The organism is Thermohalobaculum sp. (assembly GCF_058622915.1).
Window position 1 is genome coordinate 1 of the sequence record NZ_JBZSYN010000028.1, and the last position, 55,121, is coordinate 55,121.

At 71.5% G+C, this 55,121-nt stretch carries 54 protein-coding genes (1 of these 54 running past the window's edge); 26 read left to right on the forward strand and 28 right to left on the reverse strand.

What is annotated here, in order from left to right:
- Window positions 1-465 (forward strand): FAD-dependent monooxygenase (locus tag AC32QD_RS02265; protein ID WP_492008855.1); only part of this gene is annotated, 465 nt, incomplete at its 5' end.
- Between the two features lie 223 nt (window positions 466-688).
- On the opposite strand, the gene AC32QD_RS02270 is transcribed toward AC32QD_RS02265, so the two are convergent.
- The 7 genes from AC32QD_RS02270 to sseA all read right to left on the reverse strand — a co-directional run bounded on the left by AC32QD_RS02270 (window position 689) and on the right by sseA (window position 9,278).
- The gene (locus tag AC32QD_RS02270; RefSeq protein WP_492008856.1) at window positions 689-877 is read right to left on the reverse strand and encodes a hypothetical protein; all 189 of its coding nucleotides are present in this window, start codon (window positions 875-877) and stop codon (window positions 689-691) included.
- Window positions 878-985: 108 nt separating this feature from the next.
- Window positions 986-1,321: a hypothetical protein gene (locus AC32QD_RS02275; protein ID WP_492008857.1), complete on the reverse strand. Its 336-nt coding sequence runs from the start codon at window positions 1,319-1,321 to the stop codon at window positions 986-988.
- Window positions 1,322-1,530: 209 nt separating this feature from the next.
- Window positions 1,531-5,178 carry a vitamin B12-dependent ribonucleotide reductase gene (locus tag AC32QD_RS02280; protein ID WP_492008858.1) on the reverse strand — a complete coding sequence of 1,216 codons (3,648 nt, stop codon included), beginning with the start codon at window positions 5,176-5,178 and terminating at the stop codon, window positions 1,531-1,533.
- Between the two features lie 406 nt (window positions 5,179-5,584).
- On the reverse strand, window positions 5,585-6,919 hold the full coding sequence (locus tag AC32QD_RS02285) for a tetratricopeptide repeat protein (RefSeq protein ID WP_492008859.1): 1,335 nt from the start codon (window positions 6,917-6,919) through the stop codon (window positions 5,585-5,587).
- Window positions 6,916-7,782 carry a class I SAM-dependent methyltransferase gene (locus AC32QD_RS02290; protein WP_492008860.1) on the reverse strand — a complete coding sequence of 289 codons (867 nt, stop codon included), beginning with the start codon at window positions 7,780-7,782 and terminating at the stop codon, window positions 6,916-6,918. Before AC32QD_RS02290 ends, AC32QD_RS02285 begins: the two co-directional genes overlap by 4 nt.
- A gap of 88 nt (window positions 7,783-7,870) precedes the next feature.
- Window positions 7,871-8,422 carry a GNAT family N-acetyltransferase gene (locus AC32QD_RS02295; protein WP_492008861.1) on the reverse strand — a complete coding sequence of 184 codons (552 nt, stop codon included), beginning with the start codon at window positions 8,420-8,422 and terminating at the stop codon, window positions 7,871-7,873.
- 4 nt (window positions 8,423-8,426) lie between these two features.
- Entirely contained in the window at window positions 8,427-9,278 is an 852-nt protein-coding gene (gene sseA / locus AC32QD_RS02300) for a 3-mercaptopyruvate sulfurtransferase (protein ID WP_492008862.1), read from the reverse strand.
- A gap of 128 nt (window positions 9,279-9,406) precedes the next feature.
- Here sseA and AC32QD_RS02305 point away from each other — a divergent pair, with 128 nt between their 5' ends.
- Complete coding sequence (locus AC32QD_RS02305) at window positions 9,407-10,546, forward strand: DSD1 family PLP-dependent enzyme (protein ID WP_492008863.1); 1,140 nt, start codon at window positions 9,407-9,409, stop codon at window positions 10,544-10,546.
- A 24-nt stretch (window positions 10,547-10,570) separates the two neighbouring features.
- Here AC32QD_RS02305 and AC32QD_RS02310 read toward each other — a convergent pair whose 3' ends face one another.
- Complete coding sequence (locus AC32QD_RS02310; protein WP_492008864.1) at window positions 10,571-11,761, reverse strand: trans-sulfuration enzyme family protein; 1,191 nt, start codon at window positions 11,759-11,761, stop codon at window positions 10,571-10,573.
- 293 nt (window positions 11,762-12,054) lie between these two features.
- Between AC32QD_RS02310 and AC32QD_RS02315 the strand changes: the two genes are divergently transcribed.
- Window positions 12,055-13,278: an MFS transporter gene (locus AC32QD_RS02315; RefSeq protein WP_492008865.1), complete on the forward strand. Its 1,224-nt coding sequence runs from the start codon at window positions 12,055-12,057 to the stop codon at window positions 13,276-13,278.
- Between the two features lie 112 nt (window positions 13,279-13,390).
- On the opposite strand, the gene AC32QD_RS02320 is transcribed toward AC32QD_RS02315, so the two are convergent.
- Complete coding sequence (locus AC32QD_RS02320) at window positions 13,391-13,948, reverse strand: thioredoxin family protein (RefSeq protein WP_492008866.1); 558 nt, start codon at window positions 13,946-13,948, stop codon at window positions 13,391-13,393.
- A 106-nt stretch (window positions 13,949-14,054) separates the two neighbouring features.
- Entirely contained in the window at window positions 14,055-15,653 is a 1,599-nt protein-coding gene (locus AC32QD_RS02325; RefSeq protein WP_492008867.1) for a 5-guanidino-2-oxopentanoate decarboxylase, read from the reverse strand.
- A gap of 144 nt (window positions 15,654-15,797) precedes the next feature.
- Here AC32QD_RS02325 and AC32QD_RS02330 point away from each other — a divergent pair, with 144 nt between their 5' ends.
- From AC32QD_RS02330 to ychF, 6 genes are all read left to right on the forward strand, one after another.
- Complete coding sequence (locus AC32QD_RS02330; RefSeq protein ID WP_492008868.1) at window positions 15,798-16,997, forward strand: MFS transporter; 1,200 nt, start codon at window positions 15,798-15,800, stop codon at window positions 16,995-16,997.
- A gap of 89 nt (window positions 16,998-17,086) precedes the next feature.
- On the forward strand, window positions 17,087-17,329 hold the full coding sequence (locus AC32QD_RS02335; RefSeq protein WP_492008869.1) for a BolA/IbaG family iron-sulfur metabolism protein: 243 nt from the start codon (window positions 17,087-17,089) through the stop codon (window positions 17,327-17,329).
- A 58-nt stretch (window positions 17,330-17,387) separates the two neighbouring features.
- The gene (grxD, locus tag AC32QD_RS02340) at window positions 17,388-17,762 is read left to right on the forward strand and encodes a Grx4 family monothiol glutaredoxin (protein ID WP_492008870.1); all 375 of its coding nucleotides are present in this window, start codon (window positions 17,388-17,390) and stop codon (window positions 17,760-17,762) included.
- Window positions 17,763-17,790: 28 nt separating this feature from the next.
- Window positions 17,791-18,516, forward strand: a complete 726-nt coding sequence (gene pth, locus AC32QD_RS02345) for an aminoacyl-tRNA hydrolase (RefSeq protein WP_492008871.1) — start codon at window positions 17,791-17,793, stop codon at window positions 18,514-18,516.
- A 31-nt stretch (window positions 18,517-18,547) separates the two neighbouring features.
- Window positions 18,548-20,413: an ATP-binding protein gene (locus AC32QD_RS02350; protein ID WP_492008872.1), complete on the forward strand. Its 1,866-nt coding sequence runs from the start codon at window positions 18,548-18,550 to the stop codon at window positions 20,411-20,413.
- A gap of 144 nt (window positions 20,414-20,557) precedes the next feature.
- Window positions 20,558-21,655 (forward strand): redox-regulated ATPase YchF, encoded by a 1,098-nt coding sequence (ychF, locus tag AC32QD_RS02355; RefSeq protein ID WP_492008873.1) that lies wholly within the window; start codon window positions 20,558-20,560, stop codon window positions 21,653-21,655.
- Between the two features lie 30 nt (window positions 21,656-21,685).
- Here ychF and AC32QD_RS02360 read toward each other — a convergent pair whose 3' ends face one another.
- Complete coding sequence (locus AC32QD_RS02360; protein ID WP_492008874.1) at window positions 21,686-22,171, reverse strand: DUF1499 domain-containing protein; 486 nt, start codon at window positions 22,169-22,171, stop codon at window positions 21,686-21,688.
- Window positions 22,172-22,175: 4 nt separating this feature from the next.
- A complete protein-coding gene (gene ispG / locus AC32QD_RS02365; RefSeq protein ID WP_492008875.1) occupies window positions 22,176-23,318 on the reverse strand; it encodes a flavodoxin-dependent (E)-4-hydroxy-3-methylbut-2-enyl-diphosphate synthase in 1,143 nt (380 codons plus the stop codon).
- 228 nt (window positions 23,319-23,546) lie between these two features.
- On the opposite strand from ispG, the gene AC32QD_RS02370 reads away from it, so the two are divergent.
- Both AC32QD_RS02370 and AC32QD_RS02375 read left to right on the forward strand, forming a co-directional pair.
- Window positions 23,547-23,789, forward strand: coding sequence for a hypothetical protein (locus AC32QD_RS02370; protein ID WP_492008876.1), 243 nt, complete (start codon window positions 23,547-23,549; stop codon window positions 23,787-23,789).
- Between the two features lie 98 nt (window positions 23,790-23,887).
- Complete coding sequence (locus AC32QD_RS02375; RefSeq protein ID WP_492008877.1) at window positions 23,888-24,316, forward strand: helix-turn-helix domain-containing protein; 429 nt, start codon at window positions 23,888-23,890, stop codon at window positions 24,314-24,316.
- Between the two features lie 60 nt (window positions 24,317-24,376).
- Here AC32QD_RS02375 and AC32QD_RS02380 read toward each other — a convergent pair whose 3' ends face one another.
- Window positions 24,377-24,631, reverse strand: a complete 255-nt coding sequence (locus AC32QD_RS02380; protein ID WP_492008878.1) for a hypothetical protein — start codon at window positions 24,629-24,631, stop codon at window positions 24,377-24,379.
- Between the two features lie 78 nt (window positions 24,632-24,709).
- Between AC32QD_RS02380 and AC32QD_RS02385 the strand changes: the two genes are divergently transcribed.
- The gene (locus tag AC32QD_RS02385; protein WP_492008879.1) at window positions 24,710-26,359 is read left to right on the forward strand and encodes a GMC family oxidoreductase; all 1,650 of its coding nucleotides are present in this window, start codon (window positions 24,710-24,712) and stop codon (window positions 26,357-26,359) included.
- A gap of 21 nt (window positions 26,360-26,380) precedes the next feature.
- Here AC32QD_RS02385 and AC32QD_RS02390 read toward each other — a convergent pair whose 3' ends face one another.
- The 6 genes from AC32QD_RS02390 to AC32QD_RS02415 form a co-directional block, all read right to left on the reverse strand.
- The gene (locus AC32QD_RS02390) at window positions 26,381-27,100 is read right to left on the reverse strand and encodes an alanyl-tRNA editing protein (RefSeq protein WP_492008880.1); all 720 of its coding nucleotides are present in this window, start codon (window positions 27,098-27,100) and stop codon (window positions 26,381-26,383) included.
- Between the two features lie 23 nt (window positions 27,101-27,123).
- Entirely contained in the window at window positions 27,124-29,715 is a 2,592-nt protein-coding gene (locus AC32QD_RS02395) for a DUF3772 domain-containing protein (RefSeq protein ID WP_492008881.1), read from the reverse strand.
- 16 nt (window positions 29,716-29,731) lie between these two features.
- A complete protein-coding gene (locus AC32QD_RS02400; RefSeq protein ID WP_492008882.1) occupies window positions 29,732-30,775 on the reverse strand; it encodes a cysteine synthase A in 1,044 nt (347 codons plus the stop codon).
- Between the two features lie 61 nt (window positions 30,776-30,836).
- A complete protein-coding gene (locus tag AC32QD_RS02405; protein WP_492008883.1) occupies window positions 30,837-31,967 on the reverse strand; it encodes a gamma-glutamylcyclotransferase in 1,131 nt (376 codons plus the stop codon).
- Window positions 31,968-32,062: 95 nt separating this feature from the next.
- On the reverse strand, window positions 32,063-32,599 hold the full coding sequence (locus tag AC32QD_RS02410; protein ID WP_492008884.1) for a hypothetical protein: 537 nt from the start codon (window positions 32,597-32,599) through the stop codon (window positions 32,063-32,065).
- 99 nt (window positions 32,600-32,698) lie between these two features.
- Window positions 32,699-34,141, reverse strand: a complete 1,443-nt coding sequence (locus AC32QD_RS02415) for a cryptochrome/photolyase family protein (RefSeq protein WP_492008885.1) — start codon at window positions 34,139-34,141, stop codon at window positions 32,699-32,701.
- Between the two features lie 213 nt (window positions 34,142-34,354).
- Between AC32QD_RS02415 and typA the strand changes: the two genes are divergently transcribed.
- The 5 genes from typA to AC32QD_RS02440 all read left to right on the forward strand — a co-directional run bounded on the left by typA (window position 34,355) and on the right by AC32QD_RS02440 (window position 39,131).
- On the forward strand, window positions 34,355-36,175 hold the full coding sequence (typA, locus tag AC32QD_RS02420; protein WP_492008886.1) for a translational GTPase TypA: 1,821 nt from the start codon (window positions 34,355-34,357) through the stop codon (window positions 36,173-36,175).
- A gap of 300 nt (window positions 36,176-36,475) precedes the next feature.
- The gene (locus AC32QD_RS02425; protein ID WP_492008887.1) at window positions 36,476-36,838 is read left to right on the forward strand and encodes a helix-turn-helix domain-containing protein; all 363 of its coding nucleotides are present in this window, start codon (window positions 36,476-36,478) and stop codon (window positions 36,836-36,838) included.
- Window positions 36,839-37,281: 443 nt separating this feature from the next.
- A complete protein-coding gene (locus AC32QD_RS02430) occupies window positions 37,282-37,644 on the forward strand; it encodes a helix-turn-helix domain-containing protein (protein ID WP_492008888.1) in 363 nt (120 codons plus the stop codon).
- A 225-nt stretch (window positions 37,645-37,869) separates the two neighbouring features.
- Window positions 37,870-38,235: a helix-turn-helix domain-containing protein gene (locus AC32QD_RS02435; RefSeq protein ID WP_492008889.1), complete on the forward strand. Its 366-nt coding sequence runs from the start codon at window positions 37,870-37,872 to the stop codon at window positions 38,233-38,235.
- 77 nt (window positions 38,236-38,312) lie between these two features.
- Window positions 38,313-39,131 (forward strand): inositol monophosphatase family protein, encoded by an 819-nt coding sequence (locus AC32QD_RS02440; protein WP_492008890.1) that lies wholly within the window; start codon window positions 38,313-38,315, stop codon window positions 39,129-39,131.
- Between the two features lie 4 nt (window positions 39,132-39,135).
- On the opposite strand, the gene AC32QD_RS02445 is transcribed toward AC32QD_RS02440, so the two are convergent.
- Window positions 39,136-40,080, reverse strand: a complete 945-nt coding sequence (locus AC32QD_RS02445) for an alpha/beta fold hydrolase (protein ID WP_492008891.1) — start codon at window positions 40,078-40,080, stop codon at window positions 39,136-39,138.
- 4 nt (window positions 40,081-40,084) lie between these two features.
- The gene (locus AC32QD_RS02450; RefSeq protein WP_492008892.1) at window positions 40,085-40,402 is read right to left on the reverse strand and encodes an SCP2 sterol-binding domain-containing protein; all 318 of its coding nucleotides are present in this window, start codon (window positions 40,400-40,402) and stop codon (window positions 40,085-40,087) included.
- Between the two features lie 68 nt (window positions 40,403-40,470).
- Here AC32QD_RS02450 and AC32QD_RS02455 point away from each other — a divergent pair, with 68 nt between their 5' ends.
- The 7 genes from AC32QD_RS02455 (at window position 40,471) to AC32QD_RS02485 (ending at window position 47,129) form a co-directional block, all read left to right on the forward strand.
- Window positions 40,471-41,121 (forward strand): tetratricopeptide repeat protein, encoded by a 651-nt coding sequence (locus AC32QD_RS02455; protein WP_492008893.1) that lies wholly within the window; start codon window positions 40,471-40,473, stop codon window positions 41,119-41,121.
- A gap of 123 nt (window positions 41,122-41,244) precedes the next feature.
- Entirely contained in the window at window positions 41,245-44,232 is a 2,988-nt protein-coding gene (locus AC32QD_RS02460; protein ID WP_492008894.1) for a helicase-related protein, read from the forward strand.
- A gap of 6 nt (window positions 44,233-44,238) precedes the next feature.
- Entirely contained in the window at window positions 44,239-44,673 is a 435-nt protein-coding gene (locus AC32QD_RS02465) for an RNA-binding S4 domain-containing protein (RefSeq protein WP_492008895.1), read from the forward strand.
- A gap of 106 nt (window positions 44,674-44,779) precedes the next feature.
- Window positions 44,780-45,118: a ferredoxin FdxA gene (gene fdxA / locus AC32QD_RS02470; RefSeq protein ID WP_492008896.1), complete on the forward strand. Its 339-nt coding sequence runs from the start codon at window positions 44,780-44,782 to the stop codon at window positions 45,116-45,118.
- Between the two features lie 322 nt (window positions 45,119-45,440).
- Entirely contained in the window at window positions 45,441-45,956 is a 516-nt protein-coding gene (locus AC32QD_RS02475) for a CarD family transcriptional regulator (protein ID WP_492008897.1), read from the forward strand.
- Between the two features lie 148 nt (window positions 45,957-46,104).
- On the forward strand, window positions 46,105-46,371 hold the full coding sequence (locus AC32QD_RS02480; RefSeq protein WP_492008898.1) for a hypothetical protein: 267 nt from the start codon (window positions 46,105-46,107) through the stop codon (window positions 46,369-46,371).
- 95 nt (window positions 46,372-46,466) lie between these two features.
- Window positions 46,467-47,129 (forward strand): RraA family protein, encoded by a 663-nt coding sequence (locus AC32QD_RS02485; protein WP_492008899.1) that lies wholly within the window; start codon window positions 46,467-46,469, stop codon window positions 47,127-47,129.
- 62 nt (window positions 47,130-47,191) lie between these two features.
- Here AC32QD_RS02485 and dapE read toward each other — a convergent pair whose 3' ends face one another.
- Genes dapE through dapD form a run of 3 tightly spaced genes read right to left on the reverse strand, consistent with a single transcriptional unit; the run spans window position 47,192 to window position 49,493 of the window.
- Window positions 47,192-48,325, reverse strand: coding sequence for a succinyl-diaminopimelate desuccinylase (gene dapE / locus AC32QD_RS02490; RefSeq protein ID WP_492008900.1), 1,134 nt, complete (start codon window positions 48,323-48,325; stop codon window positions 47,192-47,194).
- Between the two features lie 3 nt (window positions 48,326-48,328).
- A complete protein-coding gene (locus tag AC32QD_RS02495; RefSeq protein WP_492008901.1) occupies window positions 48,329-48,655 on the reverse strand; it encodes a DUF8846 family protein in 327 nt (108 codons plus the stop codon).
- A complete protein-coding gene (gene dapD, locus AC32QD_RS02500) occupies window positions 48,648-49,493 on the reverse strand; it encodes a 2,3,4,5-tetrahydropyridine-2,6-dicarboxylate N-succinyltransferase (RefSeq protein ID WP_492008902.1) in 846 nt (281 codons plus the stop codon). The genes AC32QD_RS02495 and dapD overlap by 8 nt, the downstream gene beginning before the upstream one ends.
- Window positions 49,494-49,674: 181 nt before the next feature.
- Here dapD and AC32QD_RS02505 point away from each other — a divergent pair, with 181 nt between their 5' ends.
- Window positions 49,675-50,493: an LOG family protein gene (locus tag AC32QD_RS02505; RefSeq protein WP_492008903.1), complete on the forward strand. Its 819-nt coding sequence runs from the start codon at window positions 49,675-49,677 to the stop codon at window positions 50,491-50,493.
- Between the two features lie 14 nt (window positions 50,494-50,507).
- Here AC32QD_RS02505 and AC32QD_RS02510 read toward each other — a convergent pair whose 3' ends face one another.
- The 3 genes from AC32QD_RS02510 to AC32QD_RS02520 all read right to left on the reverse strand — a co-directional run bounded on the left by AC32QD_RS02510 (window position 50,508) and on the right by AC32QD_RS02520 (window position 53,522).
- Window positions 50,508-51,464 (reverse strand): esterase-like activity of phytase family protein, encoded by a 957-nt coding sequence (locus AC32QD_RS02510; RefSeq protein WP_492008904.1) that lies wholly within the window; start codon window positions 51,462-51,464, stop codon window positions 50,508-50,510.
- Window positions 51,461-52,315 (reverse strand): penicillin-insensitive murein endopeptidase, encoded by an 855-nt coding sequence (gene mepA / locus AC32QD_RS02515; protein ID WP_492008905.1) that lies wholly within the window; start codon window positions 52,313-52,315, stop codon window positions 51,461-51,463. Before mepA ends, AC32QD_RS02510 begins: the two co-directional genes overlap by 4 nt.
- 172 nt (window positions 52,316-52,487) lie before the next feature.
- Window positions 52,488-53,522, reverse strand: coding sequence for an RluA family pseudouridine synthase (locus AC32QD_RS02520; protein ID WP_492008906.1), 1,035 nt, complete (start codon window positions 53,520-53,522; stop codon window positions 52,488-52,490).
- 158 nt (window positions 53,523-53,680) lie between these two features.
- Between AC32QD_RS02520 and AC32QD_RS02525 the strand changes: the two genes are divergently transcribed.
- The gene (locus AC32QD_RS02525) at window positions 53,681-54,988 is read left to right on the forward strand and encodes an esterase/lipase family protein (protein ID WP_492008907.1); all 1,308 of its coding nucleotides are present in this window, start codon (window positions 53,681-53,683) and stop codon (window positions 54,986-54,988) included.
- Between the two features lie 5 nt (window positions 54,989-54,993).
- Here the strand turns inward: AC32QD_RS02525 and AC32QD_RS02530 are convergent.
- On the reverse strand, window positions 54,994-55,121 hold part of the coding region annotated (locus AC32QD_RS02530) for an AAA family ATPase (protein ID WP_492008908.1) (this coding region is incomplete at its 5' end). 738 nt of the annotated region lie beyond the right edge of the window; 128 of 866 annotated nt are visible.

Here is a 55,121-nt window from a genome sequence, read left to right on the forward strand (position 1 = left end):
CGGCTCGCAGCCCTCGACGACGCGGCGCTCGGCACCGAGCTCACCGCCGAGACCATGGGCCTGATGGGCCCGCTCGCGCTCGCCGGCCCCCGCGCCGTGTGGCCGATCATCGGCCAGCTCGCGCTGCGCCTGACCGCCGAGCGCCTGGCGTTGGTCGCCGAGGCCGCGCATGTGATCCCCCCCATCGGCGCGCAGGGCCTGAACATGAGCCTGGCCGATGTCGAGACGCTCGCCCGCCTCGTCGCGGGGGCTCCCGACCCCGGCGCGACGTCGCTCCTGGCCGCCTACCAGCGCCGCCGCTGGCCCGAGATGGCGGCCCGGGTGGCCGGCATCGACTGCCTCAACCGCGCCGCCCAGGTCGAGCTCCAGCCCCTGCGCGACCTGCGCCGGCTAGGGCTGAAGGCAATCCACGACGTCGGCCCGCTCAGGCATCTCGCCATGCGGCTGGGGATGGGCGCGGGATAGGCCGCCGCGGGGGTGTCCACACGTGGGAACATAGCCAACTCATTGATTTCATTGCAAACGCGCTTTGGGAGATTTTTATAGTTAACGCCGACCCGTCCCGCCCCGCAAAAGAAAACCGGGGGCTCGCGCCCCCGGAGTTGGGTTCTCCAGACCGTCACTTGCTGCTGCTCGATTGGTTTTTGCCTGCGGCCTGATCTGGTGCGAGTGCGTTACTTTTGGCGCACTACGAATTCTCGGTGTCCCGGCCATCCGGTTCTTTTGCCACGCCCTTGAAGGGACCCGGCGTCTCCTTGACTTCCATGAAGTGCCCCGTCCGTTCGTTGCGCTTCTGGTAGTGCTCATCAGGGCGCTGGAACTGAGTGCGGCCGGTAACTGCCCCACGCCGGTAATCCTTGCCCGTGTTTTTCGCCATTCTCGACACTCCGTCTGATGCCGCCTTTGCGGCTCGTCATTTTTCCCGGGTCAGCCCGGGGACGGCCCACCCTCGCGCCGCCCCCGGGGCCCCCCGCCCGACTCGCTACTAAGCAGCCACCTGTTCAACCAGCTTCAGCGCAATTGCGATCTTCAGCTGCGGGTTGCCCTCCACCCAGCCCTCAAGCCGCCCGACACCATTTCCAATGGTGCCCCGCAGATCGAGGTTGAACGCCTCCAGTGATCCAAAGATTGAGTTTGGCAGCCCGGCGTAGTGCCGGACAGAAATCCGCGTGCGAATGACGTCACCGGACTCCACGAACGATCCCGAGTAACGATATGCGGAATCGCCACCCGAGATCTTGTTGCCGACAACCGTGACGATGCCGTCGCCAAAGCTGCCGAAGCTGCTTTCGAAGTGAACGGTATAGGTCCCGTTAACCATTTTAAGGCTCCTGAGTTCACAGGTTTTCCCCAGTCGGGAAAGTTTCCTGTGGATGACATCGGAAACGCCATTGATTGCCACGTCGGCTCCGTCATTCTCGCGTTGCGTCGATCCGTTGAGGACCGACTTGGCTTGTCCGCAGCGTTTCCATTCGGGTGCGGACCGGGCCGGAGCCTGGGGTGCCAGCCCCAGGCTCCTTCCCTTCAATCTCAACTGCAGCCCGAGGTGCCGCCGCAGGTGTCGCACTTCAGGCAGGTGCCGTTCCTGACCAGCGTGAAGTTGCCGCACTCGCCGCACGGGTCGCCCTCATAGCCCTTCATGCGCGCCTCGGCGACGCGGCCCATCACCGCGCTCGCCACGGTGCCGACCGCGGTCGCGGTGGCGGCGGAGGCGCCCACGGTCTCGACCGCCATCGCCGCCTCGGCCCGCCCGCCATGGCCCTGTAGCACCAGAAGCTCGCTCGGCAGCCGCTTCCTCAGATACCCGGTCGAGGAGAACTGCTTGATGATGGCGATCGCGGCGTCCTCCTCCTCGGCCGGCTCGACCGCCGCCTTGCCCTCGTCCTCGCCGCCGCCCAGCTCGTCGAAGCGGGTGCCGTTCGGCTGCACATGCGCCAGGTCGTCGCGGTCGAGATAGCTCACCGCCAGCTCGCGGAAGATGTAGTCGAGGATCGAGGTGGCGTTCTTGATCGAGTCGTTGCCCTGCACGATCCCCGCCGGCTCGAAGCGGGTGAAGGTGAAGGCCTCGACGAACTCCTCGAGCGGCACGCCGTATTGCAGGCCGAGCGAGATGGCGATGGCGAAGTTGTTCATCATCGCCCGGAACGCCGCGCCCTCCTTGTGCATGTCGATGAAGATCTCGCCCAGGTTGCCCTCGGCGAACTCGCCAGTGCGCAGATAGACCTTGTGCCCGCCGACGATGGCCTTCTGCGTATAGCCGCGGCGCCGGTCGGGCAGCTTGTGGCGCCGGCCGCGCGTGTCGGCGCCGCGCACCACCACGCGCTCGACCACCTTCTCGGCCAGGATGCGCGCACGCTCAGGCGCCGCCGCCTCGACCAGCTCGTCCTCCGCCTCCTCGTCGATCAGCGAGGCCGACAGCGGCTGGCTCAGCTTCGAGCCGTCGCGGTAGAGCGCGTTCGCCTTGATGCCCAGCCGCCAGCTCAGCAGATAGGCGTCCTTGCAATCCTCGATCGAGGCGTCGTTGGGCATGTTGATGGTCTTGGAGATGGCGCCCGAGATGAAGCTCTGCGCCGCGGCCATCATGCGGATGTGGCTCTCGACCGAGAGGAAGCGCCGGCCCGTCCGCCCGCAGGGGCTGGCGCAGTCGAACACGGGCAGGTGCTCGGGCTTGAGCCCCGGCGCGCCCTCGAGCGTCATGGTGCCGCACACATGGGTGTTCGCCGCCTCGATCTCGCGCGTGGTGAAGCCGATCTCGCGCAACAGGTCGAGCGTGGGGTCGGCCAGCTTGTCCTCGGCAATGCCCAGCACGTCGCGGCAGAACTCCGCGCCCAGCGTCCACTGGTTGAAGACGAAGCGGATGTCGAAGGCGGTGGCGAGCTGGGCCTCGACCTTCTCCAGCTCGTCTGCCCCGAAGCCTTTCTCGGCCAGCCGCTCGGCGTTCACGCCCGGCGCGCCCGCCAGCGTGCCGTGGCCCACGGCATAGTCGATGATGCCGCGCACGGTCTGGTCGTCGTAGCCCAGGCTCGCCAGCGCCCTGGGCACGGCGCGGTTGATGATCTTGAAATAGCCGCCGCCGGCCAGCTTCTTGAACTTCACCAGCGCGAAGTCCGGCTCGATGCCCGTGGTGTCGCAGTCCATCACCAGCCCGATCGTGCCGGTGGGCGCGATCACGCTCGCCTGCGCGTTGCGAAAGCCGTGCGCCTCGCCCAGCTCCCGTGCCCGGTCCCATGAGGCCCGGGCGCGCGCGATCAGGCGCGCGTCCGGGCAGTTGGCCGCATCAAGCGGCTGAGGGAGGACCGTCAGAGTCTCGTAACCGGAGGTCTCGGACCAGGCCGCGCGGCGGTGGTTGCGGATCACGCGCAGCATGGCCTCGCTGTTCTTCGCATAGCCGGGGAAGGCGCCGAGCTCGGCCGCCATCTCGGCCGAGGCGGCATAGGCCGTGCCGGTCAGGATCGCGGTCAGCGCGCCGCAGATCGCCCGGCCCTGGTCCGAGTCATAGGCCACGCCCAGCGTCATCAGGAGCCCGCCGACATTGGCGTAGCCCAGCCCCAGCGTGCGGTACTCGTAGGACAGCTGCGCGATCTGGAGGCTGGGGAACTGCGCCATGGTCACGGCGATCTCCAGCGTCAGCGTCCACAGCCTCACCGCGTGCTCGTAGCCCGCGACGTCGAATTCCCCGTCGTGCAGGAAGGCGAGCAGGTTGAGCGAGGCCAGGTTGCACGCCGTGTCGTCGAGGAACATGTATTCCGAGCACGGGTTCGAGGCCCGGATCGGCCCCGACGCGGGGCAGGTGTGCCACTCGTTGATGGTGTCGTGGTACTGCACGCCCGGGTCGGCGCAGGCCCAGGCCGCGTGCGCCACCTTCTCCCACAGGTCGCGCGCCTTCAGCGTGCGCGCCGGCTTGCCGTCGGTGCGGCGCGACAGCGTCCAGTCGCCGTCCGCCCCGACCGCGTCGAGGAAGGCGTTGGTCACCCGCACCGAGTTGTTCGAGTTCTGCCCCGAGACGGTGACATAGGCCTCCGAGTCCCAGTCGGTGTCGAAGGCGGGGAAGTCGATCGCGTCGTGGCCCTGGGCGGCGTATTGCAGCACGCGCTTGACATAGGCCTCGGGGATCGCGGCGCGGCGCGCGTCGCGGATCGCGGCCTTGAGCGCCGGGTTGGCCTTGGGGTCCACGGCCGCCGCGGCCTCGCCGTCCCAGGCGCGGATGGCGGCGAAGATCGCCTCGAGCTTCTCGCGGTGCATGCGCGAGCCGGCCACCAGGCTGGCGACCTTCTGCTCCTCACGCACCTTCCAGCCGATGAACTCCTCGATGTCGGGGTGGTCCATGTCGACGATCACCATCTTGGCGGCGCGGCGCGTGGTGCCGCCCGACTTGATGGCGCCCGCCGCGCGGTCGCCGATCTTGAGGAAGCTCATCAGCCCCGACGACTTGCCGCCGCCGCCCAGGGGCTCGTTTTCCCCGCGCAGGAGCGAGAAGTTGGTGCCCGTGCCCGAGCCGTACTTGAACAGCCGCGCCTCGCGCGTCCACAGGTCCATGATGCCGCCCTCGTTGACGAGGTCGTCGGCGACCGACTGGATGAAGCAGGCATGCGGCTGCGGGTGCTCGTAGGCCGACTCCGAGCGCACCAGCTCGCCCGTGCGGAAGTCGACGTAGTGGTGGCCCTGGCTCGGCCCGTCGATGCCATAGGCCCAGTGCAGCCCGGTGTTGAACCATTGCGGGCTGTTCGGCGCCGCCATCTGGCGCGCCAGCATGAAGCGCATCTCGTCGAGATAGGCGCGCGCGTCGGCCTCGGTCGAGAAGTAGCCGGCCTTCCAGCCCCAGTAGGTCCAGGTGCCGGCGAGCCGGTCGAACACCTGGCGGGCGTCGGACTCGCCGCCGCAGCGGCTCTCCTCGGGCAGCGCCGCCAGCGCGCGCTCGTCGGGCACCGAGCGCCACAGGAACGCGGGCACGCCCTTCTCGCGCACCTTCTTCAGCCTGGCTGCGACGCCGGCCTTGCGGAAATACTTCTGCGCCAGCACGTCCGAGGCCACCTGGCTCCAGGCGGCGGGGACGTCGAAGCCGTCGAGGCGGAACACCACCGAGCCGTCGGGGTTGCGGATCTCGGAGGTCGCCTGGCGGAAGGCGATCTCGGCGTAGGGCGACCGGCCCTCCCGGGTGAAGCGGCGCTCGATCTTCATGGTGTCCCCCTCGAACCTTGTGACCCGGACAGACCCCGCCCGTCCGGCGGTTGATCCCCGCCGGCCCGGGAGAGCCTGCCTCCCGGTCTGACCATTCACGCTGTGGATCCGGGCGCCTGGCTGTGCGCCCCGCCTTTTGCTGCAACCGCTCACTACATCTTGTGGTTTCGGCGGCGGCGACCACCACTGTATGACAGACTCGCGACGGGTCAACGAAAAAATTCGCGGGTCGAGCCACATTTTGGGGTTGACGAAGCCGGACCTACTATCCGTGGTGGGAACGAACAGGAAACATTAACCACAGGCCGTGACCTTTCGGGCACAGTCGGGCTGCCGCGCGCAGCCCGGCACCGTGTGGATTTCGTTGCATTTCCTTGGATTTCGTTGAATCCGCGCCGCCGCGCCGTCAGGGGCAGCGCGCCTTCGTCCATGCCCTCAGCGCGCCCAGCGTCTTGGGACCGATGCCGTCCTCCCAGCGCCCGCGCAGGAAGCCGCGCGCGCGCAGCATCTCCTGCAGATAGCTGGCGCCGCCGTCGAGCGAATCGGCCCACAGGTGCCAGTCCGCCATCGAATCGCCGGCCCGGCCCATGCTGCATTCCAGCTCGGCCAGGCCGCGCCGGGCCGCCCGGTGCCAGGGCCGCGCGCCCCGGTCCGCCAGCACCGCGTTGTAGTCGTCGAGCGCGTCCAGGGGCCGTCCCGCCGCCGCGAGCGCGCGGGCGCGCAGCAACCGCGCCTCGGCCGGGCGCGGGCCGGTGGCGATCGCCAGCCGCAGGTCGTCGAGCGCCGCGCCGGGCCGGCCGGCGCGGATCAACACCCGCGCCCGGCCGGTCAGTGCCTGGAAGTTGCTCGAATCGATCTTCAGCGCCCCGGCATAGTCGGACAGCGCCACCTGCACCCGCCCCAGCCGGGCGTCGGCATCGCCGCGGTTGGCCAGGAACTCGGCCAGCTCGGTGGCGGAGAACCGGGCCGGGTTGAGCGCGCTGGTGCAGGCGCGCACCACCGCCGCGGCCGGCTCGGTTCGGCGACAGATCCGCGCAAGGTCGCCCCACGGCGTCTCCCCCGGCTTGCCGCCCGGTTCGCCCGCCGGCGGCCAGCGTGCCGCCAGCGCCGCCTCGTACTCCGAGACCGCGCCCGCGATGTCGCCCGCGCTCTCGAGCCCGTGCCCGAGCTGACGGTGGGTCCTGGCCAGCTCCCGGTCGGTGCCGGCCTCCGCCCGGCGTCGCGCGGCGGCCGCCGCCGCGGCCTTGCGGGCCTTGGCCGCCTTCTCCCCGTCCGGCCGCGGCATGAGCGGCGCGAGCCGCACCAGCGGCTCCTCGGCGGGCCCCGCCGTTGCCGCTGCCCCGCCTGTCGCTGCCCCGCCCTTCACCTGCCGCTTGGGCACCAGCACGACCGCGCCGGTGCCGGCCTCGACCTCGGCGGCGAGCTGCGAGGCCGGCAGGTCCAGGATGTTCTGCCCCGGCAGCTCGGTGGCCGGCGCCGCCCCGCCGGGCGCAGAGTTGGCCGGCCCCGTTTCGGCCGGCCCCGTTTCAGCCGCCCCCGTTTTGGCCGAACCCGTCTCGGCCGCACCGCTCCCGCCGGCCGTGGCGGCGGGCGCGGGTGACTGTGCCGCCGGCGCGCCCTGAGCCCCCGCCCCGGGCGGCACGCCCGGCACCTGCGCGCAGGCCCCGGCCAAAAGCGCAAGCAGCAGCGCGGGCAGCCAGGCGGCACCGCCGCCCCCGCCCGCGCCGCCGCGCCGACTCATTCAGGATTGCGGGCCGAGACGACCCAGGAGCTCGAGTCCATGTAGACCCCGTCCGCGCGCACATGCGGCGCCAGCAGCCGGGCCAGGTCCGCCGCCAGCGCCGCGCGCCGCGCCTCGGCCAGCTCGCCGGCCTCGCGCACCACCTCGCCCGCCGGCCCCAGCGCCAGCTGGAAGTCGATGGCGTCCTCGACCGAATCGCCCATGCGCACCGGCGCGTCGACGCGCTCGAAGCCGATGTCCGTGAACCCGGCCGCCCTCATCTGCGCCGTCACCACCTCCCTGTCGGCCATGGAGAACGGCCCCGGCCCGCAGCTGCGCGCATCCGCGCCGGGCTGCGGCAGATGCCTGAGCGCCACCGCCCTGGCCGCGCCCAGCCACGGGTTGTCCTCGATGCGGCGCCACACGATCATGGTAAAACGCCCGCCGGGCTTCAGCGCGCAGCGCATGTTGCGCATCGCCGCCACCGGGTTCTCGAAGAACATGGTGCCGAAGCGCGAGAACACGAGGTCGGACTCGGGCGCGAAGGGAAAGCTCTGCACGTCGCCCAGGACGAAATCGATGTTCTCGATCGCCTCGGTGGCCGCATCGCGCCGGCCGTGCTCGAGGAAGGCCTCGCAGCAGTCGATCGCCATCACCCGGCCCGCCGGCCCGACCCGCTTGGCCAGCATGATCGCGGTGTCGCCGAAGCCCGCGCCGGCATCGACCACGCGCTCGCCCGCATGCACCTGAAGCCTGGGGAAGATGGCGTCCGAGTGCAGCGTCAGCCCGCCCACCAGCACGTGGCGGAAGCGGATGAACTTCGGCACCAGGATCTCGTTCCAGAACCGGACGAAGTCGGACTTGGGCGCCACGGTCTCGCTCATCGCCCTCTCTCCCGCTGACCCGGCGCTGCGGGCCGGCGCGCGACGTTAGCAGACTCGCGGCCGGCCGGGAATCGCCGCGTGCGGCCGCTCATGCCTCGCGCGGCCGGCTCAGGGTGCGGCGGTGCTGCTCCCGGCGCACCGGCACGAAGCCGACCCACTGGTAGAGCGTGATGGCGCGCGGGTGGTCCAGCGTGTTGGTGTTCACGGTCATCTTCTGCACCCCGGCCCGGTCCCATCCGGCATGCACCGCGCTGGCCAGCAGCCAGCGCGACAGCCCGCGCCCGCGCGCCTGGGGCACCAGGCCGAAATAGGCCAGCTGGCACAGCCCCGCCTCGCGCGTGTCGAGCACGAAGAAGCCGCCCGGCCAGCCGTCGACATAGAGCGTGAACAGCTCCACCGCCGGGTCGGAGACGAAGGCCTCCACCGCGGCCTCGCCGCGCGCCAGCCAGTCGGTCCATTCGAACTCGGCCCCGACCGCGCGGTAGAGATAGAGGAAATAATGCGCCGGCGGCGCCGCGGCGCGGATCAGCGCCAGGCGCGGCCCCGCCGGGGTGGGCGGGATCTGCGTCGCCGGGCGCGCCTGCATCTCCAGATAGGTGACGACGTAGTCGATCGTCTCGCCCGGCTGCCGCAGCACCATCGCCTCAGCCCGTCTCCACCGGCAGGTCCTGGTAGGCGCCCCATTCGGCCCAGGAGCCGTCATAGAGCGCGTTGCGGGTGTGGCCGATGCGGTGCAGCGCCAGCGTCAGGATCGCCGCGGTCACGCCCGAGCCGCAACTGGTCACCACCGGCCGGCGCAGGTCCACCCCGGCGGCCTCGAAGATCCGGCGCAGCTCGTCCGCCCCCTTCAGCGTCCTGTCGGGGTTGAGCAGGCTGGCATAATGCACGTTGCGCGCGCCGGGGATGTGGCCCGCGCGCAGCTCCGGCCTGGGCTCGGGCTCCTCGCCGCGGAAGCGGCCGGGCGAGCGCGCGTCGACGATCTGCTCGCCGCCCAGCTTCGCCGCCTCGGCCACCTGGGTCACGTCGCGCACCATGGCGGCGTTGCGCCGGGCGGTGAAGTGGCGCTCGCGCGGCTCGGGCGCGCCGTCCTCGACCGGGCGGCCCTCGGCCAGCCACTTGGGCAGGCCGCCGTCGAGCACCGCCACGTCCTGGTGGCCGAACACGCGGAAGGTCCACCACACGCGGGCGGCCGAGAACAGCCCCTGCCGGTCGTAGACGATCACCCGGTGGCCGTCGCCGATGCCCATCTTGCGCACCCGGCTGACGAACTTCTCCACCGGCGGCAGCATGTGCGGCAGCGGCGAGTGCTGGTCGGCGATCTCGTCGATGTCGAAGAAACGCGCGCCGGGGATGTGCGCGTTGAGGTACTCGGCGCGGGCGTCGCGTGCCTCGCCGGGCAGGTAATAGCTGGCATCGAGGATGCGGATGTCGGGGGCATGGAGCCGCTCGGCCAGCCACTCGGTCGAGACCAGCAGGTCGGAATCGCTCGTCGCCATGGCCTGTCTCGTCGCCTGCTTGCACCCGGTCTTCCTAGAGGCGCGGCGGGGCGGAATCAACTGCCGCTTCCCCGTCCGCCCCGGATCACTTAAGCTCCGCCACCGAAACCGCAAGCGAGGGACCCGCCATGCCGCTGCCGCCCCCGGCCGCGCCGGGCATGAAGCTCGCGGAGGTCGACACCCCGACGCTGGTCATCGACCTCGACGCCATGGAGCGCAACCTCTTGAAGATGTCCGAGGCGGTGGCGCCCACCGGCCTGCGCCTGCGCCCGCACGCCAAGACGCACAAGAGCCCGGTGATCGCGCGCCGCCAGATCGCGCTCGGCGCCGTCGGGGTGTGCTGCCAGAAGGTCTCCGAGGCCGAGGTCATGGCCAATGGCGGCGTCGACGACATCCTGGTGACGAACCAGGTGGTGGGAGCGCGCAAGCTCGACCGGCTGGCGGCGCTGGCGCGCCATGCGCGCATCGGCGTGTGCGTCGACGAGCCGGGCAATATCTGCGACCTCTCGGCCGCCGCGGTGCGCTTCGGCGCCGAGCTCGAGGTGCTGGTCGAGATCGACGTCGGCGCAGGCCGCTGCGGCGTGGCGCCCGGCGCGCAGGCGGTGCGGCTGGCCGAGGAGATCGCGCGGCTGCCCGGCCTGACCTTCGGCGGGCTGCAGGCCTACCACGGCGCCGCCCAGCACCTGCGCGCCCGCGCCGAGCGCGCCGCGGCCATCGCCCGCGCCGCCGAGATGACCGCCGAGACCGCGGCAGCCCTGACCGACGCCGGGCTCGCCTGCCGCACCATCGGCGGCGCCGGCACCGGCACCTTCGAGCTAGAGGCCACGGCGGGCGTGTGGAACGAGCTGCAATGCGGCTCCTACGTCTTCATGGACGCCGACTATGCGCGCAATCTCGACGCCGAGGGCAAGCCGGTCACCGACTTCGAGCACGCGCTCTTCGTGCTCGCCACGGTGATGAGCCAGCCGGCCCAGGGCCGCGCCGTGCTCGACGCCGGGCTCAAGGCGCTGGCCTTCGACAGCGGCCCGCCGACGGTGCAGGGGCGCGCCGGGCTCAGCTACGAGGGCGCCTCGGACGAGCACGGCAAGCTCGGCTTCGCCGCCACCAACGCCCCGCCCCGGCCGGGCGAGCGGCTGCTGCTGGTGCCCGGCCACTGCGACCCCACGGTTAACCTGCACGACTGGTTCGTCGCCGTGCGCGGGCTCAACTGGGAGGGCGGCTTCGTCGAGGCGGTCTGGCCCGTCGCCGCCCGTGGCGCGGGGTTCTGAGCGGGGGCCTGACCACGGCGCGCCTCAGCGCGCGGCGGCCACGGCCTCGGACAGTTCGCGCTTGAGCAGTCCGATGTCCTCGATCCCCACCGACAGGCGGATGAAGCCCTCGGTTATGCCGAGCGCGGCGCGCCCCGCCTCATCGAGCCCCCGGTGCGAGCTCGAGGCCGGGTGCGACAGCGTCGTGGCCACGTCGCCCAGCGTCGGCGCGAACGGGATGTGCCGCGCCGCGCGCACGAACCGGTTCACCTCTGCCCGCCCGCCGGCCAGCCGGAAGCTGACCATGGTGCCGCCGCGCCCGCCCAGCAGCGCCGCGGCGCGCGCATGGTCGGGGTGGTCGGCCCGCCCGGGGTAGAGGACCGCCTCGACCCCGGCGAGCCCGGCCAGGTGGTCGGCCAGCGCCGCTGCGTTCGCCTCGGCCCGCTCGAAGCGCAGGTCGAAGCTCGCCAGCCCGCGCTCGGCCAGCCAGCAGCCGAACGGGCTCGGCGTCAGGCCCCAGGTCACCGCCACCTCCATCAGCCGCGCGGCGTGGGCGGCCTCGCGCGCCGCGGCGTAGCCCAGCGTCACGTCCGAGTGTCCCGCCAGCATCTTGGTCACCGAGTGGATGACGAAATCGGCGGGGGGGCCGACCGTTGGCTCGAAGGGCCGGTAGAGCCGGGGCGTGGTGAAGGTGTTGTCCACCGCGAGGAGCACCCCCCGCGCGCGGCAGGCGGCGCCGATCGCCTCCATGTCCGCAACCCTCAGCGTGGGGTTCGACACCACCTCGACCAGCGCCAGCCGCGTCTCCTCGCGCAGCGCTGCGGCGAAGGCCGCGCCGTCGGCCGGGTCGGCGAAGCTCACCTCCACGCCCATGCGCGGCAGCTCGTCGCTGAGCATCCTCAGCGAGCGGCCATAGAGCTGGCTGCCCGCCACCACGTGGTCGCCCGCGCGCAGCACCGCCTTCATCACCGCGCCGACCGCGGCCATGCCCGAGGCGGTGACCACGCCGCCCCGCGCGCCCTCCATCCAGTCCAGCTTGTCGGCGAGAATCGCCCAGTTCGGGTGGCCTTCGCGCGCATAGGTCCAGCCCGCCGCGCGCCCCTCGTACTGCGCGTCGAGCGCGTCGGCATCCGGGCTGGCCCAGACCACCGAGGGCCAGATCGGGCTGACCACGGGGGTCGAGGCCGAGCCGGGGCGCAGGCCCCGGCGAACGACGGAGCGGTGATCTCGGGACATCTCGGCCTCCAGACTCGGCTACGGGCGGCGGGTTGCGAGGGCAGGCCGCGCGATTGAAGCGGCCCGCCGCGGCGGCGTCAATTCACGCTCGGGCCCCGCCCGTCAACCCCGCGCTTGACAGAAGGCGGCCGCAGGGCACCCTTGGCGCAGATTGCAGATGCCGGGCCGGGCCCGGCGACGCCCGCTCGCCGCGATGGCGACGGACACCAGCGACGGGCGCCAGCGAGGGGCACCAGCTTGGGGCATCAGCTTGCGGCACCAGCTTGCGGCGCCAGCGAGGGGGGACCCGCCGGATGAGCGATGCCGCCATCGCGGGCAAGCGCGCCTCGATCGCGCTCCTGATCCTGACCCAGATCGCCGTGCTCTCGCTGTGGTTCTCCTCGGCCGCGGTGCTGCCCGAGATGGGCCGCGAGGCCGGGCTGACGCCGGGCCGGCTGGCCTGGCTGTCGACCGCCGTGCAGCTCGGCTTCGGCGCCGGGGCGCTGGTCTATGCCGCGCTGGGGCTCGCGGATCGCTTCGACCCGCGCCGGGTGTTCATGCTCTCGGCGCTGGCCGGCGCGGCGGCCAATCTCGCGCTCATCGCCGTGCCGATCGGCGGGGGCGAGGCGATCGCGCTGCGCGCGCTGACCGGGGCCATGATGGCCGGGGTCTACCCGGTCGGCATGAAAATCGCCGTCGGCTGGGGCCGGACCGACAGGGCGCTCTTGATCTCGCTCCTGGTCGGCGCGCTGACCATCGGCTCGGCCAGCCCGCACCTGATGGCCTTTCTCGGCGGCGCCCACTGGCGCCCGACCATCTGGGCCTCGACGCTGGTCGCCGCGGCCGGGGGGCTGGCGGTCATGGGCGTGCGGCTGGGGCCCTATCACGCCCATGCGCCGACGCTCGACCCCGCGGCGATCGGGCTGGTGTGGAGCGACCGCCCGATCCGGCTCGCCGTGCTCGGATATATCGGCCACATGTGGGAGCTCTACGCCTTCTGGGCCTGGGTGGCGGTGATCGCCACCGGCTCCTACGCCATGGCCGGCGCCGAGGGGGCGCGCGCGCTGGGCAAGCTTACCGCCTTCGCCGCCATCGCGCTGGGCGGGCTCGCCTGCGTGCCGGCCGGCTGGCTGGCGGTGCGCCGCGGCTCGGCCCCGGTGGCGATGCTGTGCCTGATGGTCAGCGGCAGCGCGGCGCTGCTCTCCGCGCTGCTCTACGACGGCCCGGTCTGGGCGATGATGGCGGTGCTGATCGTGTGGGGCATCGCCATCGTGCCCGATTCGGCGCTCTACTCGACGCTGGTGGCCGACGCCGCCCCGCCCGAGCGCGCCGGCTCGCTGCTCACGATCCAGACCGCGCTGGGCTTCCTGCTCACCGCCGTCACCGTGCAGGTGGCGCCGGCGCTCGCCGCGGCGGTCGGCTGGCCCTGGGTGCTGGCGGTGATGGCGCTGGGGCCGGGGCTGGGCATCCGGGCCATGCGGGCGCTGATCCGGCGCCCCCGCGCGCTGCCCCGCGGCGGCCAGCCGGGCTCCCCCTGACGGGCGCCGAAACTCTTACAGGTCTTATATAAGACATATAAGAGTTAACGACGCCGGTTGAGTATTTAAGTACCGCGCCCCGCTGCACCGCACAAAGCCGCCGACCCGCCCCTCAGGCCGGCCGCTTCCACTTGATCGAACAGCCCATCGAGGGCGTCTGGCGCTTCGGCCCCGTGCCGCTCCGGGCAACCTGGCGCATCGCCTCGAAGAGCTCGCGCCGCGCCTCGGGGCCCGCGGGGTGGCGGCCCGAGGAGTCCAGCCGGCCGCGGTACTGCAGGCCCAGTCCGGCGTCGAAGCCGAAGAAGTCCGGGGTGCAGACGGCCTCGTAGGCCCTGGCGACCGCCTGGCTTTCGTCGTGCAGGTAGGGGAAGGGGAAGCCGTGCTCGGCGGCGAAGGCCTGCATGTTCTCGAAGCTGTCCTCGGGATAGTGCTCGGAATCGTTGGCGCAGATTGCCGCGACGCCGATGCCCATCGCCTGCAACTCCTTGGCATCCCTCACGATCCGGTCGACCACCGCCTTCACGTAGGGGCAGTGGTTGCAGATGAACATGATCAGCGTGCCCTTCGGCCCGCGGATGTCTGCAAGCCGGTAGGTCTTGCCGTCCGTGGCGGGCAGCCGGAACTGCGGCGCCTGCCAGCCGAAGGCACAGACCGGGGTCTCAGCTGCCATGGCAACACCCTCGCATTCTTCTGTTTTCCCTTGTATTTTCCGCCGGCGCACCGGTGGCGCCGCGATGTCCCGTCGCGTTCTTACCTAGCGTGCCGTCCCGCCGCACTCAAGCGCCCAGCACCACCGCCTCGTCGAAGGCGATCAAGGTTGGCCCGGCGCGGCCCGCCGCCGCGCGCAGCAGGCCGGGCAGCTCGCCGAGCTGCTGCGTCCTTATCCCCTCCATACCGTAGGCCCTTGCGATGGCGACGAAATCCGGCGTGTGCAGGTCGACGCCCACCGGCGCGATGCCGCGCTCGCGCATGAAATCGCGGATCTCGCCATAGCCGCCATTGTCCCACACCAGCACGATCAGCGGCAGCCACTCCTCCACCGCCGTGCCCAGCTCGGCCAGGGTGAATTGCAGCCCGCCGTCGCCGGCGAGGCAGATCACCGGCCCGCCCAGCGCCCGCGCCGCGCCGATGGCAGCGGGCAGCCCGTAGCCCAGCGCACCGTAGCCTGTCGCGGCGTTGAACCACAGCCCCGGCGCCGGCGCGCCATAGGCCAGGTTGCCGGCATAGACCGCGTGGGTGGAGTCGCCGACGATCGGCGCGCCGGGCAGCGTATCGCGGATCGCCTCGAGAAACCCGAGCGTGGCGCCGTATTGCCCGGACACCTCCTCGCGCGCCGCCTCGCGCGCCGCGCGCGCCTGCACCGGCCCGCCCGCGGTCGGGGTGCCCTCACCCAGCGCCGCGGCGAGCGCCGCCGCTCCGGCGCCGGCATCGCCCGCCAGCGCCAGCGCCGGCGGCGCGCCGCGGCCAAGCTGCTCGGGGTCGATGTCGATGCGGATCAGCCCGCCGGGGATGCTGAGCGGCGCCCGGCCGTACATGTCGTAGTCGGTGACGCCGAACTCGGTGCCCAGCGCCAGCACCACGTCCGCGCCCGCGATCAGCCCGCGCACCGCCTCGAGCGAGGGGCTGGCGGGCACGGCGAGCGGGTGGCCCGCGGGCAGGATGCCGCGCGCGTTCGTGGTCATCACCACCGGCGCGCCGAGCCGCCCGGCCAGCGCCGCGACCCCGGCGGCCGCACCGCGCGCGCCGCCGCCGGCCAGGATCAGCGGGCGCTCGGCCCTGGCCAGCATCCGCGCCGCCTCGGCGATTCCCGCCGCGTCGGGCGCGGGCCGCCTGACCGGCACGGGCCGGGCGAAGGCCACGTCGCCCGCCTCGGCCGCGAGCAGGTCGCGCGGGATCTCGATATGCACCGGGCGCGGCCGCGCGCCCTCGAACACCGCCAGCGCGCGGGCCAGCACCGCCGGCAGCTCGCCCGGCGTCAGCACCGTGTGCGAGAAGGCGGCGCACTGGGCGGCGATCAGCCCCTGCCGGCGCACCTCGTGCAGGTCGCCCGCCTCCATGCCGAGCGCGCCGCGCGCCCCGACCGAAGTGTCCACCAGCATCGGCACCGAATCCGCGTAGGCCTGCGCCATCGGGGTCAGCAGGTTGGTCAGCCCCGGCCCGGTGATCGCGAACACCGCCGCCGGCCGCCCCGCCACGCGGGCATAGCCGTCGGCCATGAAGCCGCCGCCCTGCTCGTGGCGCGGCGTGACGTGGCGCAGCGGGCCGCCGGCCAGCGCGCGGTACATCTCGACCGTGTGCACGCCGGGGATGCCGAAGACCGTGTCGATGCCGCAGGCCGCCAGCCACTCCACGATGCGCTCGCCCAGGCTGGGCATCTGCGTCTCTCCCCTCGGTGCCGCTCCCGCCGCCGGTCTATGCCCGGGCACGGCGCCGCTGGCAACGGGATTCGGCGGCAGCCGGCCCGGCGGCCCAACTGGGCCATTGCGCGCGGGCCGGGGCGCGGCTACCGCTCGACGGTCATGGCCCTCAACGTGCGTCACCCGCTCTGGCTGCCTGCCGCGCCGCTGCCCGGCGTGTGGGTGTTCAGCCTGCTGTTCTCGATCGAGACCATCGCGCGGGCCTCGCTGGCCACGGTGGTGCCGCTGCAGGCCTACCAGATCCTCAAGGACAGCCGCGAGGTCAGCTTCCTCTACACCGCGGTCGCCCTGTCCACGCTCACGGCCAGCTTCTTCATCCCGGCGCTGATCCGGCGCTGCACCCGCCGCTGGACCTACAGCATCGGGGCCGCGGCGCTGATCGGGGCGGCGCTGGCCTTTTGGACCCAGACGGTGGCGGGGCAGGCGGCGGGCATGTTCCTGCGCGTCTTCGGCACCGCCTGCCTGAACATCACGCTGAATCTCTACATCATGGAGGTGATCCACCGGAAGGACTACGTGCGCAACGACTCGCTGCGGCTGGCCTTCTCGACCGCGGGCTGGATGGTGGGGCCGTATCTGGGGGTCTGGCTCTATTCGCACTACGGGCCGGGGGCGGCCTATGGCTGGGCCGGCTTCTGGGCGCTGGTGCTGCTCGGCGTGTTCTGGTACCTGCGCATGGCCGAGGGCACACCGATCCGCCCGGGCCGGCTGAAGCCGCCGCATCCCTTCGCCAACATCGCCCGCTTCGCCCGCCAGCCGCGCCTGCGCATGGCCTGGACCATCGCCTTCTCGCGCGCCTGCTTCTGGACCACATTCTTCGTCTACACACCGATCCTGATGGTCGCCTCGGGCAAGGCCGCCGAGGCCGGGGCGCTGGTGATCTCGGCGGGCAACGCGGCGCTGGTGCTGACCCTGGTGTGGCGGCGGGTGGCCGAGCGGGCCGGCATCCGCCGGGCCATCGTCGCGGCCTTCCTGATCATGGCGGCGATGCTCGTGGGCGCCTGGGTGGCGGGCTTGCACAGCGGCTGGGTCGCGGCGGGCTTCCTGCTCGGCGGCTGCGCCTCGGCGACCGGGCTCGACGCCCTGGGCGCGGTGCCGTTCTACCGCGCGGTGCACCCCGCCGAGCGCCCGGAGATGACCGCCGTCTACCGCACCTACGCCGATGCCAGCGACCTGGTGCCGCCGCTGATCTACGGCGTGCTGCTGACCTGGTTCGCGCTGCCCGTGGTGTTCGTGGCGCTCGCCGCGCTCGAGCTCATCGCCGCCTGGCTGAGCGCGCACTATCTGCACCGGCGCCTGTGACGCGTTGGCCGTGCCGGCCTTGTCACCGGCCGTGGCAGGCTTTACATCGCAGGGGACGCCCGGAACACAGGGAAAACAGGAAAATCCGCATGCCCGTGCCGCCGTCCGAGATCGAGAGCCTGATCCGCGCCGCCTTCCCCGGCGCCACGGTCGAGATCCGCGACCTCGCCGGCGACGGCAACCATTATGCGGCGACCGTGGTCGCCGAGGAGTTTCGCGGCAAGAACCGCGTGCAGCAGCAGCGCCTGGTCAACCAGGCGCTGGCGAGCATCCTCGAGGGCCCGGACGCGCGCCTCCACGCGCTGGCGCTGCAGACCAGCGCCCCCGACTGAGCGCCCGACTGAGCGCCCGGGGAGCCGGGCGCAGAGATTCCAAGCACAGGACATCGCAATGACCGAGACCGCCACCCCGATCCAGGACGAGATCCGCCAGACCGTCGAAGGCAACGACGTGGTGCTGTTCATGAAGGGCAACAAGGGGGCGCCGCAATGCGGCTTCTCCTCGCGCGTGTCGCAGATCCTCACCTATATGGGCGTCGACTACCGCGACGTGAACGTGCTCGCCTCCGACGAGCTGAGGCAGGGGATCAAGACGTTCTCGGACTGGCCGACCATCCCGCAGCTCTACGTCAAGGGCGAGTTCGTCGGCGGCTGCGACATCATCACCGAGATGACGCTCTCGGGCGAGCTGGACAAGCTCTTCGAGGACAAGGGCGTGACCTTCGACAAGCAGGCCGCCGAGACCATCCGCAAGCACAACGGCTGAGGCGCGTGCCCGCGCCGGGAGGGCGGCGGTGAAGCTGTTCGTCGGCCTGGGCAATCCCGGCACGCGATACGCGGGCAACCGCCACAACATCGGCTTCATGGCGGTGGATGCGATCCACCGCGCGCAGGGCTTCGGCCCGTGGCGCGCCAAGTTCCAGGCGGAGATTGCCGAGGGACGGCTGGGCGCCGAGAAGGTCTGGCTGGTCAGGCCGCAGACCTACATGAACCTCTCGGGCCAGGCGGCCGGCGAGGCGATGCGCTACCTCAAGCTGGCGCCCGCCGAGCTGTGGGTGTTCCACGACGAGCTGGACCTGGCGCCGGGCAAGCTGCGGGTGAAGACCGGCGGCGGGCATGCCGGGCACAACGGGCTGCGCTCGCTGATTCAGCATGTCGGGGCCGACTTCAACCGCGTGCGGCTGGGCATCGGCCACCCGGGCCGCAAGGAGCTGGTCACGCCCTATGTGCTGAGCGACTTCGCCAGGGAGGACCGGGCCTGGCTCGAGCCGCTGCTCGAGGCGGTGGGGCGCGAGGCGGCGCGGCTGGCGGCGGGCGATGCCGCCGGCTTCATGAGCGCGGTGGCGCTGGCCGTGCGCCCGGCACGACCGGCGGCCGATCCGCCGGGCAAGCCGCGCCCCGCGCAGGCGCCGGCCGGGGACGGACAGGGGGACGCCCAAGGGGACGGCCAAGGGGACGGCCAAGCGCAAGGCGCGGACAGCCTTTTGTCCCGTCTTCGCACAAAATTTACCCATAGATGACACCCGGTGCTTTATCTGCCATTAGAGCGGCGTGGAGGAGCTAGTTTACGGCGCCACGGGGGGAATGGGGTTGACCGACCAGGCGCAGCGCAATCCGATCATAGAGCGGCGGGCAAGGCATGCGCTCGTCATCGCCCGGCTGCGCCAGAGATGGCAGCGCCTCGGCTTCTTCGTTGCGGTGCTTGTGCTGTCGCTGGTCTATGTACCCGCAGGCTGGGTGGGGGGCTGCATCGCCGCCATGCTGGCCGCCGAGCTGCTCGAGCGGCGGGCGGCCGCGGGCTTTCTCGCGGCGCGGCCAGCGCGGGCTCGCCGGGCCTGGCTGGGCTTCGTCGTTGCCAACCTGGTGACCGCCTCGGCGATCGGGCTGATCATCGTCGTGCTTTGGGTCTTCGCCACGCCCGACGAGCAGCTGTTCCCGCTCGGCCTGTTGTTCATCAACACCTTCTATGTGGCGCTGGCCAACCCGCAGGTACTCTGGCTGCTGATGGCGCGACAGGGGCTTTATGCCGTGCTGGCAACGGCGCTGGCGCTGCGCGACATGCTGCTGGGCGAAACGCTGTTCGCCACGGACTTCATCACCGGCCTGCTTCCCATCCTCGGCTTCTCGGTCTGCGTCGTGGCTCTGTCGCGCTGGGCGGCGCGGGCCTATCGCCGGCGCCTCGAGCACACGCATGCCCTGGCCGAGGCCCGCGACGAGGCCGAGCGCGAAAGGCGGGCCAAGTCGACCCTGATCGCCACCATCAGCCACGAGCTGCGCACGCCGCTCAACGGCATCATCGGCATGGCGCAGGCGCTCCTGGGCGCCGAGCTCGAGCCTGCCGTGCGCCGGCGGATCGAGGTGATCGCGGAGTCCGGGCACAACCTCAACGCGCTGCTCAACGAGATCCTCGACTTTTCCAAGCTCGAGGCCGGGGAACTGGCGATCGCCTCGACCGAGGACGACCTGCGCCGGACCGCCGAGCATGTCGAGAGCCTGTTCCGCCCGCTGGCCGAGCAGGCCGGCCTCGACTTCACCGTCGAGGTGGGCGAGGCGGTGCCCCAGCGGCTGGTGTTCGACACCGTGCGCGTGCGCCAGTGCCTGTCCAACCTGGTCTCGAACGCGCTCAAGTTCACCGAGCGCGGCTCGGTGCGGGTGGCGCTCACCGCCGCTCCGGTCGGGCCTGAGCACGGCGCCCCCGGCGACGCCCAACGCTGGCGCATCACCGCCACGGTCACGGACACCGGGATCGGCATCGACGAAGCGCAGCAGTGCAGGCTGTTCGCGCCCTTCATCCAGGGCGACGGCAGCATCAGCCGGCGCTATGGCGGCACCGGTCTGGGCCTCAACATCACCCGCCGCCTCGCCAAGGCGATGGGCGGCGGCGTCAGCGTCGAGAGCGTGCCGGGCGAGGGATCGACCTTCCGGTTCGAGTTCCTCGCCGAGACGCCTGCGCGGCGGTGCGAGCGCGGCCAGACCGGCGACACCGCGGGCACGCCTGCGCTCGCCGGCCGCGTGCTGGTCGCCGACGAGGCCGAGACCAACCGCATGGTGTTGCGCCTGCTGCTCGAGGCGCTCGGGGTCGAGGCGGTGGAGGCCCGCGACGGCCCGGCCGCGCTCGCCGCGCTGGAGCACGACGCGCTGGACGCGGCGCTCGTCGACCTCAAGCTTCCGGGCATCGATGCCGCCGAGCTCGCGGCACGCGTCCGCCGCGGCGAGCTCGGCCGGCCCGATCTGGCGCTGGTGGCGGTCTCGGGCGCGCACGGAGCCGACGAGGCCGGGCAGACCGAGGACTTCGACGCCTTTCTCGCCAAGCCGATCAATCCGGCCGCCTTGCGCACGGTGCTCGAGCGCGTGCTTGGCGGGCGCTCGGTCGCGCCTGCGGCGCCCAAGCGGCGCAGCGCCGTGGAGTCCCGCTGATCGAAGGCGCGGCCTTCCCGCAAGCCGTCGCGGCCATCGCCGACCCCCGGATTGCACCGCGGCGCGGGGGGCGGGCCTTGACCCCGCAGGCGGCCCGTGCCACAGCGCGCACCGTCTCGGGCAGGGCGGAAAAGGCACACGCCAATGGGCTTCAGATGCGGCATCGTCGGGCTGCCCAATGTGGGCAAGTCGACGCTGTTCAATGCGCTGACGCGCACCGCCGCCGCCGCGGCCGCGAATTTCCCCTTCTGTACCATCGAGCCGAACGTGGGCGAGGTGCCGGTGCCCGACGACCGGCTCGAGACGCTGGCGCGGCTGGGCAAGTCGGCCAAGATCATCCCGACGCGGCTGACCTTCGTCGACATCGCCGGGCTGGTGCGCGGCGCCTCGAAGGGCGAGGGGCTGGGCAACCAGTTCCTGGCCAATATCCGCGAGGTCGACGCCATCGCCCACGTGCTGCGCTGCTTCGAGGACGACGACGTCGCCCATGTGGAGGGCCGCATCGACCCGGTGGCCGACGCCGAGACGGTGGAGACCGAGCTGATGCTGGCCGACCTGGAGTCGGTCGAGCGCCGCCTGCAGGGCGTCGCGCGCCGCGTGCGCGGCGGCGACAAGGAGGCGGCACAGCAGGAGCGCCTGCTGGGCCGCGCCCGCGCGGCGCTGGAGGCCGGGCGCCCGGCGCGCACGGTCGAGGTGGCGGACGAGGACCTCAAGGCCTGGCGGGGCCTGCAGCTCTTGACCGCAAAGCCGGTGCTCTATGTCTGCAATGTCGAGGAGGCCGCGGCGGCCAGCGGCAACGCACAGTCGGCCCGGGTCGGGCGCATGGCCGCCGAGCAGGGCGCAGGCTGCGTCGTGATCTCGGCGGCCATCGAGGCCGAGATCGCCCAGCTCGACGGCCCCGAGCGCGCGGCCTTCCTCGAGGAGCTGGGGCTTGAGGAATCCGGGCTCGAGCGCATGATCCGGGCGGGCTATCGCCTGCTCGGCCTGATCACCTTCTTCACGGTGGGCCCGAAGGAGGCGCGCGCCTGGACGGTGCCCCGGGGCACCGCGGCGCCGCAGGCGGCGGGCGTGATCCACACCGATTTCGAGCGCGGCTTCATCCGCGCCGAGACCATCGCCTATGACGACTTCGTCGCCGCCGGCGGCGAGCAGGGGGCGAAGGAGGCGGGCAGGATGCGCGCCGAAGGCAAGAGCTACCGCGTCGCGGACGGCGACGTCATGCACTTCCTGTTCAACACCTGAGGCCGGGCGCGCTCGGCAGGCGGGGCGCGCTCAGCCCTGCGCGTCGAGCTTGCCGAGCCAGCGCCGGACCCGCGCCCGGTTCACCCCGAAGTCGCCGCGGCCATAGCGCGAGCGCGAGTAGACGATCAGCCCGGCGCCGTCTGCCACCGGCACCGCCTTGACGGTGATGTAGTCGGGAAAGCCGATGAAGCGCGAACGCTGCACGTAGGTGACCATGCCGCTGTCCACGCTGCCGGCCAGGACGCGGGTGCGCGGCGCCGCCCGCGCGATCCTGTCGAAGCGCGCCAGCAGCTCCTCGGGGCGTTCCGGATAGACCTTGGTCAGCATCTGCGGCGTGGCCGCGGTGGTGCCCCGGGGCGCGGCCAGCCACTCGTTCGGCGTGCCGCGCAGCTTGATCGTGGCCGGGTCGACGTGCCACCGCGCGGGATCGCTGCCCGAGAGGTTGATCACCGCATAGCCTGCCCCCAGGGCGAGGACCAGCGCCCCGGCCAGCCAGGGAGCCAGGCGGCGCAGCATCGGCCTATTCGGCGGCGTGGGGCGCCGATGCGGGCTCCACCTCGCCGGCCTCGATCTCGGCGGCGCGTTTCTCGACCAGCTCGACGATGTGCTCGATCATGCTGGCATTGTCCATCTTGTGGTCCTGCTTGCCGGCGAGATAGACCATGCCCGATCCGGCGCCGCCACCGGTGAAGCCGATATCGGTCATCAGCGCCTCGCCCGGACCGTTCACCACGCAGCCGATGATCGACAGCGTCATCGGCGTGTTGACATGGGCCAGCCGCTCCTCGAGCGCGGCCACGGTCTTGATCACGTCGAAGCCCTGGCGCGAGCAGGACGGGCAGGCGATGATGGTCACGCCCTTGTGGCGCAGGCCCAGCGACTTGAGGATCTCGTAGCCGACGCGCACTTCCTCGACCGGATCGGCCGACAGCGAGACGCGGATGGTGTCGCCGATGCCCATCCACAACAGGTTGCCCAGCCCGATCGCCGACTTGATGGTGCCGGTGACGCGGCCCCCCGCCTCGGTGATGCCCAGGTGCAAGGGCGCGTCGCAGGCCTCCGCCAGCTGCTGGTAGGCGGCCGCGGCGAGGAACACATCCGATGCCTTCACCGAGACCTTGAACTCGTGGAAGTCGTTGTCCTGCAGAATCTTCATGTGGTCGAGCGCGGACTCCACCATCGCGTCGGGACAGGGCTCGCCGTACTTTTCCAAAAGGTCGCGCTCGAGCGAGCCGGCGTTGACACCGATGCGCATGGAGCAGCCGTGGTCCCTGGCGGCACGGATCACCTCGCGCACCCGCTCGGCCGCGCCGATGTTGCCCGGGTTGATGCGCAGGCAGGCGGCGCCGGCCTCGGCGGCCTCGATGGCGCGCTTGTAGTGGAAGTGGATGTCGGCGACGATCGGCACGTCCACGGCGCGGGTGATCTTGCGCAACGCCTCGGTGGACTCCCGGTCGGGACAGGAGACGCGCACGATGTCGGCGCCGGCCTCGGCGCAGGCCTGGACCTGGCGGATGGTCGCTTCGGCGTCCGGGGTGGGCGTGTTGGTCATGGTCTGCACCGAGATCGGCGCATCGCCGCCCACCTCGACCGGGCCGACCCGGATCTTGCGGCTCTGCCGGCGATAGATGCTGCGCCAGGGGCGAACTGGATTGACGGTCATGGGCCCTCCTCGGGGTATAGCGCACGGAGCGAGAGATAAGCCGCCGATGCCATGAAGTCGAGGGGCAGCCGCGCCGACGAGGCGGGGAATGCGGCGCGCGACGCCGGCCCGGAACGGAACGGAACAAAGGCAAACCGCGAGGCGTTGAACGACGGACAGACCTTTCGTCGCGGCGCGCCGACGCTCCACGCGCCTGCCGCCCGAACGCCACGAGAAAGGAGCCACGCCATGCGCATGTTTTCGCTGATCGCGGTTCTCGCCGTTCCGGTCGCTCTCGCAGCCTGCACCGGACCGCGCCGCGTCGACACTTCCCCGCCGACGGTGACCTATTCCTATCAGTACCAGTCGCAGCTCAACGACATCCAGCGCCGCGCCGATACCGCATGCCACGACCAGTACGGCCTGGGGGCCGTCCCGGTGGACCATCGCAGGACCTCCGGCGGCTACGAGGTCGTCTTTGCCTGCCAGTGACGCCGCGGGCATCGTGCCGTGGCCGCGCGGGGCGCAGCGATGTGCGGAATAAACCGGCCTTGGGGCCGGTCACTGGGGTCATGGACCGTCAGAGTCGGATGAGGGACGTCACGCCGTGCCGGGCTGGCCCGGGCACGGAACCGCGGCCGGATGCCACCCACCGAGGCCGGCATCCGGTCGATATCCATGTCGGCCGGCGGCTGCGCCAGCGTCGCTGGGCCCTGGGCGTGACGCTCGAGGAGGTTGCCTCCCGGCTCGGCGTCAAGCCGCAGCAGGTGCAGAAATACGAAACCGGCCGCAACCGCATGAGCGCCAGCCGCCTGTGGGCGATGGCACAGGCGGTCGATGTGCCGGTTTCCTATTTCTTCGAGGGCCTCGACGGCGAGGCGGAGCATGTGGGGCCCGCCCGCGGCGACCTGCTGGTCGATCGCGAGGCGATGGATCTCGTGCGTGCCTATTACGCCCTGCCCGCCGAGCCGCGCCGGCGCCTGCTGGCACTGGCGCTGTCGCTCGGCGACGCGGCCTGAGCGGCGCTCGCCCTTCCGGCCTTCGCGATCGCTCCCGTTCCGCCCCCGGGCCGTGCCGGGTCAGGGCGCCCGCGGCGTGGGGATGTGGACCTCGGACGCGAGGGCGCGCAGCGCCGCCTGCACCCGCCGGCGCTGGGCCAGCAGGTGGTTGTACTGGGCGTCGCAGCCGGCGATCGGGGTCGGGTAGGCGTGGATCTCGGCATCGAGCGCGGCGCGGGCGGCCTCGAGATGGTGCCGCGCGGTCTCGACCGAGGGCTCGTGATCCGGCGGCGCCCCGACGGGCATCCCAACGTTTGCCATCTGAACGTTTGCCATCCGCGCCCTCCCTTGCCAGAAGGAACGCGAGGATAGCGCCGCCCCGGGCCGGCGGCAATCGCGTCCCGGAGGCGCATGGTGACGGAGACGTTCGACTACGTGATCGTCGGCGCGGGCTCGGCGGGCTGCGTGCTGGCCAACCGGCTGAGCGAGGATGCCGGTGTAAGCGTCGCGGTGCTCGAGGCCGGCCCGCGCGACCGGCACCCTTTCATCCACCTGCCCGCGGGCTTCATCAGGACCTTCCGCAACCCGCGCATCAACTGGTGCTACGCGATGGAGCCCTCGGAGTGGACCGGCGGGCGGCGCGTCTTCGCGCCGCGCGGCAAGACGCTGGGCGGCTCGAGCTCGATCAACGGCCACATCTTCAGCCGCGGCCAGCGCATGGACTATGACGGCTGGGCCCAGCGCGGCAACCGCGGCTGGGGCTATGCCGACGTGCTGCCCTACTTCAAGCGGCTGGAGCGGCGCATCGGCGCCGCCGACCCGACCTATCGCGGCACCGAGGGACCGGTCACGGTGACCGACATCGACTGGCGCCATCCGCTGTGCGATGCCTTCATCGAGGGCGCGGTCGAGCATGGCATCCCGCTGAACCCGGATTACAACGGCGCCGAGCAGGCGGGGGTCAACTACGCCCAGCGCACCATCCACCGCGGCCGGCGCGTGAGCGCCGCCACGGCCTATCTGCACCCTGCCATGAAGCGGCCGAACCTGCGCGTGGTGACCGGGGCGCACGCCACCGGCCTGGTGCTCGAGGGCAGGCGCGCGGTCGGCGTGCGCTATCGCAGGGGCGGGCGCGGCGGCGCAGCGGTGGAAGTGCGGGCGCGGCGCGAGGTGATCCTGGCGGGCGGGAGCTACAACTCGCCGCAGCTCCTGCAGCTCTCGGGGATCGGGCCGGGCGAGCTCCTGGCCGATCTGGGCATCGAGCCGCGCCATGCGCTCGCCGGCGTGGGCGGGAACCTGGCCGACCACTACGCGCCGCGATTCATCGCACGGGTCAGGGGAATCCAGACCATCAATGAGCGCGTGCGCGGCTGGCGGCTGGCCCGCGAGGTGGCGCAGTGGGCGCTGACGCGCCGGGGCATCCTTGCGTTGTCGCCAACCCTGGTCTACTGCTTCTGGCGCTCGGACCCCTCGGTGGAGACCCCCGACCTGCAGATGACGTTCACGCCCGCGAGCTACAAGGAGGGCGTGCAGGGCGAGCTGGAGGAGTGGCCCGGCATGACCGTGGCGCCCTGGCAGCAGCGCCCGGAGAGCCGCGGCTGGGTGCGGGCGCGCTCGGCCGACCCGTTCGAGCCGCCGTTGATCCAGTCGAACTACCTGGCCGAGCCCCAGGATCGCCGCGTGCTGCTGGCGGGCATGCGCCTGGCGCGCACGCTGCTGACCTCGCGCCCGCTCAGGCCCTATTTCGAGCGCGAGGACTTCCCCGGACCCCAGGCGCAGAGCGACGACGAGCTCCTGGAGGCGGCGAAGGCGCGCGGCACCACGACCTTCCACCCGATGGGAACCTGCAGGATGGGCCCGGCCACCGACCCGGGCGCGGTGGTCGACGACGCGCTGCGCGTGCAAGGGATGGACGGCCTCAGGGTGGTCGACGCCTCGGTGATGCCGGCGATGATCTCGGCCAATCTGAACGCGGCGACGCTGATGATCGCGGAGAAGGCCGCCGACATGATCCGCGGCCGCGCCGCGCCCGAGCCGGTGATGCTGGCCGAGGCCCGCCGCTAGGCGGCCCCCGGGCGCGATGCGTCAGTCGAGCGTGATCGTGACGCGGCGGTTCTGCCGGCCCTTCTTCTCGATCTTGCCCAGCGTGATGCGGCCGATCTCGGCGGTCGAGCGCACATGCGTGCCGCCGCAGGGTTGGAGATCCACCGTCGCCTCCGGCGTGCCGATGCGGATCAGGCGCACCCGCCCCTGCCCCACCGGCGGCTTCACCGACATGGTCTTGACCAGCCCGGGCTTGGCGGCAAGCTCGTCGTCGCTGATCCATTCCGAGCTCACCGCATGGCCGCCCGCGGCGAGTGCGTTGAGCTTGTGCTCCAGCGCCTCCCTGTCCTCGGGCGGCTCGGGCATGTCGAAGTCGAGCCGGCCCTTGGCCGCGCTGATCGAGCCGCCCGTCACCGGCAGCGGGATGACCACCGAGAGCAGGTGCAGCGCCGTGTGCACGCGCATGTGGCTGAAGCGGGTCTCCCAATCGAGGCGCGCGGTCACGGCCGCCCCGACCGGCGGCAGCGCGGCGCCTTCGGCGGGGACATGGACGATCTCGCCCGCGCGCTCGCCCTTGACCGTGGTGGCGATCGGCGTCTCGCCGCCCGCCCACGCCAGCGTGCCGCGGTCGCCCGGCTGGCCGCCCCCGGTGGGATAGAACACGGTGCGGTCGAGCACGATGCCGCCGCGCTCGTTGATCGCGCTCACCGTGGCGGCGCACTCGGCGAGATAGGCATCGTCGCGGAACATGGGCTCGGTCATGGAGGGCTCCCGGGTCTGGCGGTTCAGCTGTCGCCGTCGGTGTCGAAGCCCGCGGGCGGCTGCGGCCGGCGCCGGCGGGGCGAGGTCTCGGAGAGGTTGCTCTCGTGCTCGGAGGGCCTGGGCGCGGCCTCGCCCTCCAGGGCGCGGCGGATCGCCCCGGCCACCTCCTCGGTGTTCTTGAGGTGCATGTCGCGCTGCGGATAGGGGATCTCGATGCCGGCCTCGGCGAAGCGCCGGGCGATCTCGAAGTTCATGTCGGACCTGACATTGAGGATCCAGTTGACGTCGCGCAGGATGCCGCGGATCTCGAACTCCAGCCCGTCGGCGCCGAAATTGCGGAACAGCACATAGGGCGGCGGGCGGCGCAGCAGCATCGCGTGCCCCTTGGCGACCTCGAGCAGGATGCGCTCGACCTGCTTGGGATCGCTCTTGTAGGACACCGAGACCGGCACGATCAGCCGGCCGTGCAGATTGGTGTGGGTCCAGTTGGTGACCGTGTTCGAGATCAGCTCGGAGTTGGGCACGATCAGCGAGGCGCGGTCGAAGGTCTCGATCTCGGTCGAGCGCACGTTGATCTGCTTGACGTAGCCCATACCGGAGGAAAGCTCGACCCAGTCGCCCGCCTTGATCGGCCGCTCGAGCAGCAGGATCAGGCCGGAGACGAAGTTGTTGACGATGTTCTGCAGCCCGAAGCCGATGCCCACCGAGAGCGCCCCGGCGACCAGCGCCAGGTTCGACAGGTCGAGCCCGGTCGCCGAGATGGCGACCAGCGCCGAGAGGAAGATGCCGACATAGTACACCCCGGCGCTGATCGCGGCCTTGCCGCCGGCGTCGAGCCCGGTCACCGGCAGCACCGAGCGGCGCAGCACGCCCTGCAGGATGCGCGTCAGCACGTAGCCGACCGAGAACACCAGCAGGAAGAGCAGGAAATCGAGCGGCGAGACGGTGACCTTGCCGACCGTGAACCCTGCCGAGATCGCCCGCCAGGCGTTCGACAGATCGGTCAGGTCCGCGCCCCAGATCAGGGCGAGCACCGGCAGCGCGGCGCAGATCAGGAAGAAGCCGAGGAACACCGGGATCAGCCGGATTCGGCTGGGCGTGCCGGCCATCTGGGTCTCGACCGGGCGCACCAGGCCGTCGACGGCGTCCTGCACCGCATAGAACAACAGCACACACAGCCCGATCACCGCACCCGAGAACACCATCGGGTAGAACAGGAAGCGCGAGGCCGCGTAGTAGCCGATCAGCGCCAACAGCGGCGCGAGCACGGCGATGGCGCGCGCGAGGAAGCGCAGCGTGGCGACGATCAGGGGACCGATGGCGATATCGTGGCTCTGCTCGGAAGCGCGCTCGTCGTCGTCCTCGGCGGTGGTCTCGGCCCCCAGGCCGGCCCCCAGGCCGGCCCCCGGGGCGGCCCCCGGGGCGGCCCCGGCCTCGGGCTTCTCCGGCTCGTGGAGGTGCAGGGCGAAGCCCCACACGACGATGGCGCCGGGCACGAGCAGGGCGACGTTGAGCAGCGTCAGCGCCTCGATGGAAAGCCCCAGCGTTACGCCCTGCACCACCATGAGCCGGTCGAGGCCGACGACGGCGGCAAGCCCGATCAGCCAGTTGTGCGCGGCGGCGGCCTCGTCCTCGGACAGCTGCGACAGCCTGAGCGCCGGGGCCTGCGGCGAGTAGAACGCGCCGCCCAGCCCGTAGGCGCCGATCATCACCAGCGCGGTCCAGGCCAGACCGCGCAGCAGCATCTTGCCGTGCGGCCCAAGGAAGCCACTGTTCCAGGCGGCGAAGAAAATGATGGAGACCGCGAGCACCGGCATCAGCAGCCGCACCAGCGTGGTGCTGATGCCGGCGATGACCCGGCGCCGCTCCGGCGACTCCGGGCCGACCGGCCGCACCAGCCGGCGCAACAGCGCCAGCCGGGCGCCGCGCAGCAGAAGAACCGTCACAATTACCAGGAGCGTCTCGAGCGACACGCGCACGATCGTCGGGGTGTCCATGCGGGCCTCGGCGACGCGCTTGCTGGTCTCGCCGGCGATGCTGGCGGCGACCGCGCTGAGCGAGGCGAAAGCGCGGGTTGCGACCCCTGGCTCGAGCGGGCTGGGGCCCCGCGTCAGCAACTGGCGGGTGAACAGGTTGCGGCGCAGATCGGCGAGCTGGGAGAGCAGCGCCGAGGCGCGCGCATCGGCCTGGCCGAGCAGCTTGAGCCGGGCCTCGAGATCGGAGATCTGCTTGTCGAGGCTGCGCCGCTGCTTGGCGACCTCGGGGGTTTCCTGCGCGGGGGGCTGGGGTTTGGGACCCAGTGCCTCCTGCTGCTTCTTGAGCGGCTGCAGCTCGGCCTTGACCGCGTCGACGAGCCCGGGGATGGCGGCGCGCTGGGCCTCGAGCGTGGCGCGCATGGCGTCGATCTCGTCCGCCCTGACATTGCCCTTCTCGAGGCGCGCCTGGATCCGCTTGGCCTCCTTGTCCCAGCGGTCCAGTTTGGCGGCGGCGGATTCCGACTGGTTTCCGGCGGGCTGCGCCAGCGACGGCCCGGCAATGCCCGCAAGGAGCGCACCGACCAGCAGGAGGATCGAGACCAGGCGCATCCCCATTCCCCAACCAAGGCGGCGGGCCATGCCGGCTGCTCCGGCGCTAGTCCGGCTCGAACACGGTCGGCGGCGGCTCGACCGCGCCCTCCTCGAGCCAGGCCGGCGTGGGCAGGTCCTTGCTCTTCAGGAAGGCGGGGTTGAAGATTTTCGACTGATAGCGGCTGCCATAGTCGCACAGCACGGTGACGATGGTGTGCCCCGGCCCCAGGTCGCGCGCCAGCCGGATGGCGCCGGCGACATTGATGCCGGTGGAAAGCCCCATGCACAGCCCCTCGTGCTGGACCAGATCGAAGACCACCGGCAGGCCCTCCGAGTCGGGGATCTGGTAGGGGAAGTCCACCTCCAGACCCTCGAGATTGGCGGTGATGCGGCCCTGGCCGATGCCCTCGGAGATCGAGTTGCCCTCGGCCTTCAGCTCGCCATGGGCGTACCAGTTGTAGAGCGCGGCGCCCATCGGGTCGGCCAGCCCGATCTTGATGTCGGGGTTGCGCGAGCGCAGATAGCTGGCGCAGCCGGCCAGCGTGCCGCCGGTGCCCACGGCGCAGACGAAGCCGTCGATGCGGCCGCCGAGCTGCTCCCACATCTCCGGCCCGGTCGACTCGATATGCGCCTGCCGGTTGGCGACGTTGTCGAACTGGTTGGCCCAGATGGCGCCGTGGGGGGCGCTCTGGGCGAGCCTCTCGGCCAGCCGGCCGGAGTACTTCACGTAGTTGTTCGGCTTCCTGTAGGGAACGGCCGGGACCTCGACCAGCTGCGCCCCGGCCAGGCGCAGCATGTCCTTCTTCTCCTGGCTCTGGGTCTCGGGGATGACGATCACGGTCCTGAAGCCCATGGCCGCCCCGACCACCGCGAGCCCGATGCCGGTGTTGCCGGCCGTGCCCTCGACGATGGTGCCGCCGGGGCCGAGTCGGCCGCGCTTGACCGCGTCGCGGATGATCCACAACGCGGCGCGGTCCTTGACCGACTGGCCGGGGTTCATGAACTCGGCCTTGCCGTAGATGTCGCAGCCGGTGATCTCGGACGCCTTGCGCAGCCGGATCAGCGGCGTCTTGCCGACCGCCTCGGGCACATCCTTGTAGACGCGCATGGCACATCGTCCCTTGCTGGGGCCTCGGGAGCCCTAGTCCTAGTGCGCGCCGGGGAGCGCCTCAACCCCATTCGTCCCGCAGCCGCGGCCGGTGCGCCGCGAGCCAGAGCAGCGAGATCGTGGCCGGGCCGGTGTTGATCGCGCCCTCGGCCAGCGCGGCCAGCGCCTCCTCGAAGGGCAGGACGAAGGCGCGGATGTCCTCGTGCTCGTGGTCGAGGCCGTGCAGCCCCCCCGCCTGCGCCAGCGCGGCCTCGCCGACGAAGGCGGTGAGATGCTCGCAGTCGAGGCCGGGCGAGGCGTAGTAGCCGCCGATCTCGGCGAGGCGGCCGAGCTCGAGGCCGGCCTCCTCGCGCGCCTCGCGCCGGGCTGTCTGGGCAGCGGGCTCGGATCGGCCGATGCGGCCGGCCACCACCTCGATGCACCAGGGGTTGCGGTCGCCGCGGGCATAGGGCGCGGGGCGGAACTGCTCGATCAGCAGCACCCGGTCGTGCCGCGCGTCATAGGGCAGCACGGTCACGGCATCGCCGTAGGCGACCACGGTGCGCTGCAGCGGCGCCGACCAGCCGCCGGCGAATCGGCGGTGCCGCAGGGTCAGCTCCTCGACCGCCACATAGCCGCTGTAGGGGACGGCGCGGGCGAGGGTCTCGACGTCGCCGTCGCCGCGCGCGGAGCGAATCCGGCCCAGCAGCGGCGCGGCGGCGCGGGCCCGCACGCGCTGCTCGGCGCGGTTGCGGATCGCGGGCCAGATGGCGTCGACCTCGGCGGGCGAGCGGCGCCCGTACTGCGCCATGTACGCGCGCGTCGCCTCGAGCGCGGTGGCGCGGCGGTCCCGGCACCACGCGGCGAAATCCCATGGCTCGCCGGACACCGTCGGCTTGTCCGTGCCCCGGAAGCAAACCGCCTCGACCGCGCCCCGCTGCGTCGTCACGGTGATCGGGGCGAGGGCATATTCCGCCTCCTCGAAGAAGCGGATTCGGGCGAGGTCGGCCTCGCCGGCGCCCTCCAGCAGCACGCCCTCGGTCCGCTGCCCGGGGACGGGCACCAGCACGGGATAGTCCTCGTCGGCGATGCGCCGCGCGGCGTGGCCTTCGGCCGTCGCCGGTTCGAGCCGGGACGGCGGGACGTCGTGGCCGAGCACCAGCGCGAGCAACTCCGGGTCGCGCAGCGTGCCGTAGAAGAAGATCGGTCGCACCGCTCGTGCCTCCTCCCTCTGAGCTTTCGGGGAGGCGTTCATTGCATCTTCGGTGCGGGTTCTCAACCGGCGGGCGGCCGCTCCGTGACCGGCGATCAGGCGGTCTCCGCGGCCTCCTCCTCACCCCCGCGCAAGCGGCGCAGGCGCACGAGGATCCAGTGCAGGATCTCGGTCGCCAGAGACGCGGCGACGGTGGCGCCGAGCAGCATGCCGATGAGCCGAAGATCGACCCACCCCTTCGCGAGCGGCTTGATCTCGGAGCCGAGGATGCGCATGAAGTCCTTGAAATTGGCGATGAGGCCGTGGGACAGGTGGTTGCCCATCCGCATGGTCAGGTAGACCAGCCAGGTCAGCGCCACGGTCAGGATCACGGTCCACAGCCCGTTGGCCGCGGCGACGATCAGGCCCCAGCCCTGGCGCTTGGCCAGCGCCACGAAGCCGACCACCGCGGCGGCGGCAGGCGCGATATAGGTCATCTGGGGCACGAGATGGATCAGCTGCGCCGCGACCGGCCGGCTCAGCGTCCAGTTCGCGGCCCAGGCAACCGCGACCGCGCAAACCAGCCGGAAGGCCAGCATCGCCCCGCGCTGCTTGGGCCGGTTTTGCTTCAGATCGGGTACCACACTCGCCATGACGGCTCACCCATCGAATGAATTTCCACCGCTAGAACTTTGCCAGAACAAGGGCAAACAGCGCAAGGGGTTTTCCGGGCCGGCCGCGTGCCTTCGCCGCTAGGAGCGGAAATCGTGCCACACCTGCAGGGCGCGGGCGCGGCCTTCGGCGAGGCCGATGAGAGGGTGCGCCGTGGGCTCCGCAGAGCAGAGGCCCCAGGCGTGCGGCACGGCCTCGAAGAATTCCAGCGCCTCAGGGCCGCAACCGGCCTGGCCCGGCCCGCGGTCCCCGGCCAGGAAGCGGGCGCGGTAGCGGCCCTCGGGGTCGAAGCGGCCTGCCTGTGTCTCGGGGTTGAAGACGCGGAAGTAGGGCGCGGCGTCGGGGCCCGAGCCCGCCACCCATTGCCAGCCCAGCGCGTTCGCCGCCGGGTCCCAGTCGATCAGGCAGTCGCGGAACCACTCCGCGCCCACCTTCCAGTGCGTCAGCAGGTGCTTGGTGAGGAAGCTCGCCACCAGCATGCGCGCGCGGTTGTGCATGGTGCCGGTGGCGTAGAGCTGGCGCATCGCCGCGTCGACGACCGCAACCCCGGTCCTGCCGCGGCGCCACAGCTCCACGTCTTCGTTGTCGCCGCGCCAGGGGAAATGGTCCCAGTCGGCGCGCCAGTTCTGGCTCTCGAGATGGGGGGCGTAATGCATCAGGTGCCAGGCGAACTCGCGCCAGCCGAGCTGGCGCAGGAACGCCTCCGCACCCCGCCCGGCGCCGGGATTCCGCTCCGCCGCGGCCAGCGCCGCGTGCCAGATCCGGCGGGGCGAGATCTCGCCATAGGCCAGGTTCTCGGACAGACCCGATGTGGCGGCGCGGTCGAGCCGGTCGCGATCCGTGGCGTAGCCCGCGATGCGCTGCGCCACGAAGGCGCCGAGCCGCCCCTCCGCGGCCGCCTCGCCGACGATCGCGTGCCGCGCCAGGACGGCTGCGCCGCGGCGCACGCCCCGGCCCAGGCGCCAGTCGGCGAGCCGGTCGCTGGCGGGCCAGATCTCGGGCGGGGCGAGGTCGCGCGGCGCGGCCACCGGCTCGGGCACCGCCCGGTCCCGGATGGCGCGCCAGAACGGCGTGAACACGCGGTAGGGCCCGCCATGGGCCGTCTCGACCTGCCAGGGCTCGTTGAGGAGGAAGGCGTTGACGGTCTCGACCTCGATGCCCCGGCGGCCGAGCGCCGAGGCCACCGCGCGGTCGCGCGCGGCACTGGCGGGCCGGTAGAGCCGCGACCACACGACGCGGCGGGCGCCGGTCTCGGCGGCGAGGCGGGCCAGCGCGTCGGCAGCCTCGCCCCGGCGCAGGATCAGGCGGCTGCCGCCTGCGGCGAGGTCGCGCGACAGCGCGGCGAGGCTCTCGCCCAGCCGCCACAGGGGCGCCGCGCCCCAGCCCTCGCCGATCAGGGGATCGAGCACGAACACGGGGATGACCGGGCCGCCCGCGGCAAGCGCGGCATGCCAGCCCGGGTGGTCCGACAGGCGCAGGTCGCGGCGCAGCCAAAGCAGGGTGGGCGGGGCGCGTTCGGTCATGCCGGGCTCCGTTGCTCCCGCGGCGCGGGCGACCATACGCATACGCACCGAGGGCCGGAGCAGATCACCGTGACTTTGGCGGCACCGCAAATTGGCGCAGCGGCGCGCCTGGCCCATAAGACCGGCCGGACACGACGGCGCTTGCCGCGAGGCGCCGTTTCCCCCATATGAGCGCGATCCGCCGCGCGCGGGCACCCCTGGCAGGACCGAGAGATGGATATTCGCAACATCGCGATCATCGCCCATGTGGACCACGGCAAGACCACGCTGGTGGACCAGCTGCTGCGCCAGTCGGGGGCGTTTCGCGAGGGCCAGGTGGTCGCCGAGTGCGCCATGGATTCCAACGCGCTCGAGCGCGAGCGCGGCATCACCATCCTGGCCAAGTGCACCTCGGTCGAATGGGGCGCGGCGCGCATCAACATCGTGGACACGCCCGGCCATGCCGACTTCGGCGGCGAGGTGGAGCGCATCCTATCCATGGTCGACGGTGTCGTGCTGCTGGTCGACGCGGCCGAGGGCCCGATGCCGCAGACCAAGTTCGTCACCGCCAAGGCGCTGGCGCTGGGGCTGAAGCCGATCGTCGTGCTGAACAAGGCGGACAAGGCCGAGGCCGAGCCCCACCGGGCGCTGGACGAGGTGTTCGACATGTTCGCGGCGCTGGATGCCTCGGACGCGCAGCTCGACTTCCCCACCCTGTACGCCTCGGGCCGCGCCGGCTGGGCGGTGCGCGAGCCGGACCACCCGCGCGGGGGGCTCGGGCCGCTGTTCGAGCTGATCCTGGCCCATGTCCCCGCGCCGCGTCAGGCGGCCAACGCGGGCAAGCCCTTCCGCATGCTGGCCACGACGCTGGAGGCCGACCCCTATCTCGGCCGCCTGCTCACCGGCCGCATCGAGGCGGGCACGGTGCGGCCGGGCATGGCGCTGAGGGCGCTGGCGCGCGACGGGCGCGAGATCGAGCGCTTCCGCGTCTCCAAGGTGCTGGCCTTCCGCGGCCTGGCGCGCCAGCCGGTGGCCGAGGCCCTGGCCGGCGACATCGTGGCGCTGGCCGGCATGGGCCGTGCCACGGTGGCCGACACGCTGGCCGACCCCGGCGTCGACATCCCGTTGCCCGCCCAGCCGATCGACCCGCCGACCATCTCGATCACCATCGGCATCAACGACAGCCCGCTGGCGGGCCGGGACGGCGCGAAGGTGCAGTCCCGGGTGATCCGCGAGCGGCTGATGCGCGAGGCGGAGTCGAATGTCGCCATCCACGTGCGTGACACCGCCGAGGGCGACGCGGTCGAGGTCTCGGGCCGGGGCGAGCTGCAGATGGGCGTGCTGATCGAGAACATGCGCCGCGAGGGCTTCGAGCTCTCGGTCTCGCGCCCGCGCGTGATCACCCGCGAGGAGTCCGGCCGGCGGCTCGAGCCGATCGAGGAGGTCACCGTCGACGTGGACGAGGAGCATGCCGGCGTCGTGGTCGACAAGCTGAGCCAGCGCCGCGCCGAGATCGCCGCCATGCAGCCCTCGGGCCAGGGCAAGACGCGCATCGTCGCGCATGTGCCCAGCCGCGGGCTGATCGGCTATCACGGCGAGTTCCTCACGGATACGCGCGGCACCGGCGTGCTCAACCGGCTGTTCCACGGCTGGGCGCCCTGGCGCGGCCCGATGCCGGGACGGCGCAACGGGGTGCTGGTCTCCACCGAGCACGGCGACAGCGTGGCCTATGCGCTGTGGAACCTGGAGGAGCGCGGGCGGCTGTTCATCGGCCCCGGCGAGCGGGTCTACCAGGGCATGATCATCGGCGAGCACAGCCGCGACAACGACCTCGAGGTCAATCCGCTCAAGGGCAAGAAGCTGACCAATATCCGCGCCGCGGGCAAGGACGACGCGGTGCTGCTGACGCCGCCGGCGCGGCTCGCGCTCGAGGCGGCGATCGCCTATATCGACGACGACGAGCTGGTCGAGGTGACGCCGCGGGAGATCCGGCTGAGGAAGCGCCTGCTCGACCCTCACGACCGGCGGCGCGAGGCCCGCCGCGAGCAGGCCTGAGCGGCCGGTTTTCCGCGAATCAGGTGATTCGGTTTCATTAGAAAATGAAATGCCGCTTTAGCGCTTCACGCTAACCTTCTTTGTTTCCACGATTTTGCAAATCGGCCACTCTGAGGCGAGTGCGCGCCCTCCACTCGCCCTTTTTGTTGCATTCACGCAACATTTGGCGAGTGCCGAAGGGAAAAATTAACCATAGCGGGAAAAATCTGCCCTGCCGCAGCACCACCATGACGTACTCTCGGCCCCGCCTTGGGAGAGGCACATGTGAGGGTGGGTGACCTGGAACGGGGACAAATACAAATGAGGCATCCAGTAGACGTACATGTCGGGCAGCGGGTTCGCCAGCGCAGGTGGATGATTGGCATGACCCAGCAGCAGCTTGCGGAACGTGTGGGTATCAAGTTCCAGCAGATCCAGAAATACGAGACCGGGACCAACCGGGTCAGCTCCAGCCGGCTGTGGGACATCGCGGCGGTGCTCGAGGTGCCGGTGGCCTTCTTCTTCGAGGGGCTCGAGGGTCAGGTCAGCGACACGGGCGAGGCCCGTGGCGACATCCTGACCGACAAGGAGGCGCTCGACCTGGTGCGCGCCTATTACTCGATCCCGGAAGCACAGCGCCGGCGGCTGTTCGACCTGGCGCGCGTCCTCAGCGACGCGGCCTGAGCCGCACCTGACATTCCCGGCTTAGCAAGACTGAGACGGGCTCCGGCTGCCGGAGCCCGTTCGATTCCGGGCAAGTCGATTCCGGGCAAGTCGATTCCGGGCAAGTCGGTTCCGGGCAAGTCGGTTCCGGGCAAGTCGGTTCCGGGCAAATCGGTTCCGGGCGGCCGCCAAACCCGGCCCGGATGCCCGCGAATCAGTTTCGCACAGAGACGGAAAGCAACGCTTGGCGCGGGAGTCGATTGCGGTTGCCGCCAGTCCAGGTTGTTGAATCGTTTCAGACAAAAACGAATCTCACCATTTTTTCAACTTATGGTCGAGTCGACTTGGCGCGACTAGCGCACATGCGTATCTTGGTAAATATAACTATAACCATGTCACAGATTCACCAAGATTCAATCGGCAATCTACCTCGTTGGGGACGACTTCAAGGAGGGAGAGAGTCGATGCCAAAGGCGGTTGACGTGCATGTGGGCCAGAGAATCCGGCAACGGCGCTGGATGCTCGGCATCACCCAGCAGCAGCTCGCGGACCAGGTGGGCATAAAGTTCCAGCAGATCCAGAAATACGAGACGGGGGCGAACCGGGTCAGCTCGAGCCGCCTGTGGGACATCGCGGCTGCGCTCGAGGTGCCGGTGGCGTTCTTCTTCGAGGGTCTCGCGGGCCAGGTGCCGGATTCGGACGAGGCGCGCAGCGACATCCTGACCGACAAGGAGGCGCTTGACCTGGTGCGGACCTATTACGCCATTCCCGAGACGCAGCGCCGGCGGCTGTTCGACTTGGCGCGCGTGCTCAGCGACGCAGCCTGAGCGGGCCCGGCGGGGGGGTTGGGGGGCCCGGGCTCCGGCGACGGGGCCCGGGCAGCCGTTTCCAAGGGGTGATCGGTGCCCGATGAAACCGGGCGTTGTGGTGCCGGGCTGCCGTTACCGAATTTCAAGAATTGCCGGGTAAGCATCGCGCGCGCCACAGAAATACCCGATTCCCCGCCAATTCTTCTGCGCTGGTGGAGTTGCGTATCAGCAGTAGGGGGTGGGATGCCGCATCCGGTAGACGTTCATGTCGGACAGCGCGTGCGCCAGCGGCGGTGGATGCTGGGACTGACCCAGCAGCAGCTCGGCGAGCAGGTCGGCATTCGCTTCCAGCAGATCCAGAAATACGAGACCGGCGAGAACCGCATGAGCGCCAGCCGGCTGTTCGACATCGCCTGCGTCCTGCGCGTGCCCGTGGCGTTCTTCTACGAGGGCCTGGCCAGCGGCGCCTCCGCGGACGCCCAGGCGGCCAAGGAAATCCTGGCCGACCGCGAGGCGATCGAGCTGGTGCGCACCTTCTCCGCCATGCCCGAGCAGCAGCGGCAAAACCTGTTCGAGCTCGCCCGCACGCTCGGCGCCAAGGTCGGCTGAGGCCCGCCGCCCGGGACCGTTGACGCCGCCCCGCGCGACGGGCAGAAGGGGCCGGTTGCGCCCCTGCCCCGGATCCCATGCTCAGCGACACAGACCTCGCCGACCTCGCCGACCTGGCCTGCCGTCTGGCAGACGCCGGCGGCGGCGCCTGCCTGCCCTATTTCCGCCAGCGCGGCCTGGACACCGACGACAAGGGGGCGGACGGGGCCTTCGACCCGGTCACCGCGGCGGACCGCGCCGCCGAGGCGGCAATTCGCGCCATCCTCGCCACCGAGCGCCCCGCCGACGGCATCCTCGGCGAGGAGGAGGCGCCACGGGCCGGCAGCTCGGGCCTGACCTGGGTGATCGACCCGATCGACGGCACCCGCGCCTTCATCTCGGGCCTGCCGACCTGGGGGGTGCTGATCGGGCTCGACGACGGCGAGGCGGTGCGGGTCGGCGTGATCGACCAGCCGCATATCGGCGAGCGTTTCGTCGGCATCAACGCGCGCCACGCCCCGCGCGCCTGGCTGAGCTTGCGGGGCGAGAGCCAGCCGCTGCGCGTGCGCCGCTGCCCGGGCCTGGCCGGCGCGACGCTCTACAGCACCAGCCCGCAGATGTTCTCGCCCGCCGAATGGGAGGGCTTTCGCCAGGTCGAGGCGCGCGTGCGCCTGGCCCGCTACGGCGTCGACTGCTATGCCTATGCGCTGCTGGCGCTGGGCCATGTGGACCTGGTGAACGAGGCCGGGCTGAAGGCCTTCGACATCGCCGGGCCCAAGGCGGTGGTCGAGGCGGCGGGGGGCATCGTCACCGACTGGCAGGGCGGCGACTGCCGCCGCGGCGGGCAGGTGATCGCGGCGGGCGACCCGGCGGTGCACGCCGCGGCCCTCGACATCCTGCGCGCGCACGCGGCGTGAGCCGCTAGAGACCCTGCTGCGCCAGAAAGCGGTCGATCGCCGCCCAGACCCGGGCGCGCGCCGGCTCGGCCGAGAGCAGGAGCTCGTGGCGGGCGCCGGCGATCTCCTCAAGCGAGATCTCCAGCCGCCTGGCCCCGGCGCGCACCGCGGCCGGCTCGACGACGTTCTCCTCGCTGCCGAGCAGGCAAAGCCCGGGGATCTCGAGTGGCCCCTGCCGGCGCAGCCAGCGAAGCTCGGCCCGGGCCGCCGAGAGCCAGCCCAGGGTCGGCATCCCCATGCGCAGCATCGGCTCGCGGCGCAGCGCCTCGACCATCCACGCGAATGCCGCCCGGTCGCCGGTCAGCAGATTGCCCTCGAAACCGCTGAACACGTAAGGCGTGGCGGCGCCCGGCAGCGGCGGCCAGCAGGCGCCGGCGCCAAGCGCCGGGGCGAGCGGCAGCATCAGACTCGCGAGCGCCCGCTGGAATGGAGTCATCACGATCGCGAACATCGGCGCGCAGAGGATCATGGCCTTGGGCGCCGCCCTGCCCCGCAGCACCGCGCCAAGTGCGATGGCGGCCCCCATCGAGTGCGCCAGCACCAGCCGCGGGCCGGCGAGCCCGGCGACCTCGCCGTGCCGCATCAGGGCGGCCAGGTCGCGATGATAGTCGGTGAAGCGGCCGACATGGCCCTTCAGCGGGTTGGCGATGAGCCGGTCCGAGCGCCCCTGCCCGCGCCAGTCGAGGCTGGCGACGGAGAAGCCGCGCGCGACCAGCTGCGCGGCGGCGACGCTGAACTTCTCGAGGAACTCGGTGCGTCCCTGGAGCACCAGCACATGGCCGCGCGGCACCGTCCCGGCCGCATCGGCGCACCACAACGCGCCGCGCAACGCCAGCCCGTCCTCGGCCTCGAGCGCGAGCGTCTCGTCCCAGGCGCGGCCGCCCGGCGGCAGGTCGAGGCAGCGCGCCACCCGCTCAGCCGAGCAGCTGACCCAGCTTGAGCGCGGTGCTGAAATCTCCCTCGACACGCATCTTGCCGGTCATGAAGGCGGTGGCGGGCGACAGCACGCCCTCGAAGACCTGGCGGAAGGTCTCCAGCGTCGCAGAAATGGTGACGTCGGGCAGGTCCGCCCCGGGGTCGGGTGCCGTGCTCACCTCGCGTCCGGCGACGCAGATCACGCCCTCGCCCTCGATCTCGAAATGCACGGCGCCGTCGAATGGCTCCCCGCCGAGGCGCGCCCGGAGCGTCGCGGCCGCCGCGTCGAGTGCCTTGCCCATGCGCCCTTCGCTCATCCCGCAATCCTCTCAGACCCTGCCTTGACGCTCTTTTCACATCCCCATGTCAAGCCTATGATCAGAAGATGTCCATTTTCCGCAAAATATCCATTGCCGGCGTGCTGCTCGGCGCCCTGTCGCCCGGCGCCTCGGTGGCGGCGCAGCCCGCCGCAGCGGCCGCGGAAAGCCCGGGCCAGGCGGCGCCGCAGCCAGGCCCCGCCGCGCTCCCCGCCTCGCCCGCCGAGGAAGCGGCGCAGCGCAAGGCGCGGCTCGATTCCCTGTTCGCCCGGCTGGCCAAGCCCGACAGCACCGACTGGCTGGACGTGCAGGACCAGATCTGGCGCATCTGGTCGCACAGCGGCTCGCCCTCCATGGACCTGCTGCTGCAAAGGGCGGACAAGGCGCTGCAGAATGGCGACTCCGATCTCGCCCTCAGCTTCCTCGACGATCTGGTGCGCCTCGACCCAGGGTTCGCCGAAGGCTGGAACAGGCGCGCGACGGTCTATTTCAGGCTGGGCGAGTACGGCCGCGCGGTGGCCGACATCGAGCGCACGCTGGCGCTGGAGCCGCGGCAATTCGGGGCACTGGCGGGGCTCGGCACGATCCTCGAGAGGCTCGGCGACAACAAGGGCGCCTACGCGGCCTACAAGGCGGCGCTGCGCATCGATCCGAACCTTCCCGGCGCCGCCGAGGCGGTCAAGCGGCTGGCACCCGACGTGGAGGGACGCCCGCTTTGAGCCGCTGCGCCGCGGCCGCCGGGGCGCCGGGGCCTTGCCCGGGACCGACCCGCGACCTTATCTGAAGTGCGAGACGTCCCCGACCGACCCCATGGCGGGACGCAGCAAAAGGTTCCCACCCCGTTGAGATATCTGCCCGACGAGACGCCGGAGCGCGGCACCATCACCGCGATCCTCGGCCCGACCAACACCGGCAAGACGCATTACGCGGTCGAGCGCATGCTGGCGCGCGGCAGCGGCGTCATCGGCCTGCCGCTGCGATTGCTGGCACGCGAGATCTATGACCGCATCTGCGCCGTGCGCAGCCCGCGAGAGGTCGCCCTGATCACCGGCGAGGAGAAGATCCAGCCGGCCCGCGCACGCTATTATGTGTGCACCGTCGAGGCCATGCCGCTGGGGATGGAGGCCGACTTCGTGGCGGTGGACGAGATTCAGCTCGCCGCAGACCCCGAGCGCGGCCACGTCTTCACCGACCGGCTGCTGCATGCGCGCGGACGCCGTGAGACGCTGTTCATGGGCTCGGACAACATGCGCGGGCGGATCGCGAGCCTGGTGCCGGGCGCGCGCTTCGACGGGCGCGAGCGCTTCTCGACCCTGAGCTATTCGGGGCCCGCCAAGATCTCGCGGCTCAAGCCGCGCACCGCCGTGGTCGCCTTCTCGGTCGACCAGGTCTATGCCATCGCCGAGCTGATCCGCCGCCAGCGCGGCGGTGCCGCGGTGGTGCTGGGCGCGCTCAGCCCGCGCACGCGCAATGCCCAGGTCGCGCTCTACCAGCAGGGCGACGTGGACTACATCGTGGCCACCGATGCCATCGGCATGGGGCTGAACATGGACATCGACCATGTCGCCTTCGCCGGGCTGGCCAAGTTCGACGGACGCCGCCACCGCCGGCTCGAGCCCAACGAGCTGGCGCAGATCGCCGGCCGCGCCGGGCGCTACACCCGCGACGGCACCTTCGGGGTGACCGGCGAGGCGCGGCTGATGGAGCCCGAAGCGGTGCAGGCGATCGAGAACCACCACTTCAAGCCGCTCGAGCGGCTGATGTGGCGCAACGCCGATCTCGACTACGTCACGGTGCCGGCGCTGATTCGCAGCCTCGAGGCCGCGCCCGACGCGCCGGGGCTGGTGCGCGCGCGCGAGGCGGAAGATCTCGCGGCCCTCAAACGTCTATGGCTGGACCCGGAGATCCGGGCGCTTGGCGACCGCGGCGATCGGGTGCGGCTGTTATGGGACGTGTGCCAGATTCCGGACTATCGCAAGACCGCCTCGGGCGACCACGCCACACTTTTGTCGCGGATTTTCCGTTTCCTGCTGGCCGATCGTGGCGTAATACCGGCGGATTGGATGGCGACGCAGGTGGAGCGGATCGATCGGGTGGACGGCGACATCGACGCGCTTTCGAAGCGCCTGGCGTATATCCGCACCTGGACCTACGTCGCCAACCGGGCCCGCTGGCTCGAGGATCCCGAGTGCTGGCGGGAGCGGACCCAAGAGGTCGAGGACCGGCTTTCCGAGGCGTTGCACGAGAGGCTGACACAGAGATTCGTCGACCGGCGCACCAGCGTGCTGATGCGCCGCCTGAAGCAGAAGGAACAGCTCGTGGCCGAAGTGAACGACAACGGCGAAGTGAGCGTCGAGGGCCATTTCGTCGGCCGGCTCGACGGCTTCCGCTTCACCGTGGACGAGAGCGCGCATCACGAGGAGGGGCGCATGCTGCGCTCGGCCGGCCTGACGGCGCTCAAGGCCGAGCTCGGTCGCCGCGCCGACCGGCTCTACGGCAGCCCCGACACCGAGATCGAGCTGACCGACCAGGGCGGCCTGATGTGGGGCACCGACGCGGTCGGACGGCTCGAGAAGGGCGACAGCCTTCTGGCGCCGAAGGTTCGGCCCTTCGTCGACGACCTCGCCGAGCCCGCGGTGGCCGAGAAGGTCGAACGGCGGCTCGGCCACTGGGTGCAGCGGCGCATCAACACGCAGTTCGAGCCGATCCTGCAAATGCGCGCCGACGAGACGATCACCGGCCTCGCCCGCGGTGTCGCCTTCCAGGTCGCCGAGGCCATGGGCGTGGTGCCGCGCCGCCAGGTCGCCGAGGACGTCAAGGCGCTGGGCCAGGAGGAGCGCGCGCAGCTGAGAAAGCACGGCGTGCGTTTCGGCCAGCACCACGTGTTCATGCCGGCGCTGCTCAAGCCGGCGCCGACCCGGCTGCGGCTGATCCTGTGGAGCCTGTGGGAGGGCTTTGAGGCGGTGCCCGACGTGCCGCCGCCGGGCCTGGTCACGATCCCCGCGGTCGAGGACGCGCCGAAGGGCTATTACGAGAAGGTGGGCTATCGGCTGTGCGGCCCGCGCGCGCTGCGCATCGACATGCTGGAGCGGCTCGCCGACCTGATCCGCCCGATGGACGCGCGGGCCGGGTTCGAGGCGACGCCCGACATGCTCTCGATCACCGGCTGCACGCTCGAGCAGTTCGCCGAGCTGATGAAGGGGCTCGGCTACGACGCCGAGCGCGGCGAGCGCCCGCGCCCCGCCCGATCCGCGACGGCGGGGAACGGCGCGCCGTCCGGGACACCCCCCGCGGAGGGGACGGAGGCCGCGCCCGGCGCCGCCCCCGCGGGCGCGGTGGAGATCGCGGCGGAGACCGCGGAGGAGACCATGGCGGCCGCCGCCGGCAGGGAGACGCAATCGGGCGCCACAGTCGAGGCCATGACCGCGGCCGCATCGCCCGCCGCGGCTGCGACCGGGGAGGACCAGCCCGAGCCGGGCGCCGAGGCCACCGAGGCCGCGCCCGAGGGCAGCGAGACGACCCCCACCACCGAGCCCAAGCCGGACCCAGAGACCGAGACCGGGACCGAGGTCTACTACGTGTTCCGCCAGCGCCGCGGACCTCCGAACCGGCGCCGGGCGGAGGGCGAGGACCAGGCCCCCCGCGGCGCACGCCGGGCGCGCGGCCCGGGCAAGGGTGCCAAGGGCAAAGGCGCGATGGTCAAGGGTCCGCGCGGCGGGCAGGGCGAGAGCCCCAAACCCAGCGCCAAGGCGGGCCGGCGGCGCCGCGAGGACAAGCCCATCGACCCCGACAGTCCCTTCGCCATCCTCAGGGAGCTGAAGGTCAAGTAGCGCCGCATGACGCAGGCCGCGCCCGAGACCGCAGACAAGCTGCGCGTGGACAAGTGGCTGTGGCACGCGCGCTTCTTCCGCACGCGCGGGCTGGCCGCCCAGCTCGCCGGGTCGGGCCGCCTGCGGATCAACGGCGCGCACGCGCTCAAGCCGGCGCAGACAGTGCGGCCGGGCGACGTGCTGACCTTCCCGCAGGGCCGCCGGATCCGGGTGGTGCGCATCCTCGCGCTGGGCGCGCGGCGCGGCCCCGCGCGCGAGGCGGCGGAGCTCTATGCCGAGCTCGCGCCGCCGGCTTCGGCCAGGGATGCAACCGGCGATGCAACCGGCGATGCAACCGGGGCTGTGACCGCCTCGCCGGTGCCCAGACGCGATCCGGGCAGCGGCCGGCCGACCAAGAAAGCGCGGCGAAAAATCGACGCTTTGCGCCGCGACCTCCCTTGAAGGCCGCGCCTCGCGCGCCTAATACCCCGGCAGACAGGCGCGGCGGGAAAGCCGCGCCGGCCGGTTCTGTTCCGGCGCCGTAGGATCCGATCCAGGAGACCCGACGATGACCTACGTGGTGACCGACAACTGCATCCGCTGCAAGTACATGGACTGCGTCGAGGTCTGCCCGGTTGACTGCTTCTACGAGGGCGAGAACATGCTCGTCATTCATCCCGACGAGTGCATCGACTGCGGCGTGTGCGAGCCGGAATGCCCGGCCGAGGCGATCAAGCCGGACACCGAGCCCAAGATGGAGGAATGGGTCACCTTCAACCTGAAATACTCCGAGGCCTGGCCGAACATCACGATCAAGCGCGATCCGCCGCCCGATGCCGAGTCGTTCGACGGCGTCGAGGGCAAGCTCGAGAAATACTTCTCCGAAGCGCCCGGCGAAGGCGACTGAGCCCCGCCCCGTGGGGTGGCGGCGCGCGGGCGCCAATCCAGACTCAACCTGAGCGGGTAACCTGAGATTGGGGCCGCAGGTCGCAAAGAATTGCGCGATTCTCAGCGCCCAAACGTCGCAGGGGATGGAAATTCGGCTCCGAATCTGTTACACAAATGTCGCACAACACCTCAACCTCCGCCGGGCGACCGGCTTTCGGCGGGAGGTGTTTTGTGACGACAAAAACGATATTCCCCGTTCGCTGAAGCGCCGGGATAAATGACTTCTTTCCATGCGGGTTGGTGGGGCCGCGGGAAGGAATGGGCGTCCAACTGGAGAGAGCATGTCGAAGAAGAGCTACACGACTTCCGAGTTTCGCCCCAACCAGTACGTCGTCTACCCGACGCACGGCGTCGGCAAGATCATGTCGATCGAACAGCAGGAGGTTGCCGGCACGAAGCTGGAGTTGTTCGTCATCTCGTTCGACAAGGACAAGATGACGTTGCGCGTGCCCACGGCGAAGGCCTCCTCGATCGGCATGCGCTCGCTGTCGAGCCCCGACCGCGTGGCCAAGGCGCTCGACACGCTGAAGGGACGCGCCCGGGTGAAGCGCGCCATGTGGTTGCGCCGCGCCCAGAAATACGAGCAAAAGATCAACTCGGGCGACCTGATCGCCATCGCCGAGGTCGTGCGCGACCTCTACCGCGCCGGCGACCAGCCCGAGCAGTCCTATTCCGAGCGCCAGCTCTACGAGGCGGCGCGCGAGCGGCTGACGCGCGAGCTTGCCGCCGTCGAGCGCCTCGACGAGAGCCGCGCCGCCGCCAAGGTCGAGGCCGTGCTTCAGGCCAAGGCCGCCTGAGCGGCGCGCATCCCGTGTCCCGCGACGCATGGCCCGCCGGCCGGTCCGGCGGGCTTTTCGCATGCGCGCGCCGCTTAGACGTTGCGGCCCTGCGGTCCCAGCGTTATGCCGGTTGGCGTGATTTCCCATTCCGTACGAGTGAACGATCATGAAAAGACTGACAATCCTGCTCGCCGTGGCCATGCTCGGCCTGCTCGCGGCACAGGCGCCGCAGGCGGCCCCCGCCAACGGGGGCAAGTGGGTCGTGCTGCGCAACCCCCACAGCTCCAATTGCTGGACCGCCGTGGTGATCCAGGTCAACGGCCAGTACGCGACCGCCTCGGCCCATGTGGCAGGCGGCCCCTACGACACCGAGGACCAGGCCAAGAAGCGGCTTTCCGAGTTGGCCACGCTCGGCACCTGCCGGTCGAGCTAAGCTCCGGCGCGGCGCCGTCCCGGCGCCCAGGCGCAAGCCACAACACCCGGCCGCTCCAGGCGGCCGCGACGCCCGATCTGGACGGAGCCCTGCCCATGCCCCTTTTGCGCCATCGCGATCGCTTCGAGCCCCTCGGTCCCGAGGCCCTCGCCGAATGGGCGGAGATTCCCACCGCGATCGCCTCGGACTGCATGAACCGCGCGCGGACGCTGGGCGCGGCGATCAAGCCGCTGGCGCCGGGCACGCGGCTGGTCGGCCAGGCGCGCACCGTCGCCTGCATGGTCGGCGACAACAGCGCGCTGCACGCGGTGCTGCGGCTGGTGCGGCCGGGCGAGGTGCTGGTCACGGCCACCGGGGGCCATCCGGACACGGCGCTGTGGGGCGGGCTGCTCACGCGCGCGGCGCTCACGCGCGAGGTCGCCGGCGTCGTGCTCGACGGCGCCGTGCGCGACGTGGCCGAGATCCGCGCGCTCGGCTTTGCCTGCTTCGCCGCGGCGGCGGTGCCGGCTGGGCCGCACAAGGGCTTTGGCGGCACGATCGACGGCGTCATCGCCTGTGCCGGTTGCGCCGTCTCGCCCGGCGACATCGTGCTCGGCGACGACGACGGCGTGGCTGTCGTGCCGCTCGGGCAGGCGCAGGTCGTGCTCGCCGCCTGCCGCGAGAAGCTGGCGCAGGAGACGGCCGCGCTCGAGCGGCTCGAGCGGGGCACGCTGCTCGCCGACCAGATGGGCATCCCCGAGCCAGGGCTGGCCGACTGAGGCGGGCCGGCCGAGGCAGGCCGGCGGCCGGCGCGCTTGCCGTCCGTCCCGGTCGCGGCCGTTCAGGCGAAGAACCGGCGCAAGACACCCAGATAGATGCCGGCCAGCGCGCTCACCTGCTCCACGGGCACGCGCTCGTCCACGGCGTGCATGCGCTCGCCGACCAGGCCGAACTCGATCACCGGGCACAGGTCCTTGATGAAGCGGGCATCCGAGGTGCCGCCACCGGTGGAGAGCTGCGGCCGCGACCCGGTGGCCTCGGCGATAGCGTTGACCACCGCCTCGACCCCGGCGTCGGGCTTGGTCAGGAAGCTCTCGCTGGCGGTGGCCCAGTCAAGCTCGGCGCTGATTTCCGAGCCCTCGAGCGCGCCCCGGACGATCTCGTCGACGCGGGCCTTCAGGCGCGTCGAGCTGTGCAGGTCGTTGAATCGGATGTTGAACCGGGCGCTGGCCGTGGCCGGGATGACGTTGGCGACGGGGTTTCCGGTGTCGATCGAGGTCAGCGCCAGCGTCGAGGGCTGGAAATGCTCCGACCCCTCGTCGAGCGGCGTTTGAACGAGGGCGGCGCAGATCCGGGCCAGCGCCGGCAGCGGATTGGCCGCGCGCTCGGGATAGGCCGAGTGACCCTGCCGGCCATTGAGCGTGAGCCGGCCCGACAGCGAGCCGCGCCGGCCGATCTTCACCGTGTCGCCGAGCCGCACCGCCGAGGTGGGCTCGCCCACCAGGCAGAAATCGGCGCTCTCGCCCCGCGCGCGCATCCAGTCGAGGATCGCCACCGTGCCGTCGGTCGCCTCGCCCTCCTCGTCGCCGGTGACGATCAGCGCGACCGAGCCCTTTGGATTGCCCTGCGCGAACTCGGCCGCGGCAGCGACGAAGGCGGCGACGCCGGACTTCATGTCGACGGCGCCGCGGCCCCACAGCCAGCCGTCCGAGACCGTGCCGCCGAAGGGATCGAGCCGCCAGGCCGCGCGGTCGCCCGGCGGCACCACGTCGGTGTGACCGGCGAATGCGAAGACCCGGTCGCCGCTGCCCCAGCGGGCATAGAGGTTCTCGACCCCGCCGCGGCTGATCCGCGTGCAGACAAAGCCGAGCGGCTCCAGCGTCCGCTCCAAAAGCGCGATCGCGCCACCCTCCTCAGGCGTTACCGAGGGGCAGCGAAGCAGCGCGGCGGTCAGCTCCACGGGATCGATGATCATCGCTCAGGCGTCCTCCTCCAGCACCGTCACCTGCGCCACGATGACCGCGTTCTCGGCCAGCGCCCGGTGCATCAGCGCCCGCGCGTCGTCGTCGAGCTCGAGCTCGGTGGTCTCGCCCGTGCCGTATGAGGTCACCTCCAAGGGCGCCATGCCGGCCTGTTGCAAGACGCGCACGGTCTCGGCCACGGCTTGGCGCTCGTCGCGGCCCGTGGCATAGCACATCAGCGCCGCGCCCTCCGCCCCGTCGGGCAGGCCGTCGCCCTCGGCGCGGCCCGTCTCGACCAGAAGGATGTAGACCGCCTCGGCCGCGTCCGCGCCGTTCTCAGGCACGCAGGAGCTCGTTGATCGAGGTCTTGGCGCGCGTGCGCTCGTCCACCCGCTTGACGATCACGGCGCAGTAGAGCCCCGGGCCCGCCGAGCCATCGGGCATCGGCTTGCCCGGCATCGTGCCGGGGACGACCACCGAATAGGGCGGCACCTCGCCCATGAAGGTCTCGCCCGTGGTGCGGTCGACGATGCGCGTCGAGGCGCCGAGATAGACGCCCATCGACAGCACCGAGCCCTCGCGCACGATCACCCCCTCGGCAACCTCGGAGCGCGCGCCGATGAAGCAGCCGTCCTCGACGATCACCGGACCGGCCTGCAGCGGCTCGAGCACGCCGCCGATGCCGGCGCCGCCCGAGATGTGGCAGTTCCGGCCGATCTGCGCGCACGAGCCCACGGTCGCCCAGGTGTCCACCATGGTGCCCGAATCGACATAGGCGCCGAGGTTGACGAAGGAGGGCATCAGCACCACGCCGGGCGCGATATAGGCCGAGCGGCGCACCACCGCCGTCGGCACCGCGCGAAAGCCCGCCTCGCGCCAGCGGTCGTCGCCCCAGCCGGCGAATTTCGAGGGCACCTTGTCCCACCAGGTCGCGCCGCCGGGCCCGCCCGCGATCGGCGTCATGTCGTTGAGGCGAAACGATAGCAGCACCGCCTTCTTGGCCCACTGGTTCACCGTCCAGTCGCCGCGCAGGCTGCGCTCGGCCACGCGCGCCTCGCCCCGGTCCATCAGCCCGAGCGCGCGCTCCACGGCCTCGCGCACGGCGCCGCCGGTGGCGGGGGTCACGCGCTCGCGGCCCTCCCAGGCGCGTTCGATGGCGTCCGCCAGGTCGTCATGGCTCATGGCGCGTCACTCCGTGCATCGGCAGCCGTCGGATCCCGCCCTGCCTATAGGCCGCGCGTGGCGCAGGCGCAATGCGCCAGCGCGCCCGAGCGGCGCGAAATTGTGCATTGCAGAGCGGTCGTGCCGGCAGTAGGCAGGGGACACGGCCCACGGCCGGCATCCCGCACAGCAAGGGCCATGCATGAACGACAAGCGCGTGTCAATTTTCCCGCCAGCGGACGAGGACGCGAGGAAGGTCGAGCAGCTTCCCGACACGCCGCAGACGCGGTCGCCGAGCTTCCGGCTCGCCTTCCGCGACCCCGACTTCCTCGAGCGCGATTCGACGCGGCCGGTGCGCCTGCAGCTCGAGCTTTTGAAGTTCGAGCAGATCCTGCAGCAACGCCAGATCGAGTCGACCGTGGTGATGTTCGGCGGCGCCCGCATTCCCCGGCCCGAGGAACGCGACGGCGCCTCCACCCCGATGCTGGCCGAGCTCAGCCGCTTCTACGACGAGGCGGTCCGCTTCGCGCGCCTCGTGGGCGAGGAATCGGTTCGGCGCAACCACCGCGAGTTCGTGGTCTGCACCGGCGGCGGCCCCGGCGTCATGGAGGCCGGCAGCCGCGGCGCCCACGAGGCCGGGGCGCAGACCATCGGCATGGGCATCGTGCTGCCGCGCGAGGAGGCGCCGAACCGCTATGTCACGCCCGAGCTTTCCTTCAACTTCCACTATTTCGCCATCCGCAAGATGCACTTCCTCATGCGCGCGCGGGCGGTGGCGGTGTTCCCCGGTGGCTTCGGCACGCTGGACGAGCTGTTCGAGACCCTGACCCTGATCCAGACCCGGCGCATGAAGCCGGTGCCGGTGCTGCTGTTCGGCCGCGTCTTCTGGGAGAAGATCGTGAACTGGGAGGCGCTGGCCGAATCCGGCACCATCTCGTCGGAGGACCTCGATCTCTTCCACTATGTCGAGAGTGCCGACGAGGGCTGGGACATCATCAGGACGGCGCTGGAGATCGCCTGAGCGGGCGCGGGGTCCTATTCGCGCACCTTGAAGCGCAAGAGCAGCGTGCGCTGCAGCGGCTCGTTGAAGTTGTCGTCCGAGATCAGCCACAGCCACATGCCCCCGCCCGGGGCCGGCTCGAGCGAGATCCCCTCCATGTTGTCTATGCCGTCCCCCTGCTCGAAGGCTGCCAGCGTCTCGGCGCTCGCGGGCACGGGCAGGTCGTCGCTGCCGAGGCGGTAGCGCATCACGCGGATGCTGAGCCCGGTGAAGAGCGAGAAGTCGCGCAGCACCAGGTAGAGCCGGCCGTCCGGGCCGACATCGGCGCCGGTCATGGCGTGGCGGCTGACCGGGGGCAGATGCGACTCGCGCACCGTCCCGGCCGGATCGATCAGAAAGATCGGCACGCCGCTCGCGTCGCGGGTCTCGGCCAGCCCGAGCAGCCGGCCGTCGGGCAGCGTCGCCAGCGCCTCGAGGCCCTTGTTCGGGGGCAGCTTCTTGAAGCCGGGCGCATGGATCGTGTCGCCGAGACGCCCGTTCGGGCCGAGGAACATGACCCGGTGGTCCTCCTCGAACGACACCGCCAGCCGGTCGCCGACCACGGCAAGCCCCTCGGCGTCGCCGCCGGCCTTGGTGTAGGTCTTGCCGTTGGCATCCAGCATGGGGGCCAGCCGGGCGTCCTCGAGGCGCAGATTGCGGCCGTGCACGGCCAGCGTGGCGCCGAACCACCAGCCGAGGTCGGTGAGCGCATAGAGCGTGTCGCCGTCGACATGCAGGGCCGAGAGGCCGCCGAATTTCGGGTGCGTACTGTGCAGCACCCAGGCGCCGTCGGCCTCGAGCCCCGGGAGCTTGCCGCCATGCAGCGACACCGGATCGGCCTCGACATGGAGCCGCCCGCCGTCGGGCAGCGCCCGCTGCCAGCCCACGATCGGGCCGGCGCCGGCCAGCGAGACGGCCATCGCCGCGGCGAGGACGATGCGCCCCAGCCTCATTGCGCCACCAGCGCGCGGCAGGCCGCCGGCAGCTCGGCCAGCGTGATCTCGGCCGGCGGCTCCGCAGGCGGCTTGGGATGCCGCGCCGCCTCGGTGAACCACCAGGCGAGCTGGTCGCCGCAGCCGCTGCCCGGCGGCGGCGGCGCCTGTGCCACGCAGCCGGACTCGCCCTCCGGGCAGGCGAGCCGCACATGTATGTGCGCGGCATGGCCCCACCAGGGCCGCACCTTGCGAAGCCAGGGCGTGTCCGCCCCGCTCGCCCGCGCGCACAGCACCTTCTTGATCGCCGGGTTGACGAAGACCCGGGCGACGGCGGGGTCGGCGGCGGCCAGGCGGATCAGCGCGGCGTGCCGGGGCCGCCAGGCGTCATTCACGGCCCGGCCGTCCGGGGCGACCAGGCTGACGCTCTCGATCTCCTCGCGCGCGGCGCGGCTGAGCGGCGCCTTGCCCGGTATGCGCAGCCAGATGTCGACGTCGAGCCCGATCTGGTGCGAGCGGTGGCTGCCCGGCATCGGCCCGCCGCGCGGCTGGCCGATGTCGCCGACCAGGATGCGCGGCCAGCCGGCCGCCGCCGCCTCCCGGCCCAGCCGCTCGATGAAGGCAATGGTCGCCGGATCGCCCCAGTCGCGGTTGCGGCTGAGCCGCACCGCCTGCCAGTTGGGCCCGGTCTGGGGCAGCGCCACGGCGCCACCGATGCAGCCTTTCGTATAGGTGCCGTGCGGAGCCGGCGCGCCAGCCGTCGGGGCCGCCACGGCAGCAAAGCGGGCGCTCGCCGCGACCGTCCCCGCCGCTCTCGCCAGGCCCGGCACCGCCACCGCCGCCAGCACTGCCGCGAAAATCGCGCCCCGCATCTCCTGCCCGACCCGCCTGCTGCTCTGGCTGCATTATGCCGGCCCGGCCGGCCGAGGCCAATCTCTCGATGCAAAGACGTGATCCGATTGTGCATTTTTTATTATGAGTAATTTCAATGGTTTAGGAAGATGTGCAATGTGCACACCCTGCCGGGGCCCGAGATTGCGGCCTTCAGACGGCCTCGAAGACCCGCTCGGGCAGCTCCGCGATGTCCCAGCCGAAGAAGGCGAAGGTCCGCGCCATGTGCTCGGGCAGCGGCGCCGCGAAGCTCAGCCGCTCGCCGGTCACCGGGTGGGGGAAGCTCAGCCTGGCGGCATGCAGGTGCAGCTTGCGGCTCAGCGCGCCGCCCAGGCTGGCGCCCCAGCCCGAGCCCAGGTTCTCCTGCCCGCGCCCGCCATACTTGCCGTCGCCGACGATGGGGCAGCCCAGCGCCGCCATGTGGGCGCGCAGCTGGTGGGTGCGCCCCGTCACCGGCCTGAGCGCCACCCAGGCCGCCCGCTTGGCCGCATAGCCGATGACGCAATACTGGGTGACCGCCGATTGCGCGCCGTCGGTGCCGCGCACCTCGTCGGGATGCACCGGGCGCATGCGCTCGCCCTCGCCGGGCCCACCCGCCTTCACCAGCCCGTAGCGGATGATGCCGGCCAGCGGCTCCGGCCGCCCCGCGACCACGGCGACATAGGTTTTCTCCACGGCGCGCGAGCGGAACGATCGGCCCAGCGCCGTGGCAGCCCGCCCGGTGCGGGCCAGCACCAGGAGCCCCGAGGTATCCTTGTCCAGCCGGTGCACCAGGCGCGGGTCCTCGTCGCGGCCGAAGTGCAGCGCCGCCAGCAGCGCGCCGAGATGGCGCGTCTGGCCGGTGCCCCCCTGCACCGCCAGCCCGGGCGGCTTGTTCAGCACGATCACCTGCTCGTCGCGCCACAGCACGGCGGCGGCCAGGGCCTCGGCCTCCGATGCACTCGGCGACGGCGCCGGCCGCGGGGCCGGCACCTCGCGTCGGTCGGGCAGGGGCGGCACGCGGACCACCTGCCCCGGCGCCACGCGGCTCTCCGGCCTGGCGCGGCCGCCGTCCACGCGCACCTCGCCGCGGCGGCACACGCGCGCGATCCAGCCCTGGGTAAGCTGCGGGAAGCGGCGGCGCAGGAACCGGTCGAGGCGCTGCTCGGCCTCGTCCGGCCCGACGGTCAGGTGCTGCACGCCGGTCATGTCGCTTCCCCGCCCTGCGGGCCCCTGGCCCGCGCCTGTGCCGGCTAGGTGCGCAAATCGGGCGAACTCGTCAAGGCCAGCGCCGCGGGGCAAGCAATCTTAATCCGTCATGCGGTATCCTGGGAGCTCGCCCAGCGACCCAGAAAGGGGATACGCCCATGCCACCGCCAAGTCCCGTCATCGTCGTTCCCGGCATCACGGCGACCTATCTGCGCGACTTCTACCCGCTGCCGCCCGAGACGATCTGGGCGCTGATCGGCAAGGACTACGCGCATACTCAGCTGCATCCAGACGACCTGCGCTTCGAGGCGCGCGAGCCGGCCAGCATCCGCACAGACCAGATCTACGAGATCGCCTACAGGGAGCTGGTCGAGGAGCTGCGCTTCAACCTGGCCGACGGTCCGGACGCGCCGGTCCCCGTCTACCCCTTCGGCTACGACTGGCGCCAGCCGCTCGAGCGCGCAGAGGAGCGGCTGGCCGCCTTCGTCGACGAGGTGATCGACCGCACCCGGCTGATGCGCCACTACGCCAGCGCCGGCTACGGCGCCGCGCCGAAGGTGAACCTGGTCGGGCACTCCATGGGCTGCCTTGTGGTGGCGGGCTATGTGGAGCGCTACGGCGCCGGCAGGATCGACAGGGTGGCGACGCTCGCCGGCCCCTTCCGGGGCTCGTTCGAGGCGATGGTCAAGGTCACCACGGGCACGGCCAATCTCGGCGGCTCGGCGCCGAGCTCGCGCGAGCGCGAGGCCGCCCGGGTGACTCCCGCGCTCTACCACCTGGTGCCGAAGTTCGACACCGGCGTCGAGGCGGCGAGCGGCCTGCCGCGCTCGACCTTCGACATCCGTCTCTGGCAGCCCTCGATCATCGACACGGTGGCGAGTTACATCGGGCGCCACGCGGTCGCCCCGCCGCCCCGGAAGGCCGAGTTGCGAGGCCAGGCGGAGACGCTGTTCGCCGGCATGCTGGCCACGGCACGAGACTATCGCACCCGGGTCGAGAAGCTCAGCCTAGCCGAGAAGGGTCTGGCCGACGACCGCTGGCTGTGCGTCATCGGCGTCGACTCGGTGACGCGGGTGCGCATGCATGTCGACCTGCTGCGCGGCAAGCCGTATTTCCGGCTGCGCTCGGAGGACCGCATGAACGAGTGGAACGCGCAGGACGTGGAGGCGCGGCGGCATACCGGCGACGGGACCGTGCACTTCGCGGGCGCGGTGCCCGCGTTCCTGCCCTATGAGAGCCTGGTCTGCGTCAGCCCGGACGACTTCGGCTACTGGGAAATCGGCAACACGCTGACCACCAAGATCGGCGGGTTCCACGGCATCATGCCAAACATGAACATGCTGCACCGGCTTGTGGCGCGACACCTCACCGGACGGGGTGATCCGAAGCGGAACACCTGGGGCCGGCCGGCGCCGGGCGTCGCGTCGGCCGACTGGAAGCCGCCCCTTTCCCTGCGCCGGAAATAGCGGGGCTACTCGCGCCCGCTGCGTCGCTTCGCGAACCAGTCGAGGCGCTTTTTCAGCTCGCGCTCGAAGCCGCGCTCGACCGGCTGATAGAGCTCGGCCCGCGCCATGCCCTGGGGGAAGTAGTCCTGGCCCG

Bases quoted from the DNA above. Each gene is read 5' to 3' on its own strand.
- AC32QD_RS02275 (WP_492008857.1), bottom strand. From the start codon at position 1,321: ATGGTTAACGGGACCTATACCGTTCACTTCGAAAGCAGCTTCGGCAGC.
- AC32QD_RS02475 (WP_492008897.1), top strand. From the start codon at position 45,441: ATGTCGAAGAAGAGCTACACGACTTCCGAGTTTCGCCCCAACCAGTAC.
- dapE (WP_492008900.1), bottom strand. From the start codon at position 48,325: ATGATCATCGATCCCGTGGAGCTGACCGCCGCGCTGCTTCGCTGCCCC.
- AC32QD_RS02290 (WP_492008860.1), bottom strand. From the start codon at position 7,782: ATGAGCGAGACCGTGGCGCCCAAGTCCGACTTCGTCCGGTTCTGGAAC.
- grxD (WP_492008870.1), top strand. From the start codon at position 17,388: ATGACCGAGACCGCCACCCCGATCCAGGACGAGATCCGCCAGACCGTC.
- AC32QD_RS02360 (WP_492008874.1), bottom strand. From the start codon at position 22,171: ATGCTGCGCCGCCTGGCTCCCTGGCTGGCCGGGGCGCTGGTCCTCGCC.
- sseA (WP_492008862.1), bottom strand. From the start codon at position 9,278: ATGGCGACGAGCGATTCCGACCTGCTGGTCTCGACCGAGTGGCTGGCC.
- AC32QD_RS02285 (WP_492008859.1), bottom strand. From the start codon at position 6,919: ATGAGTCGGCGCGGCGGCGCGGGCGGGGGCGGCGGTGCCGCCTGGCTG.
- AC32QD_RS02330 (WP_492008868.1), top strand. From the start codon at position 15,798: ATGGCCCTCAACGTGCGTCACCCGCTCTGGCTGCCTGCCGCGCCGCTG.
- AC32QD_RS02415 (WP_492008885.1), bottom strand. From the start codon at position 34,141: ATGACCGAACGCGCCCCGCCCACCCTGCTTTGGCTGCGCCGCGACCTG.
- AC32QD_RS02440 (WP_492008890.1), top strand. From the start codon at position 38,313: ATGCTCAGCGACACAGACCTCGCCGACCTCGCCGACCTGGCCTGCCGT.
- AC32QD_RS02280 (WP_492008858.1), bottom strand. From the start codon at position 5,178: ATGAAGATCGAGCGCCGCTTCACCCGGGAGGGCCGGTCGCCCTACGCC.
- AC32QD_RS02485 (WP_492008899.1), top strand. From the start codon at position 46,467: ATGCCCCTTTTGCGCCATCGCGATCGCTTCGAGCCCCTCGGTCCCGAG.
- AC32QD_RS02315 (WP_492008865.1), top strand. From the start codon at position 12,055: ATGAGCGATGCCGCCATCGCGGGCAAGCGCGCCTCGATCGCGCTCCTG.
- AC32QD_RS02375 (WP_492008877.1), top strand. From the start codon at position 23,888: ATGAGGGACGTCACGCCGTGCCGGGCTGGCCCGGGCACGGAACCGCGG.
- AC32QD_RS02390 (WP_492008880.1), bottom strand. From the start codon at position 27,100: ATGACCGAGCCCATGTTCCGCGACGATGCCTATCTCGCCGAGTGCGCC.
- mepA (WP_492008905.1), bottom strand. From the start codon at position 52,315: ATGCGGGGCGCGATTTTCGCGGCAGTGCTGGCGGCGGTGGCGGTGCCG.
- AC32QD_RS02305 (WP_492008863.1), top strand. From the start codon at position 9,407: ATGCCGCTGCCGCCCCCGGCCGCGCCGGGCATGAAGCTCGCGGAGGTC.
- dapD (WP_492008902.1), bottom strand. From the start codon at position 49,493: ATGAGCCATGACGACCTGGCGGACGCCATCGAACGCGCCTGGGAGGGC.
- ispG (WP_492008875.1), bottom strand. From the start codon at position 23,318: ATGACCGTCAATCCAGTTCGCCCCTGGCGCAGCATCTATCGCCGGCAG.
- typA (WP_492008886.1), top strand. From the start codon at position 34,355: ATGGATATTCGCAACATCGCGATCATCGCCCATGTGGACCACGGCAAG.
- AC32QD_RS02320 (WP_492008866.1), bottom strand. From the start codon at position 13,948: ATGGCAGCTGAGACCCCGGTCTGTGCCTTCGGCTGGCAGGCGCCGCAG.
- AC32QD_RS02370 (WP_492008876.1), top strand. From the start codon at position 23,547: ATGCGCATGTTTTCGCTGATCGCGGTTCTCGCCGTTCCGGTCGCTCTC.
- AC32QD_RS02510 (WP_492008904.1), bottom strand. From the start codon at position 51,464: ATGAGGCTGGGGCGCATCGTCCTCGCCGCGGCGATGGCCGTCTCGCTG.
- AC32QD_RS02270 (WP_492008856.1), bottom strand. From the start codon at position 877: ATGGCGAAAAACACGGGCAAGGATTACCGGCGTGGGGCAGTTACCGGC.
- AC32QD_RS02425 (WP_492008887.1), top strand. From the start codon at position 36,476: ATGAGGCATCCAGTAGACGTACATGTCGGGCAGCGGGTTCGCCAGCGC.
- ychF (WP_492008873.1), top strand. From the start codon at position 20,558: ATGGGCTTCAGATGCGGCATCGTCGGGCTGCCCAATGTGGGCAAGTCG.
- AC32QD_RS02435 (WP_492008889.1), top strand. From the start codon at position 37,870: ATGCCGCATCCGGTAGACGTTCATGTCGGACAGCGCGTGCGCCAGCGG.
- AC32QD_RS02410 (WP_492008884.1), bottom strand. From the start codon at position 32,599: ATGGCGAGTGTGGTACCCGATCTGAAGCAAAACCGGCCCAAGCAGCGC.
- AC32QD_RS02505 (WP_492008903.1), top strand. From the start codon at position 49,675: ATGAACGACAAGCGCGTGTCAATTTTCCCGCCAGCGGACGAGGACGCG.
- AC32QD_RS02335 (WP_492008869.1), top strand. From the start codon at position 17,087: ATGCCCGTGCCGCCGTCCGAGATCGAGAGCCTGATCCGCGCCGCCTTC.
- AC32QD_RS02295 (WP_492008861.1), bottom strand. From the start codon at position 8,422: ATGGTGCTGCGGCAGCCGGGCGAGACGATCGACTACGTCGTCACCTAT.
- fdxA (WP_492008896.1), top strand. From the start codon at position 44,780: ATGACCTACGTGGTGACCGACAACTGCATCCGCTGCAAGTACATGGAC.
- AC32QD_RS02325 (WP_492008867.1), bottom strand. From the start codon at position 15,653: ATGCCCAGCCTGGGCGAGCGCATCGTGGAGTGGCTGGCGGCCTGCGGC.
- AC32QD_RS02450 (WP_492008892.1), bottom strand. From the start codon at position 40,402: ATGAGCGAAGGGCGCATGGGCAAGGCACTCGACGCGGCGGCCGCGACG.
- AC32QD_RS02455 (WP_492008893.1), top strand. From the start codon at position 40,471: ATGTCCATTTTCCGCAAAATATCCATTGCCGGCGTGCTGCTCGGCGCC.
- AC32QD_RS02310 (WP_492008864.1), bottom strand. From the start codon at position 11,761: ATGTCCCGAGATCACCGCTCCGTCGTTCGCCGGGGCCTGCGCCCCGGC.
- AC32QD_RS02380 (WP_492008878.1), bottom strand. From the start codon at position 24,631: ATGGCAAACGTTCAGATGGCAAACGTTGGGATGCCCGTCGGGGCGCCG.
- AC32QD_RS02400 (WP_492008882.1), bottom strand. From the start codon at position 30,775: ATGCGCGTCTACAAGGATGTGCCCGAGGCGGTCGGCAAGACGCCGCTG.
- AC32QD_RS02465 (WP_492008895.1), top strand. From the start codon at position 44,239: ATGACGCAGGCCGCGCCCGAGACCGCAGACAAGCTGCGCGTGGACAAG.
- AC32QD_RS02480 (WP_492008898.1), top strand. From the start codon at position 46,105: ATGAAAAGACTGACAATCCTGCTCGCCGTGGCCATGCTCGGCCTGCTC.
- AC32QD_RS02395 (WP_492008881.1), bottom strand. From the start codon at position 29,715: ATGGCCCGCCGCCTTGGTTGGGGAATGGGGATGCGCCTGGTCTCGATC.
- AC32QD_RS02525 (WP_492008907.1), top strand. From the start codon at position 53,681: ATGCCACCGCCAAGTCCCGTCATCGTCGTTCCCGGCATCACGGCGACC.
- AC32QD_RS02430 (WP_492008888.1), top strand. From the start codon at position 37,282: ATGCCAAAGGCGGTTGACGTGCATGTGGGCCAGAGAATCCGGCAACGG.
- AC32QD_RS02520 (WP_492008906.1), bottom strand. From the start codon at position 53,522: ATGACCGGCGTGCAGCACCTGACCGTCGGGCCGGACGAGGCCGAGCAG.